This is a genomic window from Rheinheimera nanhaiensis E407-8 (genome assembly GCF_000296695.1).
In the GTDB taxonomy this organism is placed as follows: Bacteria; Pseudomonadota; Gammaproteobacteria; order Enterobacterales; family Alteromonadaceae; genus Alishewanella; species Alishewanella nanhaiensis.
In genome coordinates this window covers 1-57,671 of the sequence record NZ_BAFK01000016.1, presented here as the reverse complement: position 1 = coordinate 57,671, position 57,671 = coordinate 1, and the positions used below count along the sequence as shown (strand labels likewise).

Sequence of the window (57,671 nt, the reverse complement as noted above, 5' to 3'; positions counted from 1 at the left end):
TCATCTGTTACTGTCACCACGATAAACCGGCTGGATAATTGGCTAATGCAGATCTCGCCGCCTGAGAATACCGTTGGTTTTCGCCGTTTTTGCTGGGAATTCTGGTTTTTTGGTCTGAAGCAGGCCCGTGCCTGCTTATTTGTTGCATTATTTTTTGCCGCAGTATTGCTGGTGCCACGCAGTGGTATTATCGGCCTGCCTCGTTATGATGTGTTGTTAATACTGGCGCTGATAATTCAGGTTTGGATGGTATGGAGTAAACTCGAAACGGTTGATGAGCTAAAAGCAATTTGCCTGTTTCACCTGGTCGGGTTTGCGCTTGAGGTGTTTAAAACCTCCGGTGCTATTCAATCATGGAGTTACCCGGATTTTGCTTACAGTAAAGTGTTTGGTGTGCCGCTGTTTGCCGGCTTTATGTATGCAGCCGTCGGCAGCTACATCATTCAAAGCTGGCGTCTCATGCAGCAAAGGGTTGCGCATCACCCGCCATATTGGATGGCAGTGTTGGTGGCAGTGCTAATTTACGCCAACTTCTTTACTCATCATTACATTGGTGATTACCGCTGGTATATCGCTGCTGCAACACTGGGGCTGTATGCCCGCACTGTTGTCTACTTTACACCACTGGATCGAGAACGCAGTATGCCACTACTTTTGGGGTTTATCCTGGTCGGATTCTTTATTTGGTTAGCAGAAAACATTAGTACTTTTATGGGTTTATGGAGCTACCCGAACCAACTTGGTGCCTGGTCAGCAGTACATCTGGGAAAATGGAGTTCATGGTCAATGTTAGTCATCATGACGTTTACCATCGTTGCCCAGCTAAAGTATGTTAAGCAACGGATTGACGTTCCCCGCTAAATAGCAAAAAGGCAGCCGCAGCTGCCTTTTTCACGCTATAACGCCAGCGTTAAGCGTCTTTTTGCAACAGGTATTCTACCAGTTGCTGCAGCTCAGCGCTGAGATTACGCTGGCTCAGCGCCGCGTTATTAATTTTATATTTGCCATTGACGATAAGCAGCGGTACACCGGTTAACACCCGGCGGTTAGACAGCTCGTCCTGCTCTTTCTTCATCTGGTTGGCCGCACCACGGATAGAAAAGCTCTTCATGGCTTTATCAAAGGTTTCGCCGTCAATATCATGCACCAGCACCAGATTGCGGATATCGTTTTCATTGCTAAAAGGCGCGCGGGCGCGGTGGATCTGGTTAAAAATAGCGTTGGCGACCTGATCGCCTTTACCCAGGTTCTTCGCCACCAGATAAGCGCGGGCCAGCGCATTTTGTAGCTCGGGTGAGGCAGCGCGGATAAAGTCGACATGCACCTTTTTAAACTCGACGCCCTCTGGCAGGTTTTTTGCCAAATTCTGCGCTACCGGTTCAAAGGCATTACAACCACCACAATAAAACGAAAAATATTCTTTAACTTCCGGCTTCGCAGTTACCTGTTCGGCCACCACCTCGTAGTGCTTACCTTGTTCAAACTTGGGCGCACTGTCAGCACAGGCCGCCAGTGGTAACATCAGTGCAACTGCAATAACAGATAACAGCTTTTTCATTGTGTTTTACATCCTTCATTAGGCTTGTTGGCCACAGCTTAGCAAAAACTCAGTAGTCTGGCACCAGTGAAAGTGGTGGCTGTTGCAGTAAATACAACTGCTCTTTTAGCGCCAGGCATTGTTGTTCCCAGTATTTGTCTGTGGCAAACCAGGGAAAGTTCAGCACAAAGGCCGGATCCTGCCAGCGCCTGGCCAGCCAGGCCATATAATGGATCATCCGCATGGCGCGCAGCGGCTCAATCAGCTTCAGCTCGGCCGGGTCAAAGTCGCAGTATTGCTCATATTCTTCCAGCATCAGCTCTAAGGTGTAGCGCTGCTGCTGGCGGTCACCCGATAACATCATCCACAAGTCCTGAATAGCCGGGCCCATGCGGCAATCATCCAGATCAACAAAAAACGGCCCTTCATTATGATAAAACAGGTTACCGGCATGGCAGTCGCCATGCAGCCGGATCAGCTGACGCGGCTTGTATTGCCGTACACACTCGTCAATGACCTGCTTCAGCACGGTATCAAAGGCGGGTCTAAGGTAAGGCGGAATAAACTCCAGGCTGTTTAACACCTGCTGGCTTTGCAGCAGGTGGCTGTCGATGCTCAGCGCAGGCCGGTGGCTGAACGGCCTGGTTTTCGCCACCTGATGCATGCGGCCTAAAAACCGCCCCAACATGGCCAGCTGGTCGTCGTTGTCTATCTCCAGCGTGCGGCCACCACGGCTGGGGTACAGGGCCAGCTGATAACCGGCGTACTGCAGCAACGACTGACCATTAATACGCAGCGGCGCCACCAGTGGAATGTCGGCAGCGCTTAGCTCAAAAGCAAAGTCATGCTCTTCCTGTAACTGTGCCGGGCTCCAGCGCTGCGGCCGGTAAAACTTTACCACATACTTTTGTGCCTGCAGTGCCTCGCCCTGCCAGGCACTGAACTGGTACACCCGGTTTTCATAGCTGTTCAGTGCGCTAAGGCCAGAGCTGATGTCCAGACCATACTGCTGCAGCGCGTCGATGATCAGATCCGGCTGCAGCGCCGCGAAATCAAAACTGGCCATTAAGGATTACCGGTAAAGAAACGGCTGTGCTGCTCGAGCACCTGGCCGCTGTCGCTTTGCGCCACGCTGAAATTAATATCCAATGATTTAGCCGTGCTGGCGTAAGGGTCCATCACCAGGCTTATCGGTACATTGCGCGTTTCCCCGCCCTGTAAACTCACCTGTTGCTCACCAATCCAGCCCAGTTCTACTTCAGCTGCCACCGACAGCTTGAAAGTAACCGCCTGCTGTGACTTGTTGGAAATACTTAAGGTAAAGGTATTTTCAATTAAGCCATCATTACTGATGCGGTACAAAGCGCCACGGTCGCGGATAATATTCATCTCAAACGGCACCCGGCTGTATAAGGTCCAGACAAAGGCACTGCACACCACCAGTAACACCAACAGGTAGCCCAGTAGTTTTGGCCGCAATACCTTAGTCGGTTTACCGTTTAAACTGTGCTCGGTGGTGTAACTGATAAGGCCAGTCGGGTAGCCCATTTTCGTCATGGTGTCGTCGCAGGCATCAATACAGGCGCCGCAGTTAATACACTCGTACTGCAGGCCGTTACGAATGTCGATGCCGGTGGGGCACACCTGTACACAGAGGTTGCAGTCGATACAATCACCCAGCCCCTTGTCTTTATAGTCTTTATCTTTGCGGCTGCGCGGGCCACGGTTTTCGCCGCGCTTCTCATCATAAGTCACGGTAAAGGTGTCTTTATCAAACATCGCCGACTGAAAACGGGCATAAGGGCAAATGTGCGTACACATAATTTCCCGCATCCAGCCCGCATTGCCGTAGGTACAGAGGGTAAAAAACAGCACGGACAACACGGCCCAGAAACCGGCTTCCAGGGTAAAAAACCCGACAAATAGCGGTGCCACCGGTGTAAAGTAACCGACAAAAATCAGTGCTGTGAGTAGCGAGAAGGCCAACCAGCAAAAGTGGGTAGCCGCCTTTTTGAAAAACTTGCCAACCGACCAGGGATCGGCATCCAGCTTCATGCGCTGATTGCGTGTGCCCTGAATTTTCTCTTCAAACCAGATGAAAATAAAAGTCCACACCGACTGTGGGCACAAATAGCCGCACCAGACCCGGCCATAAAAAGTGGTGACAAAAAACAGCGCATAAGCGGCGATAATAAAAATCCACGCCAGGATAGTGAAATCCTGCGGCCACAGCGTTAAGGCAAAAATATTGAATTTCTGCTCGCCAATATCCAGCAATATGGCCTGATGGCCATCATAACGCAGCCAGGGCAACAGCATAAACAATCCCATAAAGACAAAGCCCATATAGCGCCGTATTGCCTGGTGTAAGCCCTTTACCGCCCGCACGTAAATGCGGTCGCGCGGATGATAGACAGCAGCTTTGCCGGCGTCGGGTTTATGCACCTCAACGTGCACAGGAATGTTTTTAATATCTATTTTTTGCTGATCCACGACGGTCCCCGTTACTGCATGTGCCGCTGAGTATAACAGTTTAGCGGCAAAAAATTTTGACCTGTAGCAAAGCAACTTCTGTGCCTGCAGCAATACAGCGCTTTTCGGCCTTATTCCCTGAGCCACTGACAACCTGTGTGACAACAGCAGTGCTAAACTGACAACCAGGTTGACAGCGGTTATCAACAGCAGAGCGATGCACTATGCACGGTAATCCGTTACAATGGCCGCCTGTTGTTAGCGGAGTACTCCCAGATGAAGAAGTTTTTTTGGTTAGTGGTCATCATTTTACTGCTGATCACCTTTTCTGATCATGACCTGATCCGCCCCTATAAAGAGCAGCTGTTCGAGCTGGTACTGGACAAGGCCGCTATTGCCGCTGACGATAACGAGGCCGCGCTGCGCAGAACCCGTAAACAATTGTTAGAACTGTCTGCCCAATGGGGAGAGGGTCAGCGGGCGCAACTGGAAAAAGCCAGCAGCAGTCTGGAGAGTTTGCAGCGCTTTCGCCGTGATTATTGTGTTAACAAAGACTTCAACCCGATCCTGTTCGGTGAGCCCTTGCGGCAAAGCTGCAGCATTATTGAAAATAACTACCACAATTTAACCAAACCCTAAGCAGAGGACAGCCCATGCGTACCTGCGGTATCGAAATTAAAGGCAGCGAGGCCATCATCTGCCTGATGACCCTGAAAAATGGCTTGTTTGAGCTGCCAGACTGCCGGCAGACCCGTTTTGTGCTAAGCAATGACAGTGACCAGCAGCAAATGCGCCATTTTCAGTTTACCTTTGCCAAATTTATTGAAGATTATCAGGTTAGCCAGTTGGTGATTAAAGAGCGGCCGCAAAAAGGCAAATTTGCCGGCGGCGCCGTGGGCTTTAAAATTGAAGCCGCCTTGCAACTGATTGCCGGCTGTAACTGTGCGGTGATCAGTGCCAGCGAGATTAAAGAGCAGCTAAAACGCCACCCGCTGCCGGTAGACTTTAAAGCCACCGGGCTGAAGGTGTTTCAGGAAACTGCCTTTGTAGCAGGTTATGCTTACCTGATGAAATAAACTGCCTTACTTTTTTGGCCGGTTCAGGCTGCGCGTGACCGGCTTAGTCGCCTGCAGGATCAGCTTGCGGATTAATTTAGACTTGGCTTCACCGGTGGCACGGCTTAATTCATTCAGTGCGTCAATCGCTTCCTGGCTTAAAGTGAAAGTGGCGTGGCGCATTGGCAGCCGGCTATTGTCGTCTTCTTCATCAGGCAGCATCTGGCGCATGCTGACAATACGCGGCATGCCCAACGCATAATTGGTGGCATCGTCAATAAACTCGTCAGCCGTGAAACCGGGTTTACCGGGCGGCTGCGACTTTTTCTTCAGATCGGTCAGCGCCATCTTCTTGTATCGCCTTCATTGCCAGTAACTCGGTTACTATATCACGGATTTCCTGCGCGGCTTTGCCATCAGGTTCAACGTCCATCACTGACAGGCCTTTTTCTTCACTGTCATCATAGGCATTGCGGTTGTAGGTAATAGCATCCAGCACGCGGATATTGAACGATTTACATACTTCTTTGGCTTCAAGAATACGATTGGCCTGATTCGGTAACGACGGGCATTGGGTAATCACACAGCCGACAATCATCTCAGGGTTTACCACATTACAGGCGCTGACTAAATCTTCCAGATGCTCCAGCGTTTTCAGGTCACGCCGCTTTGGCCGAAGCGGAAACAATACATGCGAAGCCACCACCATGGCCGAGCGTAACGCCACGCTATCCTGACCACCACAGTCGACAATCACCACGTCGTAGTGCATTTCCAGGCTTTTCAGTTCATAGCGGATTTTGCCGTACATTTGTACGCAGTTAATCCAGGGTAAGGATGGGTCCAGATGACGTTCCTGCACCCAGTCTGAAGACGTGCGCTGGGGGTCGCAATCGACCAGCATCACGTTGGCGCTTCGCTCACGGGAAAAGTACACCGCAATATTTTGCGCCAGACAGCTTTTTCCGCTGCCACCTTTTTCACCACCAACTAACAAAATCATCGGGCTACCCTCATCTGTACTTATGGCTGTCAGGCTGCTGACAGGGCCGTGCAGATAAGTGTAGATGACAACGGCAACTACACCAGTAAATTGACGAAAGAATTACGGCTAACTAAATGCTTTGCAAGGCATTAGTGTTAGCCGCATTGTAAAAAATCAGCGGCCGGTTCAGGCCGTTTAAGCGCGGCGGCGTAACAGCAGCAGGCCAAGTGGCAGCAATGTCAGCCAGCTCAGGCTACCGCCGGCGCTGTCGTTGCTAGCCGGTGGCGGCGCACTGTTAGGCACTAAGCTTAAGGCTGCGGCAGTATTGCTGCGGGCATCCACGACCACCACCGATTCGATAGTAATTAAGTTATCTGCCGCCAGCGGCTTGTTATCGTCCCGATCGCTGCTGCTGTAGTTACGCAGCGGTAAATCATCGATACCGGGAAAGTTGTAGCGTGGCAACGCCGCTATAGCATCTATTACCGCCATATCGGCCGAGCTTATCTGGCCAAATACACTGAAACCGCTGTTTTGCACATCCAGATTGGCGCCATTGTTCGCCAGATTAATAAACCACTGGCTGGTGGCGCTGTTAGGGTTATTCGGCAGCTTTGCCATTGCCACGGTTGCACGCACATTTGACCATTTTGGCTCATTAACAATAGCGGCATTGGTGCTGATGGCTTTCAGTGGCAACTGCTGATCAAAGGTAAACCCCCCGCCCTGGATCACAAAGCCGGGTACCGAACGGTGAATGACAGTACCGTCATAACGGCCGGCACTGACATAATTCAGAAAGTTCTGCACCGTGACCGGTGTGGTTTCGTCAAACAGGTTAATTTCAAACTTACCGACATTGGTCGTCACTTCGACGATGGTAGCTTGTGCCAGGCCGGCACTCGCTAGCCAGCCGGCGGCAGCACAGGCTATTGCTTTTACGGTTTTTTTGTTCACAGCTTTTAGGCTCCGCAACGTTAACTGGCAGGCAGCATAAGACAGCCGGCAAGTTAAAATCCACTGCGCTTACAATTAATTACGCTTAGTTACACGACTATCAAGGTCAGCCGCTTTCTTGCGCCGGTTGCCGCGGCCCGCCGGCTTGGTCGCGGCCTTTTTGCCCCGCCAGGGCCGCTTAGGTTGTGGCGGCAAACCGACAGGCACATTGTTTGCCGCCGCCGCAATAAGCTGGGTTAACTCGGCCTGCAGCGGCTGCATAAAGGCCTGATAGCTTTGCTGGCGCTGACAAATCGCATTTAACGCCGCCTCCCAGCGCGCTGTCATATCTGGCAGTACCGCCTGTTCGGGTAATGCCGCGACAAGCGCCTTGCCGGTGGCGGTAGCATGGATCTGTTTACCCTGGCGCGTCAGATAACCACGTTTAAACAACAGCTCAATAATGCCGGCGCGGGTAGCCTCGGTCCCCAGCCCGTCGGTGTCACGCAAAATACTGCGGATCTTGTCATCTTTTACAAAACGGCTGATACCGGTCATTGCAGCTAACAGGCTGGCATCGGTAAAAGCCGCCGGCGGCCGGGTTTGCTTTTCTAACACCGTAGCAGCAGTGCAGGTCAGCGGCTGCCCAACAACCAGAGCCGGCAAACGGCTATTTAGCGCTGCCGCATCATCGCCGGCCTCTGGTGCAGCACCCTTACTATCAGGTGCCATACTGTCCTCTGCCGGGCCGCGAAACAATTGCTTCCAGCCGGCACTTTGCTCTGTGCGCGCTTTGGCAATAAAAGCACCGCCGGCAATATTCAGCTCAACACTGTGATCACGGTAGCGATAAACCGGGTAAAACTGCGCCAGATACTGACGGGCAATCAGCCGGTACAAACGCTGCTCGGTCAGGCTCAGCTTAGTAAGGGGTAACTGTTTTTCGGTCGGGATAATAGCGTGATGTGCCAGCACCTTAGCCTCGTTCCAGGCTTTGCTGACCAGTGTCATATCAGCCCGGGTTACACCATCGGCCAGGCTGTGATCATTTGCGCCAATGGCCGCACAGACCTTCGCTGATAGTTTTCGTTGCTCGGGTGGTAAATAACGGCAATCAGAGCGCGGATAGGTAATCAGCTTGTGCCGCTCATACAACTGCTGGCAACTGTCCAGCACCTGCTGTGCGCTCAGGCCATAGCGTTTAGCCGCATCAATTTGCAGCGCCGATAAATTATACGGCAAGGGTGGTGCCTGTTTACCATCCTGCTGCTGCACGGTGGTAACACTGGCTGGCTGGCCACTGATTTTTTGCTGTACCTTTTCGGCCAGCGCTTTGCTTAGCACCCGCCCTTCCTCATCTTGCCAACGAACACAGGCACTGCTGGGTTGCCAAAGTGCGTGAAATGCCTGCTGCTCTGACGAAGCGGGCTCTGTTGTGTGTAGCTCAGCCCGAACCTGGTAGTAGGTTGCACTGCAAAAATCGGCAATCTGCTGGTCACGTTTCACTACTAAACCTAATACGGGCGTTTGTACCCGGCCAACCGACAACACCCCCTGATAACCAGCTTTTTGCCCCTGCAGGGTGTAAGCCCGCGTCATATTTAAGCCGTACAACCAGTCTGCCCGGCTGCGCGCCAGCGCCGACGTCGACAGGGCGGCAAAGTGCTTATTGGGCTGCAATTGCTTAAGTGCCCGGCTCACCGCCGGTGGGTTCAAATCATTGATTAATAAGCGCTGAGTATCAGCCAGTTTGGCAGCACTGACACCGCAATACGCCAGCACTTCATCCACCAGCAATTGTCCTTCACGATCAGGGTCTCCGGCATGGACTATCTGATCAGCCTGGCGTAGTAACCTTTTCAACACGTTAAGCTGCTGTTCAGCTGACTTGCGTACTTTCAATAACCATTTATCCGGCACTATCGGCAGGGGAGCCATTTGCCAGCGTTTGTAGTCGGGGTTGTAATCTTCCGGCTCGGCCTGCTGTAATAAGTGGCCGATACACCAGCTGACCACGTCACCATTGGCAAGGCGGATACAACCTGCCTCTTTGTGCTGCGGTTTGGCTAATACGGCAGCAATAGCGCGGCCAAGGCTGGGTTTTTCGGCAATATAAAGGATCATGGCACCGCCTTAACTGTTCATTTATACAGTAATTTAGCTGCCACTGCGGTAAGATGCAAAGAAAATGTAATTAAAATTTGGCTTTAGGCCAAAAGTGCTTAAAATGGCGATTCGGTTACACCCGTTAAGCTCTGGTATTTTCACCCACGTCAGTTGGATAAATTACGATGCAATATAGTGAAGTTAAAAAAATCTGTGATGAGTTGCACAAGACCGGCAAGCCCGTTTCATTAGATTATTTAATTTCAAAAGTACCCGGCGCACAGGCCAGTCTGGTTGTACACTATCAAAAGTGGCGTAACGAGCAGGCAAACCGCGCACCGGCGCCAGCCGAAGTAACGGGGGACAGTATGTTCAGTGCCGACTTTATCACTGCGTTTCAGAACGAGGCTGAAAAGCATGCTAAAAAGCTGACCGACCAGCTTAACCAGCAGTTACAACAAGCCATGCAGGCCGAAGTATTAGCCGCCGAGCACAACCGCGAACTGCAACTTGAAGTTGAACAGTTACAACAACGTAAAACCGAGCTGGAAATCAGCCTGGCGCAGCAGCAACAGCAGCTTTCCACCCAGGCAGAAAAGTACGCCGCCTTAACGGAAGAGCGCGACCAGGCCGTTAAATTAAGCCAAAGCCAGCAAAAAACCCTGGCTGATACCGAGCAGCAACTGGCACAGTTGCAAGAAACGCTCGACAGCACAACACAACAACTGCATAGCAAACAAAGCGAGCTGGAGAGTGCACAGCAGCAGCTGGCTGCCGCCCGGCAAGAGGCAGAGCAAGCTAAGCAGCAGGCGGAGCAAATTCAGTTAAAACTGATCAGCGCGCAACAAACCCAGGATGAGCTGGAAGAGCAACTGCAAAACGAGCAGCAGTTACACCAGCAAAAATTACAGCAGCTACAAGACGAGTTGGCGGCAGCAGAGCAAGAGCTGGAACCGTTGAAAGAGCAGTTAGCCAAGGCGCAAGCTGCCGAGCAGCAACTGAGTGCATTACAGCAATCTGAAGCCAGTGTTAAAGCCGAATTGGCCGCCGCACAACAAGCCTCGAAAAAAGCCCTGCAAGACTTACAAACCCGCGAGCATGACGTGACTGAACTGCAGGCCATGCTGGATGAGTTTGAAACCAAGTTACAACAAGCCACTAAAACTGAAACCCAGGCAGTGGCGTTAAATAAGCGACTGCAGGCGCAACTGGAGCAGTTGCAAAATTCGGTGCAGGAGCAAGGTGGCAAGGCCGCCGATCAGGCCGCCCTGGTAGCCGCACAAGCGGCGCTGGCGGAAGAACGTGATAAGGCCCTGCAACAACTCACTGAAGTGCAACAGCAATTAACGCAGGCGCAGCAGCAGGCCGAAAAACTGCAAGCCGAGCGAGAGCAACTGCAGGCTAAGCTGGAGCAAATACCACAGGGCGAAGCCCCGGTTGAAGTGGTAGTTGATGACGCACAGCAACAGGCCGCGCAGGAAACCATCGCCCGCTTAGAGAAAGAAGTTGACACCCTGAGCAAGCAGCTAAGCGAGCTGACCAAACAGTTAGACCACAGCCAGCGCGATGCCGAAGTACAGCGCGACAATGCCCTTAAAGCTGAGCAGCAGTTAGATGCGATGCAAAAAGCGCAAAGCACCGAAATTGACGACTCGCAGGATATCCAGGCCACACTGGAGCAATTGCGCGCCAATAACGCCATGTTAAAGGAGCAAAGCGCTATCACTGCCGGCCATCAGGCTGAGCAACGTGAAGTTATCCGCCAGCTGCGCGAAGAGCTACAGCAACAGCGTGATATGGTCGCCGATATGCAGCTGGAGCAGGACAAACTTAAAAAGCAAAAATCACAACTGGAACAGCAAGTTAGCTTTGTAAAAGATAACGCTGCAGCCACGATAGAACGCTTAACCCGCTACCGCGAACAGGCACAGGAAAAAATTGAAAAGCTGGAGAAAAAGCTCAGTAAATTGTCCGATGCCTGATAGCCGTTGCAGGTTTTCAGCAATCACGGTGCTGTTATGCAGCACCGTGTTTTTATCCTCATGCAGCAGCCCAAACCACATTAAGCAGCAGATCGGTGAGCAGGCCGTTATTAAACGCTTTGCCGACGGCGAACTCGCTGGCCGCTTTCATAACCTTTAGCGCCCACAGCAGGGTTGGCCTGCCTACCCGGCAAGCTGCGAGCATGATTGCTATCCGGCCCATGCTGATGTCAGCTGCCAACAGCATGGCCAGAATTGCCAGTATACCGGCTCGCAGCAGTCACCAGAGCTCGCTACCGGTTTTAACCTGCAGTGGCTGGGGCATGCCAGCTTCTTAGTTAACACGCCGGATGGCCAGCAACTGCTATTTGATCCGGTATTTGGCCAGTTTGACTGGCCGGTAAACTGGGCGCAGCATCTGGTAGGTATTATCAGAAGGCCCTATACACCCAAACTGAGCGCCGAAAAACTGGCGGCCACCGATGCTGTGCTGTATTCGCATCTGCATTATGATCATTTCAGCCATGCCAGCATTGCACAAATAGGCACCGGCGCCACCTATTATCTGCCACTGGGCATGGCTGACTATATGCCCCAAGGCGGCTATCAAATTATTGAAAAAGCCTGGTACAGCCAAAGTGAACGCGGTGAGTTAAGCCTACATCTGGTACCGGCGCATCACTTTAACAACCGCAAGCTGTTTGATGACGACAACAAAGCACTGTGGGGCGGCTGGCTATTGCAGCAGAATGGCAAAACCTTGTTTTTCGCTGGCGATACTGGCTATTCCAACCACTTTAAGGATATTCAGCAGCGTTATGGCGATATTGATATCTGCCTGTTGCCGATAGCGTCTTACCACAGTGACAAGCAGCCAGATTGGTACCGCTATGTGCATACTACGCCGGAAGATGCGTTAGTGGCGGCAGAGGAATTGGGCTGCAAGGTGATGATCCCCTGGGGCTATGGTAATGCCAGCTGGCAGATGGGTGATATCAGCTCGCACTCGCCACTGCTGCGTTTGCTGCATATGCAGCAGCACCTGAATAGCCAGGTGCCGCTACTGATTTTAAATGAGGGCGACAGTGTCGCCCTGTAACAGTATGTGGTTACAGTACCGGCTTTAACCGCGCCTTTGCCGCCAGTTTGTTACTGAGTTTACCGGTTACCGCCCATACCAACAGCGCCAGCCAGGCAACCCAGGACAAACCGGCCGGAATATTCAGCAGCGCAATTTTGCCCAGGTGCTGGCGGTTAAACGCCAGTGCCAGCAAGCTGGGTAAAAACCACACCGCGAAAAACAACACCCCAAAGCCGACTAAAAACACTGCATCGGCCTGTTGCCAGGCACTGCTCATGGCGGCAATAAATTGGTTTAACGTTTCCATCTGTTAGTCCTCCTTAGTGGCTTTTTTTACGGCAGCTTCAATTACCATCGCAATCAGCCACATGGCAGCAAAGAAGATGCCGAAAGAAGCTAATTGGTGGCTATCGGCCTGCTGCCAGGCGGTAGTAAAGGGCGTTATTAACTGTTGTAAGGTTTCCATAGTTCTTTCCTCGCAGGGTTTAAAGTGTTTTGAGTTTAGATTTACAGTTCAGTGTTACTCAGCTTGTCCAGCTCAGCTTTAAGCGCCGCAACAGGATGGGCTTTGCCTTGCTGTACCACGGTATGCACGCTGGATAGGGCACTCAGATCGTTAACCGGGTTAGACGACAGCACGATAAAATCGGCAACAAAGCCTGCGGCCAGCTGGCCGGTATCGGGCAAATCCAGATGGCGGGCACCGCCTACCGTCGCCAGTTGCAACACCTGCCAGTTGGTCAGGCCGGCCGCCTGGCTAAGTTGCAACTCGCGCAGATAAAACGGCCCGCTGGCCACGCTGTCGGTACCAATCGCCAGTGGCACACCAGCGTCATACAACCGCTTAAGCAATTGCTGCACTTTTGGCATTTGCTGTTTGGCGGTGGTTACCTCTTCAGCCGTCCAGTCATAACTGGGTGCTGCCAGGGTAGTGCGCCAACCTTTGCGCATTTGCGGGTGAAACACCCACATATCCGGCTCCGGATATAAGGTTTCCAGCTCGCGGGCGAAGTAAATCATCTCGTTCGCCACCAGTGTTAAATCAAGCCGGGTTTGCTGCTGCGTCAGCGTAACGAGCAACCGCTGCATAGGGGCACTGTCATAATCAACATGCTTAAACCAGCTATAGGTAAAGCGGCCGCTGTGCGGATTTTTACGCTCGGCCAGATAAGCCGCCTTGCCCTCGCCGGTTAACAGCTCGGCGCTGGTGGGCAGCGCATGGGTTAGCGCATCAATACCCAAATCGGCGGCATACTGCCAGCTAACAGCATCCAGATGCGCTATGGCTTTCAGCCCGGCAGCGTGCGCTAAGCGAACCCCCATCGCTACTTCGTCTTTGCTCAAGCCCTGATAAAGTTTTATGTATTGTGCGCCCAACGCTTTTTGCTGGGCTATTTCGGCTTGCCAGTCGGCTTCAGTTTTTGGATACACCGAGCCACCCAGTATCGGCGTGGGCTCAAATACAAAACCGGCATAGGTCAATTTAGGGCCTGGCCAGTTACCAGCCTGCTGCTGGCGGACATATTCAGCATTAGCCTCGGTTTCACCCGCCGGGCTAAAGGCTGTGGTCACACCGGTGGCCAGTGTAGTAATGGCATGGTAACGGGTTAGTTCACTGTGGCCTTTTAAGGTAATTACCGGTTTACCTTGCTGCATTTCAACCCGCATTGGCCCGGCGGTCAGGTGCAGGTGTACATCAATCAGACCCGGCATCAGGTAATGGTCCTGTAAATCAACCGTCTTTGATGCCTCAGGCAATACGGCAGTACCCTGCTGCTGGCCTATTTGTGTAATACGGCCATCTTCCACCAGTAGCCAGCCATCGGTCAGCTGTTGCTCGGTGGCCGGGTTAAGCAAGGTCGCGTTGTGGTACAGCACGGTGTGCTGTGCTGGCTGTTGTGCGCTTGCCGACACACTCAACAGCGCGGCAATAACGGTTAAGGTAAATTCTTTTTTCATCATATGGCTCCGGTTTTGTTCTGTTGTTGCAAGTTAAGTCGTTGAAATTTCTTTAGCTGTTACAGAATATTTTTTTATTTTTTTGTGTAACACTTGGCAGCCAGCAACAGACTTAACGGGTATGCGCAATAAACAGCGGCATAGCCAGACACCGCACTTAACAGCAAGGCAGCAGGGTTTGATCACAGGAAGCAATAACAGCCAAAGCGCTACCGAGTTTGTGTTACAGCTATGGCAGCAGCATCAGGGCGCGATAAGCCGCAGCCTATTGGCCAATGAAGCCGACCCGGCAGCACGGCAGGATTTAAAGCAGGATATTTTCCTCGCCCTGCATCAGGCAGCTGAACGCTTACAGGCAGCAGAGCTACCACGGGCGTATTTATTTCGCATAGTGCATAACGTGACAGTTGATCATATTGCCCGCGCACAGCGGCATAAATGGCAACCACTGGATGACGATATCCAGCAGCAGCTACTGGATAACTGCCCGTCCGAGCAGTTGGGCGAGGCGCAGCAAAGCCAGCAACTAATGCAGGCGGTGCGGCGCTTATCGGCCGCCAACCGCCAGGTGATATTACTGGCGATGGAAGATTTAGATGCACCAGAAATTGCAACCATATTGCAGATCAGCCACGGCGCAGTGCGGGTGCGGCTGAACCGCGCCAAAACCGAATTAATGGAGTTAATGCAGAATGGCCGATAATTTTGATTTTGCTAAGCTGGCCAAAAGCTGGCAGCAGCAAACGGTGGCCGAAGAAACCCCGCCCAGTGCGGCGGATTTAGCCCAGGCCAGCCAGCGCCAGCGCGAGCAAAAACTGTTGATGTACGGTGAATGGCTGGGCGCACTGATTATGGCCGCTGCAGCAGTATGGCTAGTGGTTAACCTGCCCGGCTTACTGGGCGGCATAGCAGCGCTGTTTTTGGCGCTGGGGGCATTAAGCACGGCATATATCAGCTGGCAGGTACACCGGCCGATATTGGCCTATGACAACTGGAGCAGCAGCGGCTTGCTAGGCTTTCGCGTTAAAACCTGCCAGCTAAGCTTGCGCTATTACCGTTATACCCAGCTAAGCTGCGCCGCACTGGTGCTGTTTACGTTGATCTTGTGGCTAGTGCATGTGCTACAGCTGGAAAATACGCCACTAAACATACTGCTGTTTTACAGCCTGATTGTAGCGCCAGCCTGTGTATTTGGTATTTACCGGTTGCAGCAAAAAATACGGTTAAAAGGTGCTGAGTTAGTGCAATTAGAAGCGCTGGCAGAAGATTTTGCGCAAAGTGAGTAATGCTTTGCCTGGATGTATTGGATTAAACATAAGTGAGGTTGGAATCCCGATAGCACAGTCACAGAGTGTCTGAGAGTTTACGCCAGTAAACTCGAGTTGCTGTGGCGAGCATAGCGGGAATTGCAACCGCTTTTGTACAGCATGCAGTTTACAAAACCAGCCAGCCAAGCAATAAACTGCCGGCAAATACCGGCAGCGACCAATAATGAAACTCGCGCCACAGGCCCGGCTGTTTACTTAGCCGAAGCGCAATTAAATTGGCCAGCGAGCCAATGGCCAGGCCAAAGCCGCCCACACTCACGCCCCAGCTCAGCGCGCGCCAGTCAGCGGTAAAGTGCTGCAGAAAAATCGCTGCCGGTACATTGGAAATAAGCTGCGACAACAGCGCCGAGCCGCTATAGCTACCATTGGGCAGCGCCATCAGCTGCACCGCTAGCTGCTGCATCAGCGGCATCTGTGCCAGTAAGCCAAGGTCAATAAACATCAGCATAAATACCAGCAGCAGCAACCAGTCGATACCGCTGATTACCGTGCGCTGACACACCCCATATGCCAGCAGTATGACCAGCGCGGCAAAAGGCGCCAGCTGATACTCCATCGCCAGGATAAACAGCGGATAACCGGCCAGCGACCAGGCAAATAAACGCCGGTTATCGCTACTGTTATTATGCGGCACTCTGATACTCAGCTGCTTACTACTAAATGCCAGGCCACTTAATAGCAGAATTACCAGCAACAAACTCAGCGCCAGTGGCGCCATCATTAAGGTAAATTGCCAGAAGCTATAACCGGAGGCCTGCCACAGCAGCAAATTTTGCGGGTTACCAATCGGCGTTAAGCTGGAGCCGGCATTGACTGCCAGCGCCAGAAAAATAATCAGCCGGCCCACCGGAAGGCCTGTGAGGCGGCCAATACTCAGGCTGATTGGCACCAATATAAACAGTGCCACATCATTAGTAACAATGGCCGACAGCAGGGCAGCAAACACTAACATCAGCAGCGCTAACAGGCGCTCAGAATGGCAACGCGGCAATAGCCAGGCAGCAAAGCGGGCTAAGTAACCGCTGTCTTCCAGCGCCCGGCTAAGCAGCATTAAGCCGGCCAGTGCCGTAACGGTATGCCAGTCCACTAAAGCAACAATACCCGCCGGCGCTGTTGGCTGCAGCCATAACAGCACGGGCAGCAGAAGCAGCAACACAATTAACAGGTAATCTTCCCGCAAGCGGGATAGCAAAGTACGCATCAGGCTTTAGTCAGCAGCGATAATATCGGTGGCCATTATAGCGACTTTAAGCCAGCCTTGGCTGCTGGTTTTGGTTCAGGCTAACCACCATATCAGCAATAGCGGGCAGCTGTTGCCAGCTGGCCAACGTTAAACGCTGAAACGGTAGCATAAAGCGCGCAAGCTCGGTTGCTGTCATGCCTTGGCCACGCTCACGCCAAAGCTGCTGCTCTTGTTTGGCGCGCCAGCGGCACACGCTTTGCCAGTCGGGTGCGTTAAGCCAGATCAGCGGTTTCAGTAGCTGCCAGTATGCTGCGTAAGGCCCGGCCAGTTGTGTATTTACATAGTGGCGCCAGCGGCCATCACTATCTTCGCTGGCTTCCAGCGCGTTCACCGGCTCAGCCAGCTCGGCACTGGTTTGTGGCTTAACACCCAGGCACCAGCCTTCGATAATTAACACATCCAGTTGCTGCGCCGGTAAAGCGGCGGCAGGTTCATCCTGTGCCTTATCAAACTGCGGCAAGCTGACCTCGTATCCGGCTAATACCGCTTTAGCGTTAGCAATGGCGCGGGCAATATCGTGTGTACCCGGCACACCACGTTGCGCCAGTAACGGGTGAATAGCCAATGCCAGCTGCTGGCGCCGGGCTTTACTCAGATAATAATCATCCAGCGACACCGTGGCCGCCTTGATACCCAGCTGTTGCAGCTGCGCCACCAGCTTGGCCGCCAAGGTGCTTTTACCACTGCCCTGAGCGCCGCTAATGCCGATAACAGCAGGCTTGGGCAACGCTTGTAGCCGCTGCAATACCTGAGTAACCAGCGCCTGATAGTGCAACAGGCTGGCCGGGCTTAATTGATGTTGTAAGTTTGATGTCAGCAGCATGTTGATATCCTATTGTTTTTACGCAGACACTGCTTTAAGGTGAGCGCCAGACGCTAACACCGGGTAGCGCAGTTTCAGGGACGGTTGAGCGCTATGGCAGTAAAAATCAGTAACCTTAGTTTATACCGCGGCGACAAAGTGGTGTTGCAGCAGTATCAGCAACAGTTTAGCCAATCTCGCAGCTGTATTACCGGCGCCAATGGCAGTGGCAAATCCAGCCTGCTGTGTGCCATTGCCGGCATTTTACCTTACCAAAGTGGCACTATTCACTGGCGCGACAGCCTGATAAGCCAGGCCCACGCTGATATTGCCATCGCCAGCGACGCCATCCTGCTGCCGGAGTTTGCCAGCGCCAGCGATATTATTTTGTTAACGCAAAAGTTGTGGCAATTAAGCTGGCCGCAAAAATTAATTGATGGCTTTGCTTTTGCCCCTCAGTTGGATACCCGGTGCGCCAGTTTATCCACCGGCAACCTGAAAAAGCTGCAGCTAATTCTGGCTTTTATGCGCCAGCCGGCGCTGTTACTGCTGGATGAAGCCAATATCGCGCTCGATACCGCAGCGCAGCAGACGCTGTGGCAGCTGATAGCCGGTTTTGATGGCGACATTATTGCTGCCAGCAATGAAGCCGGCCTCTACGCGGCTAGGGGTTTTACACTGGTTGCGCTGCATGAGGTTTAGCGCTTACCTAAAGCTACGTTGGCGCTGTTTTTATGCCGCCAGCCAACAATTAATACAGCAACTGCAGCAATTAGTACTATGGATACTGGTATTGCTGGGACCGGCTTTGGCGGCGCTGGGCTTTATGTTGCTACTGGCATTGGGCTTACTGTATCAGCCTGGGCTTGCTGCAACAGAGCGGCTATTGCTGTGCTGGTGTTTACTCAGCGGCCAAACTTTACTGCTGTGGTTGTATCAGCAGGCCATTCTGGCCAGCCGTTACCGGCTGTTTTTACGTAGTTTCGCCATTACACCGCTGTGGCAGCGCAGCGTCGATATTCTGCTGATGTTCGTATGCAGCCCTATTCTGGTGTTGCATCTTTTGATCATCGCCGGTGCCGATCTCAGCCAGTGGCACACTGTGCTGCCTCAGCTGTGCTTTGCCTTATTGCAGCTGCTGTTTGCGCTAAGTGCGCTGTACCGGCCACGGCCCACAGTCACTTTGTTGTTACTGTGTTTACCGGCTTTGTTGTTATTACCGCTGCCTTTCAGCACCGGCCTGGGTGTTCTGGCCTTAATTTGGCTGTGTAGCCTGCTGCCAATACGCTTGTCGCTGCCGAAAATCAGCAGCCACAGCCCGCTGTTGTTTTGGTGCCAGCTGTGGCGTCAGCAAATGGCGCAGTGGTTAAGCCGCCTCATGCTGATACTGCTGTGCCTGCTTATTGCTTACATTAGCCTTAAGCAACGGCCAGATCTGGCGGCGCTAATCAGCTATAGCGCCGGTTTGCTGTTACTGCTGGTCAGCGCCAGTATGCAACTTAACAGTAATAACACTGTGCAGTTGTATCAGCTGTTTTTTCAGTTGTACCCACCCGTGCTGAAACAGTGGCAGTTTTTACCACCGTTGCTGTTAGGTTTGCTAAGTGGCACCTTGTTGACGCTGTTAGGGCCGCCAGCCAGTCTGTTACTGCTGTTACTACCTGCCTTTGTTGTTAGCTGGTATCTGGCCTGGCGCCAGCCACAGCGTTTTGTTGGCGGCTGGCTCGCTGCCAGCTTATTAAGCAGCGGCCTGTATATTCTGCTGGGTATTGGCTAAAGTAGCTGCATAATAACAGCTTAAACGGAAGCCATTATGCTAAACGCCGCGGCCAAACCCTTCGTTAAACTGGTAGAACGCTACCTGCCTGACCCTTATATCTTTGTATTACTGCTAAGTATTGTTGTGTTCGCTGCGGCGGTACTGCTGCAACAGCACAGTCCGCTACAGGTATTGCAATATTGGGGCGACGGCTTTTGGGGCCTGCTGAGTTTTTCGATGCAAATGCTGCTGGTGCTGGTGACCGGCTTTATGCTGGCCAGCACGCCGCTGGTAACCGGCTTGTTAAACCGGTTGGCAGCACTGGCGAAAAGCGCTGGTCAGGCGATTGTGCTGGTTACGGTAATCTCATTAATTGCCAGCTGGCTTAACTGGGGTTTTGGTTTAGTAGTCGGCGCCTTATTTGCCAAAGCCTTAGCAAGGCGCATTAAAGTGGATTACCGCTTACTGGTGGCCAGCGCCTATTCCGGTTTTATTGTCTGGCATGGTGGTTTAGCCGGTTCTATTCCGCTGACTATTGCTACGCCGGGCCATTTTAGTGAGGCGCAAATTGGCATTATCCCAACCAGCGACACTATCTTTGCTGGCTTTAACCTGCTGTTAGTGGCGCTGCTGTTTATTGCCGTACCGCTGCTGAATTACCTGATGCGACCCAGCGCTGCTGATAGCGTTTATGTTGATGCGGCTAAACTACAGCAAGACCGCCTGCCCGCAGCCAGTATTGACCGGCCGGCCGATAAGCTGGAAAACAGTCTGCTACTGGCATTGTTAGTGGGTTTTGCCGGCATTGCTTATCTGGTGCAGTACTTTGGCAAAGGCGGCAGCTTAAACCTGAACATCGTTAATTTCCTGTTTTTATTTCTCGCTATAGTGCTGCACGGAACACCCAGGCGTTTGCTGCATAGCCTGCACCAGGCAATACAGGGCGGCGCCGGCATTGTTATCCAGTTTCCGTTTTATGCCGGCATTATGGCCATTATGGTGCAGTCGGGTTTGGCACAAAGCATGTCGCAGTGGTTTGTCAGTTTCGCCAGCGCAGAAACGCTGGCGCTGTGGAGCTTTATCAGCGCCGGTATTGTGAATATTTTTGTGCCCTCTGGCGGCGGCCAGTGGGCAGTGCAGGCACCGGTAATGCTGCCAGCGGCACTGGAACTGGGCGCCGATGTTAGCCGCATTGCGATGGCGGTAGCCTGGGGAGATGCCTGGACTAACCTGATCCAGCCCTTCTGGGCCTTGCCGGTACTGGCAATAGCCGGGCTCAAAGCGAAAGATATTATGGGCTACTGCCTGCTGCAGCTAATCGTTACCGGGGTGATTATTAGCCTGGTGCTGAGTTTTGCCTGAGCCCCGACAATAAGGGGCCGTAACCGATAAAGCGTCTGACGGCCAGCAACGGCGGTTTATCGCAAGCTAACCTTAACAATATTGATAATGGTTATCATTAATGTATCATCTTCGAAACTTTCCGGAGGTGATGATGCAGTTAACCATGAATAAACTTAAGTTGGCATTGGCGGTACAACTGGCGCTGGTGCCGGCCTTTGTCAAGGCTGACACGAACAGTACGGCGGAAACAGCTGTCGAAACCATTAGTGTGCGTGGCCAATACACCGTTAATGAAACTATCGACACCGCCACCGGCCTGGGCCTAACCCTACTGGAAACGCCACAGTCGGTCAGCGTAATGACAGCGCAGCGGATCAAAGATTTAGACATCAGCTCTATTGCCGATGCCGTAATGCAAACACCGGGATTATCATCCAAAGCCTTTGACAGCACGCGTAATACCTTCAGTGCCCGCGGTTTTGATATCGATAAGTTTCAGCTTGACGGCGTGCCGATGGCCTGGAGTCTGGCCGGTGACTCGGGCGAAACCATTACCGACGTGGCCATTTACGAACGCATTGAAGTGGTGCGTGGCGCTACCGGCCTGTTAACCGGTGTCGGTGAACCGTCGGCCTCTGTTAACCTGGTGCGTAAACATGCTAATGCCCGTGAGTTGAGCGGTTATATCAATGGCGGTATTGGTAGCTGGCATAAACGCTTTGTCACCGGCGATGTCACCACGCCAATTGATGCAGAGGGAAATGTGCGTGTTCGCTTTGTGGCGAAAAAAGAGCTAAGCGACAGCTTCCGTGATTTGGCGCAAGAAGACAAAACCGTACTATACGGCGTGCTGGATGCCGATTTGAGCAACAGCATGACCTTAAGCCTGGGCAGCAGTTATCAGGACAATAACCCTACGGCGTCGACCTGGGGTGCACTGCCACCGCTGTTTACCGACGATACGCCAACCGACTGGGACAGAGGTACCACCACAGCAGCAGATTGGACGCGCTGGGATTCGACCAGCAAAAACCACTTTATCAGTTTAACCCAGCAGTTTAATAACGGCTGGCAGCTCAAAGTTAACCTGAATCACAATAAAAATACGGCCGACACCCGCTTATTGTATATCTATGGTGCAGCGGATAAAGACAGCGGCACCGGCTTATTTGCCTGGCCGTACAACAGTGACGGCTTTAGCAAGCAAACCAGTGTCGATGTTCAGCTGCAGGGCAGCTATGGCCTGCTCGGCCGCGAGCATGAGTTTGTGGTTGGCGCCTTAGACAGCCGGCAGCAATCAGAGGTGCAAACCTATGCCGCCCTGGTGTGGCCCGGTACCGGTAACTTTTACCAGTGGGATGGCAGCGTGGCAGAGCCGGATTGGGCCACAACGCCAGAGCAGGCGGTAAATCTTGCTACCGAGCAGTTTGGCCTCTATGCCGCAACCCGTTTTGCTATCACGGAACAACTTAAACTGATTGCCGGTGGCCGCTACACCGAGTGGCAACGTGCCGGCCTAAACTACGGTGCTGCGCTGGATTTTGGTGACGATAAGTTTGTGCCCTATGTTGGCCTAACCTATCAGATTGCCGAAGACCATATGTTATATGCCAGCCATACCGAGATTTTTACGCCGCAAAATGCCTATGATCGCAATGGCAACTTCCTCGATGCCATTGTTGGTAGCAATCAGGAAATCGGCGTAAAAAGCAGCTTCCTGGATGGCGCTGTGCAAACCGCCTTTGCCGTGTTTCGTATCGAGCAGGATAACCTGGCGCAGGCCGATGCTGCCTATAACGACCCGGCGAACAATTTCTTCCCGTCGTTTGCCGCCCGCGGTTCAGAAAGCAAAGGTTTCGAGCTGGAGCTGATAGGCCGGGTTAATGACAACTGGAACCTTAGCGCGGGCTACTCGCAATTTCATGCTGAAGATCGCAACGGCGCAGATATTAATGTTAACCACCCGCGCAAAAAGCTGAACCTGTTCTCTACCTATACGTTTAGCGATGCGCTGGCCGGGCTGACTGTGGGTGGTGGTTTAAGCTGGGAGAGCGAGTCGTACAGTGATGTCATACCGCTGTTGTTAAGCGAGCAAACCTATCAGGTGAAGCAAGACAGCTTTGTACTGGCCAACCTGATGGCGCGTTATGACGTGAATAAGCAATTATCGCTGCAGCTGAATGTGCATAACCTGTTTGATAAAACCTACTACAACGGTTTAACCCAGCAGTATAACTTCGGTGCGCCGCGTAACTTTAGCTTAGGCGCTACCTGGTCGTTCTAAGCTGATTATCAGCAGTAAAAATGGCCGCAGATGCGGCCATTTTTGTCTGTGTAATCTGACAAACTCTGCATGACATGGTTTGCTCACATCAACACGCAATAAATCATCCCTGAGGCTCGATTCCGGCCATCCATGGCCTCCAACGGTTGATTTAGAGCAAACCAGTCATGCATTTTCGCACCTGCTTAGAAGTTATAGCGCAGATTAGCGCTGATAGCCCGGCGCTGGCCGTAGAAGCAATCACCGCGTGCCAGGCAGGAGGTAATCACGGTTTTATCGGTGATATTCTGTGCCTGCAGGCTTAACTGGTAGTCACCAAAGTTATAACCGACCATCGCATCAAACAGCGTATAGCTGTCGGTGGTCAGCGGCTCATTTAGCACCACACCATTTTGCGCCACATAAGCAGTACCGTCTGAGGTTTCGCCAACATAACGCACCCCGGCGCCAAACTGCCAGTTGTTTAGCAGCACCGGGCGCCACGTCGCCCAAAGCGAGGCTAAATGCTCTGGCTGCGCAGCTAAGGTGGCCCCCAACTCACCCATGCGGTTGCTCTGGCTGACATAGGCATCGATATAGGCATAGCTGGCGTAAATATCCAGCTCGTCCCAGGCCAGCTGGGCTTCCAGCTCGACACCTTTAGAGGTCACTTCACCGTCCTGCACCTGGCCGTTGGGGTTAATTAGCGCCGGATCCGCTGCCTGCGCCGCCGATAAGGTGGTGGTGCGGTTTTGCTCGGTAATATCAAATACCGCTGCCGTTAGCAGATGCTCAGTGCCTTTTGGCTGGTATTTTAAACCGGCTTCTAACTGCCGGCCTTTTTTCGGTTCAAATGGCTTGCCGAAAGCATCGGTACCAAGCAGTGGCTCGAACGACTCACTTAAGCTGATATAGGGCGAGATGCCGCTGTCAAACAGATACATTAAGCCTAAACGGCCGGTAGTGGCATGTTGCGTCGTGCTGGCGCCGTTTTGCGGGTTAGTGGTGGCGCGGTCACGGCGCAGCGCGGCTGACACTAACCATTTATCAGCAATTTTCATATTATCCTGCATGTAAACGCCGGCCTGATAGACGGTGCTGGACGGGTTATCGGCTATATTGGCCTCGGTGGGCAGATTAGCGACCTGGCCATATACCGGGTTATACAAGTCCAGTAAACCACCGGTGGCGGCATAAAAGCTGTCGTTGTCGGTATAAGCGTTTTGATAATCAAAACCAGCCACCAGCCTATGCTGCACCGCGCCGGTTTGCAGTATGCCGTGCAGCTGCACATCACTGGTCAGGGCGCGCGCGTCGGCGTCACTTAAATACACTACCCGGTTAACACTGCGGTTATCGTCCTGCAGCACAGGTGGCCAGCCGTACAGGGTATGGTAATCGGCATGGCTGTCACTGTAGCGGCTGGCTAAACGCAGCTGCCAATCAGCAGATAAATCGTGCTCAATAATCGCTGTTAACGCCGTTTGCTCGGTATCGTATTTATCAAAGCCTGGCTCAGAGACAAAGCGGTTGCTGGGGATCTGGCCAAATTCATTTGGCAATAGCGTGCCCTGATGCGGGAAAAACTGCGTGCTGGAGCCGGATTCATTCTGCTGGAAATTCGCCAATAGGGTAATTTTAGTGGCATCGCTGGCCTGCCAGCTAAACGACGGTGCCAGCACCACACTGTTATCCGGCACATAGTCGGTTTGGGTGTCGCTGTCGCGCCACAAGGCGACCATGCGGCCCTGCAGGGAGGCATCGTCATTTAACGCGCCGGTAATGTCGCCGGCCAGTTGTTTGCGCGAATAATTTCCCAGTTGCGCCCATAGCTGGCCACTGGTCACCGGCTCGGGCTTTTTGCTGACTAAGTTAACAATACCGCCAATCGAGCCCTGGCCGTACAGCACTGAGCTGGGGCCTTTTAAAATTTCAATTTGTTGCAGCGCATAGGGTGCAATACGCACATTGTTGTAATAGCCAAACAGTGATTTTAAACCGTCCAGATACTGCACCGGCGACACACCGCGAATTTGCGCCCAGTCACCGCGGGTATCCAAACCGTAAGGGCCATTATATAACCCCGACACATAACCCAGTGCGTCCTGCACCGTCAGCGCGCCCAAATCGGCAATGCGCTCTTCGGTGAGAACCGACACCGACAGCGGCGTTTCAATAATTGGTGTGTCTGATTTAGCCCCAGACGCACTGACATACGAAATTAACCCGCGTGAGCTTTTTACCGTAATCACTTCAACTGCTTGTTCATCGGTGTTGCTATGTTCTGCATAGGCAGAAAACGTCAGCGCGCTGGCAATACCCGCGGCCAGTATTGAATACTTCATAACCTACTGATCCTGTCACTGATTAAAATGGCGCCTTATTCTAATTGAGAATAAATATCAATTACAAGCATGGTTGATAAGTATTCTTATTAAGATTAAACTGTGTGTCGGAATTGAGGGTACAAAGGCAGTGGTATATGGCAAAACTTAGTAATCGCTTTTGGTTTCAGCTACATGGCTGGTTTTCACTGCCGATCTGGCTGATTTTCTGCTTTGTTTGTATCACCGGCACTATAGCCGTGGTCAGCCATGAACTGACCTGGCTAACTAACCCGGCAGCGCGCGCCACTAACCCGGACAATTTAACGGCCAAACCCATTGCTGAACTGATCGCCGCGGTGGAGCAGGCCTACCCGACAGCGGATGTCGGCAGTGTAATGGTGCTTGAGCCTTATCTGGTGAATGCCGTTATTTTTACCGACCATGACAAGCCGCAGGCGATTGCCTACGTCAACCAATACACAGGTGAAATTCAACAGGTAAATCAAGGCATTACCTTTATTGGCTTTATGCGCAGCCTGCATGGCTGGCTATTATTTCCGTGGCAAAGCAGTTATAGCATTGGCTACTACCTGGTATCAGCCATGGCGCTGGTAATGCTGGGGGCATTAATTACCGGGCTGATCATTTACAAAAGCTTTTGGCGTAGCTTTACCCAACCGAAAATCCGTTTTAACCAGGGCAAAAAAACCGTGCTTACCGATTTACACCGCTTGGCCGGCGTCTGGTCAATCTGGTTTTTAATCGTCATGAGTGCTACCGGTTTGTGGTATCTGGTGCAGGCCGTCATGTGGCATGCCGATATTGATATCGAACCGCATGCGCCGCTGGTGGCGGCAGCGCAATTGCCGGCTACACAGCAAACGCCACCGGTCAGTTTTGCCGATGCGATGCAGATTGCTAAGCAGCGCTTCCCGGATTTTCAGCCCAGCTATTTAATGCTACCCGAGCATAACCGTGGCATGTATAACCTGATGGGTGGCGGCGACCACATATTTTATGATCAGTACGCGTACAACCTGAGCATTAACCCCTGGACCGGCGACATTGCGCAGGAAAAATCGCCGGCAACTATGAGTGCGCTGCAAACCATATCGCATATTGCCGACCCACTACATTACGGCACTTTAGGTGGCATCTGGACCAAAGCCATCTGGTTTTTGTTTGGCCTGCTGTTATCCGGCATGTCGATTACCGGTTTTATGATTTGGGGCAGCCGCACTGTGAAGGCCGTGCGCGCCAGCCGCGCAAGCACAGTATTGCAGGAGGCGCATGATGGCGCAAAATAAAGGTTTTTGGCAGCGGCACAAATATAAGCTCAATGGCTTGGTATTAGTGCTGCCATGCTGGTTTTTATATCAGTCACTGACACCGCAATTCCCACCTGCCTGGCCGGCACAGCAACTGGGCAGTTTCGAGGTTGCGCCTATGCCGCTGAATTTAGAGCCTCCTTATGCGCATCATGATGAATACGTTAAAGACTTTTACCTGACCTTTAGCCAGGGTGATATCAGTAGCATTCGCCAGGCTTATATCAATATTGGCCCGGCGGCGTTACCTCTGGTACAGCTGCAACAAGGTGAAGAGGGTATACTGCACGGCAGCCGCCACGGCCAGCATGTGCATGCGATAGCACCCAAAACCTTAAGCGCCAACGACAAAGTCTGGCTAACGTTGCAAACCTGGCAGGGTGAGCTACTAACGACAAGCTGGAGCCTACCGCCCCAACTGCTGCAGTAAATTGCCAGCGCCGTAATAATGTATTAGCCTGAGCGCCGGTGTACTGCAGTAAAAGGATTACCGCATGGGCGTTGCCGCCATAATATTTGCCCTTGATGTGCTGTTAACCTCGTTTTGCGTTTATCTGGCCAGCCGCTTAGCCTGGGTTAAAGCCGAGCTTAAAGTGCTGTTGTCAGTGGTGTTTGTGGTGTCGTTAGTGGCATTAATCCCTGGCTGGGGTTGGTTGTTGAGCATTATTGCCTATATTTATCTGCTAATGCGGGTGATTAACGCCGATTTTAAAGATGCGGTCTGGATAGTAATTTATACCAAGTTGCTGTCTGCTCTGGTGTTGTTGTTTTTGTCCCAGGCTGGCGTTATTACCTTTAACCGCTTTGCCGGGTAAAGACACCACCGCCGTGCAAAGCGCGGCAAAACGCTATGCCTTATTTTAACGTGCAGAATAGCCAAACCTTTCACTGCACCGTGGTTGAACACGGCGCTACACCAGAGCGTGAGCCGCAGCTGGCAGAGAAAATACCGGATCATCGTCTCTGTTTGGTTGTCTAAAAGATTCGATTTAAAAAAAGGCGACCGTCTTAAAGTCGCTTAACGCAGACTGTCACACCTTCGGCTGTGCTCTGGTGATTAGCGCCATACAATCAATCTCCGCTGGCAAGGTGCCGTAATTGCTGCAGATGTTCGGTATCAGCCGGGCGCGGATAAAGGCTTCGGCTATCATGGCCTCGCCATATTGCAGCAATACACTGGCCTGTAACAGCAGTGCCAGTTGATCAACTATACTGCGGGCGCGGTATTCCAGCGTACTGCTGTCGTGCAGCGCTTGCTGCAACCGGGCAAAGGCGGCGTCGTAGTCATTGTTGCGCCCGGTTACGCTTTGCAGCTCGCTGAGGCAGGCTTCTAAGGCTGCCGGTTCTTTTTGCATGGCGCGCAGTACGTCCAGGCACTGAATATTGCCCGAGCCTTCCCAGATGGCATTGACTGGCGCTTCACGGTACAGCCTCGGCAGAATATTCTCTTCGACATAACCGACGCCGCCAAGGCACTCCATCGCTTCATAGCAAAACTGCGGCGCGCGTTTGCATATCCAGTATTTACCGATAGCCGTCGCGAGGCGGACAAACTGCTGTTCGCTAACCACGTTTTGGTTATCCAGCGCATAGGCCACCCGTAAACTCAGCGCCAGCGCAGCTTCGCTGTCGAGCGTCAGGTCGGCCAGTACATTTTGCATCAGCGCATGCTGCTGCAGGTTTTTGCCAAAGGCGCTGCGCCCGGCACTGTGGTGCAGCGCCTGCGCTAAGGCGGCGCGCATTAGCCCGGCAGAGCCTGTCATGCAGTCAAACCGGGTCAGCGCCACCATATCAATAATAGTGCGCACACCGCGGCCTTCATCACCGATGCGCCAGGCAAAGGCGCCGCGAAACTCCACTTCAGATGACGCATTAGAGCAGTTGCCCAGTTTGTCTTTTAAACGCTGGATATAAAACTGATTTTTACTGCCATCTGGCCGCCAGCGCGGTAATAAAAAGCAGCTTAAGCCGGCATCGGTTTGTGCCAGCGTTAAAAAGCCGTCGCACATCGGCGCCGAGCAAAACCATTTGTGCCCGACCAGCGCGTATTCAGTATCGCTTAGCCGCTGCGCCTGTGTCGTATTGGCGCGCACATCTGAGCCACCCTGTTTTTCGGTCATCGCCATGCCGATAGTCAGGCCGGCTTTGGCAAAGTAGGGTTTATTCGCCGGATCGTACTCTGCGCTTAATACTTTTCCCAGCCAGTCGGCCGCGCCTTTGGGCGCTTGCTTAAGCACCGGTACGGCGGCGTAGGTCATCGTTAACGGGCAGCCGGAGCCGGCATCGGCCTGCATATGCTGATACACCAGGGCGGCGCGGGCCACCTGGGCACCTTTGCCTGGTTTCACCCAGGGCGCTGACGGCAGGCCAAAGGTTACCGCCGCCTGCATCAGTTGATGGTAAGCCGGATGAAAGCGCACTTCGTCAATACGATTACCAAAGCGGTCATGGCTGTGAAACTCTGGTTTATATTTATTGGCCAGAAAGCCAGCTTCAGCGAGCGCGCCACCACATAAACCGCCGTAACTGGCCAGATCGGCACTGTGCGCTGCGCCAAAACGGCTGACCCAGTACTGCAGGGTGTTGTCGCTAAGCCAACTGTTAAACGGCGTGAGTGATGATGGCTGATTAAACACCTGGTGGGTTTCAGCACCGGCAGTGTAAGGCCGTGCTGCTGGAGAGTTATCTGACATCCGCGCCTCCTGCTGTTGTTATAGCAGTGAAGCATGGCGCGGATGAATTCTCAAGTATCGCGTTCAGCTGCGGCAGCAGCAACGCTATCTGACAAACAGCCAACCTCGGCCTGGCTATTTTTTGTACAGAATAAACTATACTTAGCCATGTTCTGGCGCAGTAGCCGACCGTCGGCCTGGCGCCTATCCTGACAGGAGCACGGTTATGGCAGCGGCAAAACGTATTATTATTTGTTGTGATGGTACCTGGAACGAACCGGATCAAAACCCGACTAATGTCACCAAGCTGGTGCGCAGCATTAAACCTACCGCCAGTGATGGTATGCATCAGGTGGTGTTTTACGATCAGGGGGTTGGCACCGGCGGCAGCATAGACAAATTTGTCGGCGGCGCCTTTGGTAGCGGGCTGGAGAAAAACGTGCTGGATTGCTACCGCTTTTTAGTACACAACTACGAGCTGGGCGATGAAATATACGCTTTTGGCTTTAGTCGTGGTGCTTACACAGCACGGGCTTTTGTTGGTTTTATCCATGCGGTGGGCTTGTTGGAAAAGCCACAGCTGGATCAGCTAAAAACCGCTTATAAATACTACCGCACTGAGCCAGACAAGAGGCCCGCCGGCAGTTACGACGACAACTACCGGCCCGATATCCGCATGGTGGGCGTGTTTGACACGGTAGGCGCGCTGGGCGCACCGACGCCGCTGTTAGGTAAGCTGACCCGCGGCTGGGTCGGTTTTTTTAACACCCACTTAAGTCAGCAGGTAAAACATGCCTATCATGCGCTGGCGCTGGACGAGCGGCGCGCACCGTTTCAACCCGATTTATGGACCGGCAACATTAATGACGACCAACATGTCGAGCAGTGCTGGTTTTCCGGTGCCCATTCTGATATCGGGGGTGGCTATGAGAAATGCGGTTTATCCGATATTGCCCTGCAGTGGATGCTGATTAAAGCCAGCGCGTTGGGGCTGGAGTTTAACGACAACTACCTGCTGGAGCTGTGTGAGCCCGATTTAACGATGGCACCACACAATTCCTACTCTGCCGGCTATAAACTGCTGGAAAAGCTCGGCGCTGGCGAATCGGTACGCCGCCTTTATGGCGATCCGGCCAACCCACCGCTGAACATCAGTATTCACGACAGCGTGTATCAGCGTATCGCTGCCGGGTATTATCAGCCGCAAAACCCCGATTTTCCTGCTGCCGATAAACTGTCTGACCGGCGCAGCAAATCACGCTTTGTTATTACTGACACCCCGATTGCCCAGCTAACGTTAAAAGAGTTTGCCGAACAGTGCCAGTTGCTGGACTACAGCCAGGGCGGCGGCGCGCGCATTCAATATAATGGCGCGCTGAAAAAAGGCGACAACCTGAGTATCAGCAGCAGTCATTTTGGCAACAGTAACGCCCTGTGCGTGTGGAAAAAAGGCAACCAGTACGGCCTGCAGTTTGCTGCCTGAACATTCAGGCAGCACTGTTTTGCAGACTCAGGCGTTGACGGTTGTCGTAGGCTATTTTAATGCTGAAGGTGCCGGGCGGATGCCAGAGGCGTCACGGTTTACCTCCAACAGAGTGTTGTTGTAAAAACTGCGCAATCTGCTGGTTTAGCCAGTCGGGGGCGTCGGCCATAATAAAATGCCTGGCATCACCGGCAAAGGCAAAGCTATGGTATTGCGCCGGGGCATTGGCCAGCTGGGTTTCATAGTTTTGTTGTACCTGTGCCGGTGTGCTGTAAGGCGCGCCATGTTGCAGGGCACCCAGCGTTAGCACCGGTACGCGGATATTTGCCAGTTGCGGCCGTAAATCAGCCCGCATTAACTCACCCATCACCCGGCCCGAGGTCGCACCGTCCGAGCGGTACATATCCGCCACGATACGCAGCTGCCACTGCTCATTATTGGTCATGCTTTTCGCCATAGCCATAGGGTCAAAGCCGCCTTGTGGCTGTTTGTTGTCACTGTTATCAGCCTGGTTGGCAGCAAATAGCGCCCCCAGCGCCGGTAAACCATCCACATTTATCGCCGCGCCAATCTGCTCGGGTGCGGTAGCGGCCAGGGCCAGCGCTAAATACCCGCCTAGTGAGTGACCAATCACTACAGGCTTATCCAGCTGCTGTTCGCTGATATAACGCAAAATCGCCTGCTGTTGAGTGGCCAGATAGCCCTCACCCCAGCTTTGCATCGGAATAGGCGCCACACCGGCAAAACCGGCCAGGGTAAAAATATGCAGCTGATAATCTGCCTCTAACGCCGCTACCGTGCTTTGCCATACCTCGCCGGATGATGCCAGGCCCGGAATAAGAATAACCGCCGGGCCCTGGCCCACGACCTTTACCGCAAAGCACGCACAAGCTTGTTGTTGCTCCGTGCTTATGGCTTGCGGCTGTGCTGTCGCCGGCAGGCTGATTAGGCTGCCAGTTAAGCCCAGTGCCAGTACTAAGGTGCGGATGTTGCTGTTGAATGTGTTCATAATGGTTGCCCCGTTGCATGGTTAAGTACCTTGTTGTTGTGGCCAGTGTAAGTGGGGCGGCGCGAGGGCACAGCTGGCAGTTGTCAGCAATTGCGCCTGACAACTGTCATGATGGAATATGACCTTTGTCACTGGCGCACCAGGGCGCAAGCTGATTACACTGAGCGCCGGCCAACAGCGGGAGCGACGGATGACGCCTTACGACAAGCTGGAAACTAAACTCAGCTGGGTTTATCTGATAAACCTGATTTTTTATATTATTCCGCTATTTAACGTGCGTTTTGCACTGTGGCAGTATCTCAGCATGGCAGCAGCGCTGCTGCTGTTTTTATGTTGCTACTTCTGGGCCTATCGTTGTAGCCGCCGGGAAATGCATTGGCCGATAGCCGGTATTGTGCTGGTTGCCACGCTGATCACGCCGGTTAACCCGGGCTCTATCGCCATGTTTGCCTATGCCGGTTTTTTTATTGGTTACGCCTACAGGCTGCGACCTTATCTGATCGTGATGGCGCTGCTAAGTGCACTATTAATACTGCTGTATCTGCTGCTGGATATTAAGTGGAACCTGTTTCTGGTAATGGGCTTGCCGATAGTGCTGGGTGTCAGCCTGCTGGGGCGCGCCGAGCAAGCTAAATTGTTGCACCGGCTGGCCGAGCAACAAAGCGAAGATGAGATTAAACAGCTGGCCACCATAGTCGAGCGCGAGCGCATCGCCCGTGATTTGCACGATATTTTGGGCCACACCTTGTCCAGCATTATTTTAAAAGCCGATTTAGCGGAAAAACTGTTGGCCCGCCAGCATACTGATGCCGCACAGCAGCAGTTAAGTGAACTAAGCCAGATCGCCCGTGATGCGCTTAGCCAGGTGCGCCAGAGTGTGTCGGGTTATAAACATCAGGGCTTGAGTGCAGAAATCACTAAGTTACTTAGCCGTTTGCGTGATGCCGGTTTTCAGGCGGTGCTAACAGGTGATATACCGCAGTTAGACGCCAGACGCGAAACCGCGCTAATTCTAGCCCTGACCGAATTGGTTACTAATGTCATTCGCCACAGCAAGGGCGACAGTTGCCGCCTGAGCTTTTTACAGCAAGGCGCTGAATTCACTATCTGCCTGCACGATAACGGCCAAAACAGTGAGATTAAAGAAGGCAACGGCATCCTTGGCCTGCGCGAGCGGCTAGCCGCCATTGGCGCCACGCTGGCGTTACAACAGCACGACGGGGTAACCGCCCTTATCCAAGGGCCACGGCAGGAGAGCGCATAATGCATATTTTACTGGCGGAAGATCAGGCTATGGTGCGCACCGCGCTGGCCAGTTTGTTGCGCCTTGAAGCCGACTTTCAGGTCACTGAAGCCGCAGACGGCAACGCCGCCCTTAAGCTACTGAAACAACAAGCGTTTGACTTACTGCTAAGCGATATTGAAATGCCGGGTAAAAGCGGTATTGAGCTGGCGCAATATGTACAGCAGCAAAAGCTGGCGACCAAGGTGGTAATTATTACCACCTTTGGCCGCGCCGGCTATGTCAAACGCGCCATTGATGCCGGCATCGGCGGCTTTTTATTAAAAGATGCCCCGGTAGAGCAATTGGTAAGTGCAATTAACCAGGTAATGGCCGGCAAGCGCGTAATAGACAGCGAACTGCTGTTAAATTCATTGGGCGAGCAAGACCCGCTAAGCGATAAAGAGCGCCAGGCGCTCAGACTGGCAGCAGAGGGCCACAGCAGCAGCGAGATTGCCGCGGCGCTGTATATTGCCGAAGGCACAGCACGGAATTATTTATCGGAAGCCATCAGCAAACTCAATGCCGCCAACCGCATAGATGCGGCGCGCATTGCCCGGCAAAAAGGCTGGTTGTAGCAGCAAAGTAAATAATGCCATGTTATGCTGCTGCAAAAGCACAGCAAACGGATAAACAGCGTGGCATTTCAGGCGGTTATTTTTGATATGGACGGCGTACTGATTGACTCAGAGCCGTTATGGACCCAGGCTGAGCAGGTTATTTTAGGCGGCCTGGGGGTAGATTTTAACCAACCGCCGCTGTTGCAAAGCACTGGCCTCACTACCGCCAGCGTGATAGCGCACTGGTATCAGCACCAACCCTGGCCAGCGCTGTCGCCCGAGCAGGTGCACCAGCACATTATCGACTTTGTCGCCAGTGGTATTGCCGCCAGCGGTGAAGCCAAAACCGGCCTGCCGGCCTTACTTGATACCATTGCCTCGCAGTCGCTTAAAATGGCGGTCGCGACCAATTCACCAAAACAATTGCTCGATACCACCTTGCAGCGGCTGGCTATCCGTCATTACTTTAGCGCGCAATGTCATCTGGAGCTGGTAAAACGGGGTAAACCGGCGCCGGATATTTATCTGTTAGCGGCAGAAAAACTGGCTGTTGCACCACAGCACTGCCTGGTATTTGAAGATTCATTCGCCGGCGTGACAGCCGCTAAAGCGGCGGGCATGACGGTAGTAGCGATTCCGGCTGAACACGAGTGGCAGCACAGTAAGTTTGACATTGCCGATCATAAAATCCGCTGTTTCAGTGAGTTTGATTTGCCGCAGTTTATCAACAGCAGGGACTAAGCATGGATTTTCGCCTGAAAATTAAAGCCGACCGGCCGCTGCAAAGCCGCACTACTGAGTTGCAGTTAGCACTGGAAAGTGATCGCGGCCGCATTATTCACTCTGCGGCCGTAAGGCGGCTGCAGCAAAAAACCCAGGTGTTTCCGCTGGAGCGCAACGCCGCAGTGCGCAGCCGCTTAACCCATTCGCTGGAAGTACAGCAAAGCGGCCGCTTTATCGTACAAAGCCTGTTTCGGCTGTTATCGACCGCTGAACAAGCCCACTATGGGCTAAGCGGATTAGAGCGGCCGATAGAATCCTTAGTGGAAATGGCCTGCCTGCTGCACGACATTGGTAACCCGCCCTTTGGCCACAGTGGTGAAACTGCTATTAATCAGTGGTTTGCTGCCACCTTGCCGGCACTGAGTAAGCAACATGGCCTGACAGATGACCGCCGTTGGCAACAACTCAGCGCAGAGCTGGCACAGTTTGAAGGTAATGCCCAGGCGATCCGGCTGGTGCACAGCCTGCAGCGGATGAACCTGACTTACTCACAGCTGGCCTGCATTTTAAAATACACCCGCCAGGCTGGCGACGCTAAACCAGCGCCAGATCAGCCACTTAGCTACCTGCAGAAAAAGCCCGGCTATTATTTTGCCGAGCAGGCGATGGTGCAGCAGCTGTGGCAGCAGCTAAATACCGCACCCGGCTGTCGCCACCCGCTAACTTACATTATGGAAGCGGCCGATGATATTTCGTATTGTCTGGCCGATATTGAAGATGCAGTAGAAAAAGGCCTGCTCAGCCTTGAACAGTTAGCGACAGAGCTGAATACCGCCTTTGCCGGGCTAGAGCCGCACGGCCGGCTGATTGCCACCCACAGCGGCGGCAGTGAGAGTTTCGCGGCGCTGCTGCACAGTGCGATGCAAAGCGCCACTGAGGAGCCGATCAATAAAACGTCGGCGTTTTTTATCAGCCTGCGCGTAAAGCTTATTCACCCGCTGGTGCGTCATGCGGCAGAGCAATTTGTCGCGAATATCGAGCCGGTCTATCACGGCACGTTAAACCGGGCCCTGCTGGAAGATGGCAGCCAGTACCATGCCATTACCAGCAGCTTTAAACAGGTGGCGCGCCAGTTTGTCTTTAACCAGAGCGAGGTTGAAACGCTGGAACTGCAGGGCTTTCGCATTATCAGTGGCCTGCTCGATAGCTATTTGCCGTTACTGCAGTTATCGCGCGCCGACTTTACTGCTGTGCTGAGCAACAACGGCTATCAGCTTGCCGTGGCGCAGCGCCTGGCGCACCGGTTACCGAAAAAACACCTGGCGGCCTATCAGCTGGCGGTCGAACCATTACCGCAACAGGATACCGCTTTGGAGCTGTATTACCGCTGCCGTCTGCTACAGGATTTTATCAGCGGCATGACCGATCACTTTGCCTTTGACGAATACCAAACTCTGGTAAGCTGCCGCTAGCTGGCTGGCAAAAGCCGGCAACTGCAACTAAGGTTATCGTCAGTTTTCACCAACAAGGACGAGACACGATGCGACTTCTGCTACTTAGCGTCAGCCTGCTGGTAAGCCAGGGGCTTAATGCCAACCCAAAACTGGATATGACGCCCGGCAAATGGCAACACAGCTTTACCCTGCAAAGCGCCGATGGCGAAATAGAGCGCGCCATGGCGCAGATGCAACAGCAACTGGCAGCGATGCCCGCCCAGCAACGGCAAATGATGGAAGCGATGATGAAAAGCCAGGGCATGCAGTTGGATTTAAGCGGCGGCAGCATTGAAGTTTGCTTAACCGCCGACGATATTGCCAAAGGCCAGTTGCCACAACAAGACGGCTGCCAGCAGCAACTAACCGAACACAACGGCAGTTACAAGGTCAGCTTTCAGTGCAGCGGCAACCCGCCCAGCCAGGGAGAAGGTGAGTTTCGCCTGCTAAGCCCTAAAGCCTATGAAGGCACCATGCGGGTGCACACTCAGGTAAAAGGCCAGCCACAACAGCTGACCATGCAGCAACAGGGCAAATGGCTGGGCAATTGTGGTTAGCCGATTGCTAACCACAGGAGCACAACCAGCCCGGGCGAACAGCGTTAGTCAAGCTGTAACTGACTGAATAGCCAATCCAACGCCTGCTTAATTTGCAATGGTTGCTCAAGCGGCACCAGATGGTCGCTGTTGGTCAGCGCTATATACTGGCCGTTAGATACTGAAGCCTGCTCGGCGCTCCAGGCACTGCCTTCCTGCTGCCATTGCTCTAATGCTGCCAGTAGCTCTGCATCATCGTCCACCTGCGCAATTTGCTGCTGCTCAAAGTCACTATCGATCACGCTTACCGGTATTGAGGTAATCATCGGCAGTGTGGCGTAACTGTCTAAATCAGCACTGTAAGCGGCAATTTCTCTGGCTCTGGCTTGTTGTTGTGGGATCAGTAAACGCAATTGCATAATTTGCTCAAAATAGCTCCAATCTATCGCTATGTCGTTGCTACTGACCAACTGCTGTACTTCCTGATATTCCAGTGTCAGTTTATCCCGCGTTCTTTGTGTCCAGTTGCCAGCAGCCAGATGCGGCAGTAAAGCGTCTAGATTGACTTTGTACCAATCAGCCGGATAGCCCTGATACAAACTTACAGAATGTGGCAGTGGGATATCCGGATCGATATACAACATGGCGTTAATATCAAACTGTTGCTGGTGTAGCTGATAAAACCAGCGTGCACTGATACTGGCACTGGCAAACGCCACCACGGTAATGTGTGTTTCTTCCAGTTGCTGCAGTACCAGTGCCAGATCATCGGCAAAACGGCGGTAAGATAACTCATCGCTGCTACTACTGTAGGCATTACCCAGCCGGTCTATGCTATAAACCCGATACTGCTCAGACAGCAATGGCTGCAGTGCAGCAAACCAGGCGCTGTCACTATGATAGTTGTAATTGGGGCCAGCCAATAACACCACAGCTGGGCCCGGGTTGTTCTGTCCCATTGCTCTGACATGAAACTGGCCTTGCTCTGTATTGATTAGGCGCGAATGCTCGGGCAATTCTGGCTGCTCAGCGCTGGCAAAGAAGCGCAGAATTTCTTTACTGGTGTCGAAATCAGTGTACTTCCAGTTGTGGCCGCCGTTTTTCATACTGTACAGTTGAAATTTTTGCCGGCCATTATGGTAACTACGCAGGCTGACATTACTGCTCAGGCTTTTATCTAACGCATAGGGTAGCCCGTCATTCTTACCGGCCAGCAGGGCGATGGTATCCGGCGAACCAATCAAGCCAAAGTTGCTGTGTACCAGCCCCTGATATGGCAATGCCGTATCAGCCGTGCCGTGCACCATCATCACCGAGACCGGCTGCTGGGGTGCACAGCTTTCAGCCAGTTGCACCGACATAGGCGCAGCCACCACGGCAACAGCTTTAAAACTGGCGCTGAGGTTGCAAGCCAGATTCTGTACAAAAAGTCCACCTTGTGAGTAACCCGCAGCATAAACCTCACCTTCGGTTACCTGATGCCGTGCTTTGACATCATTGATAACCTGTAAGGTGAAACCCAGGTCATCAGCGCCCAGACGATGTGCTACGTTGCAGTCACAGCCCTCATTCCACTCGATTTGTTCTGACTTAGGGTAGGCAACAATATAGTCCGCACTGAGGTTTTCAAACTGGCTGATACTTCGCATGAACTCGCTCGAGCCGCCTGAAGGGTGAAAAGCTAAAAGCAGTTTATAGCTGTTACCCGGCTGATACTGCTGTGGCAACGCTAATAAGTAGCTGCGGCCGTTAAGCTCAATTTTCGTTGCCGTGGAGTTAGATAATGTATCCGCATTATCCTCTGATGATTGGCAGGCTGTCAGCGTCATTAGGGATATGACGAGTAAAGCATTGATGTAGCGTTTCATATTAATTTCCTGTTAACCTGTAACAGCGCTAGCATAAGCACTATGCCGCCATCTGCCGTGATGTAAAGTGTGATGATATTGTGATGAAAAGCTTACCGACACCGTTATGACAATTGAGCAACCCCAGAATGATTGCTGGCAAATTGGGCCTGTACACTATGATGCTAAGGAACGTCGGCTGGGTATGGGCTCGCAGCAATTGTATCTTGAGCCTCGCCAGCACCAACTTTTGTTATGCCTGTTGCAGTTACCGGGGCAAGTTGTCAGTCGTGAACAATTGATCAGCCAGGCATGGCAAGGTCGTATCGTCAGTGACAGTGCAATAAACCGCGCGGTATCAGTACTACGTAAAGCGTTTAATGCTGTGCATCCAGAGCAGGATTACATAGAAACAGTACCCAAATTGGGTTATCGCTTGCAACCACCACTCTCGGATGCTGCCATGGTGCACGTGCCGCGGCCGAAGGGCTGGCGCAGCTTTTGTTACCATCGGCCTGTGCTGGTCTGGCTAACTACTCTGCTTGTTATTATTCTGGCAGTTTGGTTTTTCAACACACAGCCAGTGAGCCTTCACCTCTCTAAGCCCATACCGCACACCAGTTTCAATGGTGTTGAAAGACAGCTTAGCCTTAATCTAGCCGGCGACCGTTTATTATATCAGCGGCAGTCAGACCAAGGTGTAACGCAGATTTGGCTGAATACCCTGACAGATATGCAGCACAAGGCAGTTACAGAATCGCACTTGGAAAGCAGTAATGCGGCTATTAGCCCGGATGGTAGCCAATTTGCTTTTGTCCGACAGGACAGCCACCGTTGTCAGGTGTTGCTACAGCCACTGGATTTGAATGACAACGGAACCACCACATCCAGCGTATTACACACTTGTCCGGTCGATAATGTACCGCTGCTTAGTTGGCAACCAGATGGTAAGGTACTTTACTTTCGCCAACGCGCAGACAAAACCCAGCCATACCAGATTTATCAGCTAACGCTGGCCAGTGGCGCGGTACACCAGTTAACGCTGTTGCATACTGACTATAACGGCTCGGGTGATATTGCGCTGGCAGCCTCAGCATCGCAATTGGCAGTACTGCGTTATTTGTCACCCGCCAGCACAGCATTGTTGTTGCTGGCACCCGACAGCGGACGTATTAGCAGCTACCACGAGTTACCTGAGCGGTTTACCAGTTTAATCTGGTATGACGATAACACCCTGCTATTAGTCGCCGGGCAGCAGCTGTACCGATATCAGCTGGACAGCCGCAAATTGAACATGGTGTATCATAACGCTACACCATTGAATACGCTGGTATCACACGGCACGCAACTTTATTTCAGTAGCACAGAGCTCAATAGTGATATTTGGCAACAAAGCAAGGGCCAGACAACACTGCGGGTAGATAGCTCCCGGCACGATACCATGCCACGCCTATCACATCAGGCGACGCAGCTTGCCTTTCTAAGTAACCGACAGGGACATTACCAGCTGTGGTTGCAGGATGAAACCGGCACCGAGCGCCTGTTGACCGAGCTACCCGGTAAGCCCGGCTTTGTAAGACTGGAATGGTCGGCCGATGATACACAACTGCTATTTAGCAAAGACGATGCCGCTTACCTGGTGGATGTAGCAACGGGCACATTGAGTACAGCACTGCCTGCTGAGCAACAGGTCGGTGTGATTAACTTTGGCGCAACGCCGCAACAGCTGCTGTTTAGCAGCCGCCGTAGTGGTGACTGGCAACTGTGGTTATATGACCGCCAGACTCAGGTATTCCAGCAACTAACCGAGCAGGGTGGTTACAGTGGCCGCATTTGGCAAAATGCACTGTATTTTAGTAAGTTCCATCAGGATGGTTTGTGGCGCAAAGCTCTGACCGGAAATGAGGAGCAGTTGCTGCTGGCACAGTTTGACAAAATTAACTGGTTAAACTGGCAGATAGAACAAGGTAACTTGTATTACTATCAGCCAGACCAGGGTATTTATCAGTTAGATCTGGCTGGTTTAAATACTACACTTTGGTTTGCCGAGCCGTCGCATTTTGTCCGGCACTTCAATGTTCGTGACGGAATCACCGTTTATGCCCGCCATAGCGGTTTACAGGGTGATATCTACCGGCTGCAGTTGCAACCACAATAGGCCTACCCTTGGGTAGCCGCACCGCGCCAGAGCGCTGTGAGCGCCTGCGTTAACTCGGTGACAAAATCACGCTGCAACTGGCTTAGCCCGGCCTGTTGCACCACTGCCAACACCGATGCAGGCATGTGCGTGCTTTGGTACAAGCCCAGCGTTAAGGCATAGCTGTGCAGTAACAGTTGGCTGGCACTGGCCGGCGTCAGCTCGGTAAAACGTGCAGCCAGCTGGGTGCCTAAGCCATCCAGCGCTTGCGCCAGCTGCTGCTTAAATGCCAGTAACTGCGGCTGTGGCAGGTTTTGCTCCAACACAGCATTAAGTAGCGCCAGCAGTGGCAGTAAGCTGTCCGATTGTTGCAGCAGCTGCAGATACTGTTTGGCAAAAGGCCCGGCTGCGGCGCTCAGTGGCGTTGGCAGTTTGGCAATCACGCTTTTTAGCTGGCGAAACAAAGCGGTAAAGTCTTCGCTTAACAGCGCTAGGAAGATTTGCTCTTTGCTTTGAAAGTAGCGGTACACCGTGCCTTTGGCTAAACCAGTGTCAAAAGCAATATCAGCCACCGCCGGCAATTGTTGCTGCTGTAAAAACAGCGCTCTGGCTGAGCGCAGAAAATCGGCGCGGCGCTGCGCTTTGGCCTCTGGGCTAATGGCATTTTGTTTCATGCTTACCCTTTTAGCTTAATCAGCCAGTCGGTCATTTTCTCCGCCAGCTTGCCATAGGGCGGCAACAGCATACTGACACTGTTGTAAGCGCCCTGCTTAAACACCGGCCGCAGTTTACTGAAGGTTAAAAAGCCTTCATAGCCGTGATAATGCCCCATACCGCTGTCGCCGATACCGCCAAAGGGCAAGTCATGCTGCCCCACATGCAAGATAGCATGGTTAAGGGTAACGCCACCGGACATCACTTCGGCTAAATAGCGCTGTTGCAGGGCTTTATCGTGGGTAAAGGGGTAAAACGCCAGCGGCCTGGGTTTGCTGTTTATGTAAGCGATCACTTCGCTGGCATCGTTATAGGTTTTCACCGGCAACAGTGGGCCGAAAATCTCCCGCTGCATTACCTGCATCTCATCGGTGACATTAAACAGCAGGGTAAGCGGAAATTTGCGTAAGCCCGGCACAGCCGTTTGGCCGGGCATCAGGTTTACTGCCGTGGCACCTTTACTCATTGCATCATCCAGCATCGTCTGCAAACGCTGATAAGCGCGCTCGTCGATAATGGCGGTGTAATCGTTACTGTTTATATCAGGGTAACGCTGTGCTATCAGGTTAAGCGCCAGCCCGGTAAAAGCTGGCTCGCTGCCGGCTGGCAGAAACAGATAATCGACATTGGTGCAAATTTGGCCGGCGTTAAAGGCTTTGGCCCAGAGAATGCGATCAGCCGCTTTATCCAGCGCAAAGTCTGGCGCCACCACCGCCGGGGATTTACCGCCCAGCTCCAGTGTGACCGGGGTGAGGTTTTTGGCTGCATTGGCCATTACCGCGCGACCGGTTTGCGCCGAGCCGGTAAAAAATAAATGATCAAACGGCTGGGCCGAAAACGCCGGACCGCAGCCATTATCGTCAGCGAAAAATTGCAGTTTATCGGCGGCAAAATAGTTAGGCGTCAGTTCAATCAGCAGCCTGGCTAACTGCGCTGAGTTTTCGGACATTTTCACCATCGCCCGGTTGCCGGCAGCAAAAATGGCCACCAGCGGCGCCAGTGCCAGCATAATCGGGAAGTTCCACGGCACGATAACGCCCACCACGCCCAGCGGCTGTGGCATCACAGTGCAGCTGGAGGTAGGAAACAGCAGCCGGTCGATATGGCGCTGTTGCGGCTTTAACCATTTTTTCAGCTGCTTTTTCGTGCGGCTGATATCCTCCAGCACCATTAAAATTTCTGCAAAACGCGTTTCAAAGCGGCAACGGCTGCCGTAATCAGCATTTACCGCCTCAACCAGCGCCGCTTCGTTATCACGGACTAGCGCTTTAAGCGCATCTAAATCGGCCAACCTTTGTGCCAGCGTTGGCACCGGGTTGGCATGATACGCCGCGCGCTGCTGCGCCAGACAAGCGGCAAAGCGGGCAAAAGCCGGATGGTTATTACTATCGGTAACAGGCTGGCTCATACACCCCTCAAAACTGACTGTTGGTCATTTATATTTTGCAGGTTAGTGACCGCCGGTCACTTTGTCAATTAGCCCAGAGCTTACGACGATTAGCCAATAACATTGTTGGCGCGAAACTGCTAAGCTGGCGACCTGTTAGCGCAACAAGCGTTTATTTTCGCGGAGCCTGGCCATGTCAGCAAAAGCGCAATCGGCGTTTTACATTATGTTAGGTGGCTCTGTGGTGCTGACCATAGCGCTGGGCATCCGTCATGGCTTTGGCCTGTTTTTAACGCCGATGAGTGATGAATTTGGCTGGGGCCGCGAAACCTTTGCCCTGGCCATAGCACTGCAAAACCTGATTTGGGGCCTGACCCAGCCATTAACCGGTGCTTTGGCCGACCGTATCGGCGCAAAAAAAGTGGTACTGGCTGGCGGTTTATTTTATGCCGTGGGGCTGGCCACCATGGCGCTGGCCAGCAGCGGCGTCACACTGGCACTTAGCGCCGGTGTATTAATTGGCCTGGCGCTGTCGGGTACCTCTTTTACCATTATTCTTGGCGCCATCGGCCGGGCAGTGCCGGCGGAAAAACGCAGTATGGCGATGGGCATTGCCAGCGCAGCCGGCTCCTTTGGCCAGTTTATTATGCTGCCGGCCAGTTTGCTGCTGATCACCCAACTGGGCTGGGCCGCCGCCTTAACTGCACTGGCGCTGCTGGCGCTATTAATAGCGCCGCTGGCTTTTATGCTGCGCACACCGGTTAGCGAGGTACCGAGCGGGCCACAGCAAAGTATCGAGCAGGCGCTGCGCCAGGCGGCGGCGCATAAAGGCTTTTGGCTGCTGTCGCTGGGCTTTTTTGTCTGTGGTTTTCAGGTAGTGTTTATCGGTATTCATTTACCATCTTACTTACTGGACCACCAGCTGGCCCCTGCCGTGGGCACCACAGTGCTGGCGCTGATTGGCCTGTTTAATATCTTTGGTACCTATAGCGCCGGCTGGCTGGGTGGACGCTGGTCTAAGCCGCTACTGTTAAGTGCATTGTATGGCTTGCGTGCCGTGGTCATTGTTGCCTTTTTACTGGCACCGTTAACCAACTGGAGCGCCTACCTGTTTGGCATGGCGATGGGGTTGCTGTGGTTATCGACGGTGCCGCTGACCAACGGCACTGTCGCCAGTATTTTTGGTGTGCGCTATTTGTCGATGCTGGGCGGTATCGTGTTTTTGTTTCATCAGCTGGGCGCCTTTCTCGGTGGCTGGTTTGGCGGCTATATTTATGACCGGACCGGCAACTATGATCTGGTGTGGTATATCGCTATCGCACTAAGTGTGATGGCGGCAGTACTGAATTTACCGGTAAAAGAGCACGCCGCTACAACCAAACTGGTAAACGCATGAAAAAGCACTGGTTAAAAGCCCTGTGGTTGTTACTGGCTCTGCTGCTGGCTGCCGCCTGGTGGGGCTGGCAAGCCGGCGGTATACAGCTGCTGCAGCCGGGTATGGCCTGGTGTTAAAATTTAGACATTGAGTGCACAAGCCGACTCGCGGCACACCAGCACTGGCTCAAACAGATGCTTAAGCGCCAGCGCCTGGTGCTGATAAATATGCTTTAGCACCCAACGCGCTGCCATGCGGCCCATTTCGCCGATCGGGTAATCGATGGTGGTCAGTTTAGGGTGGATATAGCGGGCTAAAATCAGGTTATCAAACCCCACTATCGAGAGTTGCTCCGGCACTTGCAAGCCATGTTCACGCGCCACTTCTATCGCACCGGCGGCCATTTCATCGTTCGCGCACACTAAGGCGGTAAATGGCAGCTTTTTTGCCAGCAATTGCTGCATACAGGCACTGCCGCTGCTGTCCTGAAAATCGCCCTCGGCAAACAGCGCCGGATTAAATGTTACCCCGTATTCCGCCATAGCCCTTAAATGGCCGGCATAGCGATCTTTAGCATCGCTTTTCCACATTGGGCCAGCAATATACGCCAGTTGCCGGTGGCCTTGTTGCAACAGTTGTTTGGTGGCCAGATAACCACCTAATTCATTGTTCAGACAAATACAGTTGTCAGCCAGTTGCGGGATATAACGGTTAATCAGCACGATAGGAATATTACCCGCCGCCAGCTTGATCAAATAGTCATCTGACACCGCTTCAACGTGCAGAATGAGCGCATCACAGCTGCGGCTGATCAGAAACTCGATACCGTCTATTTCACTGGCTTCCTCACTGTGGCCGGCAGCAATAATAACGTGCTTGCCGGCAGCACGGCACTCGTTTTCAATGCCGGCCAGCATATCGCCATAAAAGGGGCCATGTAATTCAGATACCAGTATACCCACGCTGTTAGAGCGGTTAGACGCCAGCGACTGGGCAATAGAGTTGGGCCGGTAACCCAGCTGCGCCATCGCTGCTAACACCTTGCTGCGGGTTTTTTCGCTGACCCGTGCATTGTTGTTCATTACCCGCGATACGGTGGCCAGCGACACACCCGCTAATTCTGATACCTGATAAATGGTTGCCATGCTCTGCCTGCAGCCGTTGGTTTAGGCTGGTACTTTAGCATGCGCCGGCGCGCTCTGCCCAGACTGCAGCTGCTGATGAATAGCCTGTACCCGCGCCACCGTTAAGCGGTAGCGGCTCATCACCAGCGCCACCACCACGGAGCCCAGCGCCGGAAACAGCGTAAAGCTAAGCAGTATGCCCTGCGCAGCGGCCGGCGTTTGCACGCTGTCGGCCTGATAACCATAAAACGCCAACAGCCAACCGGCCAAAGCCCCGCCCAGTGCCAGCCCCAGTTTGATAAAAAACACAATTGACGAATACACCAGACCGGTAATTCTGATGCCGGTTTTATAATGGCCATAGTCAACGGTATCGGCCATTTTCGCCCACAGCAGGGGTGTGGCCATTTGCAGGAAAAAACACCAGCCGACATAGAGCGTAATGGCTAACCACAGTTGCTGTGGCGAGATGAAAAAACTGCCGATACAAATAGCCGCCGAGATCAGTTGCAGGCCAATATAAGCTTTTACTTTATCGACATAACGGCTAAGCCACTGCGCTACCGCACAGCCGGCAATATTACCCAGCATACCCAGCGTCATAAAGGTGGTGATTAAATCGTCCCGCAGCAGGTAGTACTTCACATAGTAAATCGCCAGGGTGTTTTTCAGCACCATACCGGTGAGCAGGAAAAATGCCGCCACACACAAAATACGCCACTGATCATTTTGCCACAGCGAGGCAAAGCTACCGCGCAGTGTTAACTGTTGATTGGCCGGCGGCTTAACCCGCTCTTTGGTGCCGGCAAAGCAGAGCAAAAACAGCAGCAGCCCAAGCACGCTCATGGCCGCAATGGTCAGCTGATAGCCTTTGGCGTTATCGCCATTACCGAAAAAATTTACCAGCGGCAGGGTACAGGCGGTGACCAGCAGGCCACCGAGCATGCCAAACACAAAGCGGTACGACTGCACGGATACGCGCTCATTTGGCTCGGCCGTTAGCACGCCACCCAGTGCCGAATAAGGAATATTAATGGCGGTATAGGCCAGCATTAACAGGGTGTAGGTAGCAAAGGCATAGATCACCTTGCCGTTGGCAGATAAGTCGGGCGTGGTAAAGGCCAGTACACTGCACAGCGCAAAGGGCAGCGCCAGCCAGAGTAAATAGGGCCGGTATTTACCATGCCGGCTGGTGGTTTTATCGGCCAGCGCGCCCATCAGCGGATCTGTTACGGCATCGATAATCCGCACCAGCAGAAACATAGTGCCGACCACAGCCGGTGAAATACCAAAAATATCGGTGTAAAAGAAGGTTAAAAACAACATTACCGTCTGAAACACGATATTGCTGGCGGTATCGCCCAGGCCATAGGCCACTTTTTCGCGTTTGGTCAGCATCAGCTCCGCCTGTTATTTTTTGCGGCCGGCGAACAGGTCGCGCAGCGCCATGGCACTGTGTTTTAGCGTACGCTGTTGGCTTTGATAGTCAACATAGACAATACCAAAGCGTTTGGCGTAGCCCTCGGCCCATTCAAAGTTATCCATCAGGCTCCAGGCAAAATAGCCGTCGATCCGCATGCCAGCGTTAATCGCATCTTCAGTGGCCTGCAAATGCTGCTGAAAGTACGCCACGCGGTCATCATCGGCCACCTGGCCGTCGTGCAGGCTATCCGCCATCGCCGCGCCATTTTCGGTAATGTATACCGGCGGCAGTGGGTAACGCTGGTGCATCGCCAACAGAATTTCGGTTAAGCCCTGCGGGTAAATTTCCCAGCCCATTTCGGTCAGTGGCGGCGTAGTTGGCGGTACATCACTAAACCAGCCTTTGCTGTTAGCGCGGTACACAGTGCGGGTGTAGTAATTAATACCGAGAAAATCCAGCGGCTGGGCAATAATGGCCATATCGCCGTCTTGTATCACCGGCTTATCCCCAGGCGCCAGCTCGTCCAGCAGCGGCGGGTAACCGCCCTCTAATAACGGCTGAATATACCAGTGGTTGTGGTACTGATCGGCCATCTTCGCAGCACGGCGATCGGCTGCGCTGTCTGTCGCCGGGTGGCAGGGGCTAAAGTTCAGCACTATGCCATTCACCGCATGCGGCGCGTACTGCTGCAACACCTGCATGGCCAGGCCATGTGCCAGTAACAAATGATGCGCTACCTGCCGGCCTTGCTGGCGGTTTTGCACACCCGGCGCGTGAATGCCGGCCTCGTAACTTAAATAGGCGCTGCAAAACGGCTCATTTAACGTCGCGTAAGAGTACACCCTGTCGCCAAACGCCTGCGCCACCACCTTGGCGTAATCGGCAAACTTATAGGCGGTGTCACGGTTTAACCAGCCACCGTTATCCTGCAGGTACTGCGGTAAATCCCAGTGGTACAGCGTAACAAAGGCTTTGATATTACGTGCTTTTAACGCATCCAACAGCTGCAGGTAAAAATTCAGCCCCTCGGTATTGATGCTGCCATCGCGGCGGATAATACGGCCCCAGGACAGAGACAGGCGATAGGCGTCTACCCCCAGCGCGGCAATCAGCTCGACATCGTCGCGCCAGCGGTTAACATGGTCGCAGGCCACCAGACCATCAGAGCCATCTTTAATCCGGCCTGGGGTGGCACAAAAGGTATCCCAGATACAGGGCTCACGGCGTTCGGCCGCCCCTTCAATCTGAAAGGCTGCAGTGGCCACACCAAACACAAAGTTGGGTTGTAGCAGAGGTGAGTTAGCATTTAAGGTTATGTTCATCTGTTTTGCTAGGTTCCATCTGGGCTGCGGTGCCAGGCACAGACAATAAAAATATTGCCAACAGCGTGATATATGCTATAAATGAAAGCGCTTACATTATACTAGACGGCAGTTTTTACGCCGTCAATTAAAAACACACATCGCCGGGGGGCAGGATGGCAGCATCACCAATAACCAATGACGCCGTAACAGCGTCAACAGGCCAGAGCAATTACCGCTTTGCGCTTACTTCACTTACCTCATTGTTTTTTATCTGGGGCTTTATCACCTGTTTAAACGACATCCTGGTGCCCTATTTAAAAGGCTTGTTTGACCTCAGTTACACCCAGGCGCTGCTGATTCAGTTTTGCTTTTTCAGCGCCTATTTTGTCGTGTCGGTACCGGCCGGCATCTTAGTCAGCCGTATTGGTTATCAGTCGGGCATTGTCACCGGCCTGCTGATCGCCGGTGCCGGCTGTTTGCTGTTTTACCCGGCGGCCGCTGCGCATTATTACCCGCTGTTTTTACTGGCGCTGTTTGTGCTGGCCAGCGGCATTACCATTTTGCAGGTAGCCGCTAACCCTTATGTCAGCGTGCTGGGCAAACCCGAAACCGCCTCCAGCCGGCTTACCATGACACAGGCCTTTAACTCGCTGGGTACTACGGTGGCGCCGTTTTTTGGGGCCTGGTTAATTTTTGGCGGTATGGATGCACCCAAGCCGGGTGAAGTCACCGAATCAACAGTGCAGCTGCCGTATTTAATTCTGGCAGCGGCGCTGATTGTGATGGCGCTGGTGTTTGCCTTTTTACGCCTGCCGAAACTGGGTAAGAAAGACGCGGGTGTGAATATTAGCGGCGCTGCCTGGCAATACCGCCATCTGGTGCTGGGTGCGCTGGGCATTTTTGTCTATGTTGGCGCCGAAGTGGGCATTGGCAGCTTTTTAGTCAGCTTTATTACCCAGCCGGATATTGGCGCCTTAGAGGCCAAAACCGCCTCACATTACATCGCCTGGTACTTTGGTGGCGCCATGTTAGGCCGCTTTATCGGCGCTGTGGTGATGCAATATCTGGCTCCGGGCAAGGTGCTGGCGTTTAACGCTCTGTGCGCGGTGTTATTGCTGGCAGTGACTATCACCACCGGAGGCAAACTGGCGATGTTTGCCGTGCTGTTAGTGGGCCTGTGTAACTCTATTATGTTTCCGACCATTTTCAGCCTGGCGATTGCCGGCTTAAAACAGCACACCAGCCAGGGCTCGGGCATTTTATGTCTGGCGATAGTTGGTGGCGCTGTGCTGCCACTGGCGCAGGCCGCACTGGCAGACAGTTTTAGCGTGCAACTGGCCTTTATTATTCCACTGCTGTGTTATGTCTATATTGCCTGGTACGGCGCTGTGGGCAGCAAACCCAAAATCCCTGCCTGAAGGAGAGGAGAATGACCACTCAGTTTAAACCCGCCTTACTCGCCCTTAGCTGTGCCTTAGCCCTGGCTGCCTGCAGCCAGCCGCAAGCACCTGATAGCACGGCAGGCAGCGACACTAAACGTGCCGACAAGATGTGGCCCAGGCTCTCCTTACCGGTGGCACAGGACGCGGCGATGGAGCAGCGTATCAGTGAGATGCTGGCCAGCATGACACTGGCGCAAAAAGTGGCGCAGATGATCCAGCCGGAAATCCGCGATATTAGCGTTGAAGATATGCGTAAATACGGTTTTGGCTCCTTTTTAAACGGCGGCGGCGCCTTCCCGAACGATAACAAACACGCCACGCCGGCCGACTGGATAGCGCTGGCCGAAGCCATGTACCAGGCGTCTGTTGACGACAGCCTGGACGGCAGCACTATTCCGACTATGTGGGGTACCGATGCGGTACATGGCCACAATAATGTGATTGGCGCCACCTTGTTCCCGCACAATATCGGCCTGGGTGCAGCCAATAACCCGGAGTTAATTGAACAAATTGCCCGCGTTACCGCGCGCGAAGTGATGGTGACCGGCATTGACTGGGTGTTCGCCCCTACCGTTGCCGTGGTGCGCGATGACCGCTGGGGCCGCACTTACGAGGGTTATTCAGAAGATCCGGCCATAGTACACGACTACGCTGCCGCTATCGTAACCGGTTTACAGGGCGCGGCTGACGCTGATTTTTTAGGCAGCGAACGGGTGATCAGTACAGTAAAACACTTTGTCGGCGATGGTGGCACCGTTGGCGGTGACGATCAGGGCGATAATATCGCCAGCGAAGCAGACTTATTCCGCATTCATGCCCAGGGCTATGTCGGCGGCCTGCAGGCGGGTGCGCAAACGGTAATGGCATCGTTTAACAGCTGGCATGGCAGCAAAATTCATGGTGACAACTACCTGCTAACCGAGGTGCTAAAAGATCGCATGGGCTTTGACGGCTTTGTGGTGGGCGACTGGAACGGCCATGGCCAGATCCCGGGCTGTACTAATGACAACTGCGCCCAGGCGGCTTTGGCCGGGCTGGATGTGTATATGGTGCCAACGCCGGCCTGGAAGCCGCTGTATTACAACTTAATTCAGCAAGTGGAGAGCGGTATCATTCCGCTAAGCCGCATCGACGATGCGGTGCGGCGTATTTTACGCGTTAAACTGCGTGCGGGTTTATTTGATAAACCCAGCCCGGCGCTGCGGCCACTGTCGGGTAAAACGGAGCTGATTGGCTCGGCGGAGCACCGCGCGGTGGCGCGCCAGGCCGTGCAGCAGTCACTGGTACTGCTGAAAAACAACGACAATTTGCTGCCACTTAACCCAACCCAGCGCATTCTGGTCACCGGTGAGGGTGCCGATAATATCGGTATGCAATCGGGCGGCTGGACCATTAGCTGGCAGGGCACCGGCAACAGTAACAGTGACTTCCCCGGTGGCAGCTCAATCTATGATGGCATTAAACAGGCGGTTGACGCTGCCGGCGGCAAGGTAGAACTTAGCCGCGATGGCCGCTACCAGCAAAAACCTGACGTGGCGGTGGTGGTATTTGGCGAGCAGCCTTACGCCGAAGGTAACGGTGATTTAGACAACCTCGAGTACCAGCGCGGTAACAAAGCCGATTTAGCCCTGCTGCGTAAACTTAAAGCCGATGGCATTAGAGTGGTGTCACTGTTTATCAGCGGCCGGCCGCTGTGGGTAAACCCGGAGCTGAATGCGTCAGATGCCTTTGTCGCGGTGTGGCTGCCAGGCAGTGAAGGTGTCGGCGTGGCCGATGTGGTGATGGCCAAAGCCGATGGCAGTGTGAATATGGATTTTCACGGTAAGTTATCTTTCAGCTGGCCCGCCACACCACAGCAGCATGCGAATGTCGGTGATGCGGAGTATCAGCCATTGCTGCCCTATGGCTTTGGCCTGCGCTATGGCAAACCTGGCAGCTTAAGCAACAGCCTGAACGAGCAGGTAGCAGCCGATAACAGCCTGGACGATTTAGTGCTGTTTGAGCGGGCGGTAAAACCGCCGTATCAGCTGGTGTTACACAGTAATGATGACAGTAAAACCATGGACAGCAGTGTGGCGCAGTTGGCTAATATCGCCGTGCGCACCTTTGATAACAAGGTGCAGGAAGATGCCCGCCGCTTAAGCTTTAGCGGTGCGGCTAAAGTGAGCTTAACCAGCGCCTTTCCGGCCGATTTGCGCGCTTATCAGGAAAGCGGCAGCGCTTTGGTGATAGAACTGCAGCATACCGGCACGGTGCCAGAGCAAGTACTGCTGGGGATGGACTGCGCGCAAAGCTGCAATAGCAGCATTAATATTGCGCCGCAGCTCAAAGCGCTGGCCGCTAACAGCTGGCATAGCCTGAGCGTCGATTTAGCCTGCTTTGCCAAACAGGGCGCCGACTTTAGCCAAATTTTCACCCCGCTGTCGCTGCAAGCCAGTGGCACGGCAGAGTTAAGCTTCACCGATATCCGCTTGCAGCCCGGCAAAGCCGCCAGCGCCGATCTGCGCTGCGCTGCCGACTAACAACCCCAGCAATTTCTCTCGTGTGTGTTCTGCCGGCGAAAGCCGGCAGTTTTTTATCTGCAGAAAATAAAACACTAACCAATCAGCTGATATCTTCCGACAGCGCTTTGCCAACATGTTGAGCCCGAAGAATACGGACGATTAACACATTATCTCCCTCTTGCCGGTAATAAATTGTGTTAACCCCGTACACGCAGCGACGATACCCTACTCTGATGCTATCAACAGCAGGATATGACAAAGGCGCTGCGGCAATATGTTCAAAGCGCTCTTGCATACCGGTGATATAGGCATCGGCCTGTTTAAACCCAAAGCTTTGTACCCCATATATATAGATATCGAATAAGTCTTGATCTGCGCGCCGGCTAAGCTGGTATCGTGCCATCGCGTTTCAACCTGGCTCTTGCTGCTTGTAAAATGTCTTCAACCGAGCGCGTGCTGACACCGCTTTGCTCTCCTTCAACCAAGGCAGCGCGGATTACCTCAAGTTCTGCATTACGGGCCTGATCGCGACGAATTAAATCGCGGAAATACTCACTGTCGTTGGTAAAGTCTCCCGTGGCAATGCGCGTTTTAACCCATTCACCTTGCTGCTCAGTTAAGGTAATCGTTTTTCTGACTACAGTCATAAACCAGCCCTCATCAATAATCACACTATTGGTGCAGTATAGCGTATCAGATGCTACGCGGTTGTCGCCACCTAATTATCCGCACCTTTTTAGCCATAAAAAAAGCCTCACTGCTAAAAGTGAGGCTTTGATGCCTGCCTTACCAGCCTGGAGAATCAGGCTAGGTTGGGATTAATTGCCCAGGGTGTATCTGACACCTATGGCATACCTTGGGCCGTATTGCGCAGCGCTTAGGAACTGCCGTTCGAACCGGCCAAAGCTGCGCTCGGTTTCGTTGGTCAGGTTAATGCCTTCGAAAAATACCGTCAGGTTGTCGTTTACCGCGTAGTTAACGCTTAAATCCCACTGTAAGTATTCTTCAACATAGTTAGGCGGCGCGTCGGTGGTGTCTGGCTGGCCCTGGCCGGCCAGATACTCGTCACGCCAGGCGGCGGTTAACTTGACTGACCAGCCGTGTTTTTCATAAAACACCTGCCAGTTGGCCGAGTTACTTAAGCCCGGCAGAATCGCCTGTGCCGCCAGCACGACGTTATCGTACTCCACATCACCATCCACCAGGGTGGCGTTGATGCCGGTACCGAAACCGCTGTCACCAAACACATGCTGTACCGCAAACTCCAGGCCGTTCACTTTCCGGGCGCCGACGTTTTCAGGCGAGTTAATGGTCCACTGAATCAAGGGGTCGGTATTAGGGTCTGGCAACACCCGGTTGTTTTCACCTATACCCACGCCATTGGCAACGATTTCATTGTAAATAGCGCCGTCGGTAGCCTGCTCGCCACGTGCCTCGATGGCCGCAACCGCCGCATTCCAGCGCTGGCCCAGATACACGTCATGCAAGCCCTCGAAGGTGGTAGTAACTTGTGAGTTATCAATCCAATCGTCAACGTCTTTCCAGAACAACCCTATGGCGGCGTAGCTCGCTTCGCCATAGTAATATTCCAGTGACAGATCCAGGTTGGTTGACTCAAATGGCTTCAGATTAGGGTTGCCACGGCTACCACTTCGGGCGCCAATCTTAGGTGAAGGCGTCAGACTGAGATTGCCCAGCATTTGCCCCAAGCCGGGCCGGGTGATGGTTTTGCCGGCCGAGAAGCGCCCCACCCAGTCATCGGTGATATCGACTTTCACGTCAAACATCGGCAGCAACAAGTCATAGTTACCGGTGAACTCAACCTCTACCAGTTCGCCACCGCTGGCAAACTGTGTCAGCCACTCTGAACCACCGGCCCAATACACATATTCTGGCACGCGGCTTTTCGCCGGGCTGACAATGTCGGTTTCTTCATAGCGCAAACCAAGGTTCACATCGACATAGTAGCCCTTAACTTCAAATTCCCACTCGGTTGACAGATACAAGCTAACGGTTTCTTCCTCGATGCGATTCACCGGGAACATATCTGGCCCGAAAGTGCCTATCTCGTAGGCATCAGCGCCCAGCACATCCTCTGTCAGGGCTGCCAGTTGCCGGGTAATGGCTTCATCGATATTAAAGGTATAGGCATAACCAGGCGATACGCCGCCGGCGCCAAAGGAGAACTCATCCAAAAAGTCACTCAGGTCAACCCGGGTAAACATACTATCCGGGAAAATTTCTGCAAAGGTGCCGTTGTTAAAGCCCGGCGCGTTGGCGTTATTAGAGCCACCAGAGCCGCTCAGCGATTGCTTGGTGTACGCCGCACCGAAGGACACAGCTGCCAGGCCATAACCCAGTTCAGGCAGCCACTCGCCGCCAAACTGAACTTGATCAACTTCTGATTCACCCGGCGTACGGGTGAAGATGCTGAAGTTTGAGCCTATTTCATTCGGGCTAAGTTCATTGCTGCCGTTTAGCCAGCGGATGTTGTAGCCGGGAATATCACCGTCGCGGAAAAAATATTCCTTGGATGACAAAGCAGCCGAGCCCAGAATAACCCGCGCCTGTGCTCCTATGCCCTTATCCTTGCCATTGTCTGTGGTGGTTTTAGACGTATGTGCATCAAAGTTAAAGCTTAATGTATCAGAAAACGCCCAGGCCAGATTAAAGCCGGTAGCTTTGGAGTCGACTTCGGCAGTTTCCCTAAAGCCGGTAAAAGAGCCGTCATCCCCGGATGAGTTGTAATAAATGGCCGTGCCATTTTCATCTAACTCATAGGCATTGGCGTTGCCGCCGAAAGAACCGTTCCACACCCCCCAGGACAGCGAGTTATTACCGGTCACTGCATTGGAAATAGTGTGATCCAGCGTCAAGATCACATTATCGGTAGCGGCAAACTGAAAGGTTACCTGGCCATTGGTGCGCTCGCGCTGAATATCCTCACGGGCGAAACTGATTTCCTGCGGAAAAAATGCCGCCGTAACAGGCTGTAAATCGCCGTTTTCGTCGGGTCTCCAAAAGCGGGGAATAACGTCGCCGTTGGCATCTACCGGCCGGCCATCAACAATATCTGCCGCATCCACCGACAAAGACGGGTTTAACTGCCAAGAGCGGACATTCGCCGACTGGCGCTGGAAATCCCGGCGGTGGAAGGAGAAGTTAGCACTAACGCCAAAACGGTCATCCATAAAGGTATTGCTGTAAATACCGGCTAACTCAGGTGTCACATCATCACCGGCTTTATTCGAGCTGTCATGCAGCCCTTTTGCCATTATCGAGTAGCGCTCGCCGGGGTTTTGCAAGGGTTTGGCGGTAACAATATTCACCGTTGCACCCAGGCCGCCTGTCGGTACATCGGCGCGGGCGGTTTTGTAGATCTCTAATGCACTGACGCCCTCGGAAGATAAGTTTTCAAAGTTAAACGAGCGGGAAAAACCCGTACCGGCCATCTGACGGCCATTGAGTGTCACCAGGTTAAATTCAGGACCAAAGCCCCGCACGGTAATCTGGCTGCCTTCACCGTTGGCCCGGCTTACCGACACGCCGGTAATACGCTGCAACGATTCGGCCAGGTTGGTGTCGGGGAATTTACCCATTTCTTCCGCTGAAATGGCATCCATCACGCCCGAGCCATCGCGCTTCATGTCCATTGAGCGCGCCAGCGAGCCGCGAATACCCTTTACCTGTATAATTTCGACATTAACGTCTTTGGCTTCGTTGTCATTTTCCGTTTGCTGCGCCTGCACAGGCAACAGCAAGCCGGCACCTAACACCACAGACACGGCAAGCGCGACGCGATTTTTAGTAAATAAAGTTGATTTACGCATTTTTATTATCTCACCGTGCTGAATTAGTTATTAGAAATTTCAACGTTATCAATCTGATACACCGCACCCTGGCCGGTACCCCAGGTCGGGAACACCATCAGCACGTTGATATCGCTGATATCCAAACCAGCATCAAATAAACTCTGTAAGCTAAACGTATAGGTAGCCCACTCGCCGGTTACCGGCGCCTGGCCGCCATTACCATTGGCTAGCGGAAGCTCGACGGCAGTGGCCGCACCAGAAGACTCAATTTTAAATAGCCAGGTTGAGTCGGGATTAGTCGGCGCCTCTACCACGCGCATGTCAAAACTGACACTGCCATTGGCCAGTATGGCTGAGGCATCGTGCGACACGTTGGTGTTAGCCAGGAAACCCAGCACGGTTTCTGGCGCCCCCAGAATTTCGAACTGGGCTACCGCACCGTAGGGCTCGTCGGTAAACACGCGCTGTGGCGTAGAGCCCGCGCAGCAATCCCACAAAGTCCAGTTGGCCGCCACGTTATGACGGAACAGGGTAATTTCACTATCAACGGCATTAGGGTCAAAGATGCGTACGTTATCCAGACGGAATACCGCGCCTTCGCCGGTGTCCCAGGCGGGGAACACCATTAACACGTCAATGGCGCTGATATCTAAGCCGGCATCAAACAGGCTTTGCAGGCTAAAAGTGTAAGTGGCCCATTCACCGGTGACCGGCTCCACACCACCACTACCGTTACTTAACGGTATTTCTACTGCTGACACAGTTTCCCCGGTGGTCGCTTCAATTTTAAACATCCAGGTCGAATCCGGGTTAGTCGGCGCATTCACTACCTTCATTTCAAACTGCACCAGGCCGTTCGCCAGTATGGCTGAGGCATCGAAAGGCTCGCCAGCACCGATATTTTCACGGCTGTTAAAACCCACGACTGTTGGCTCGGCGCCAATACTGAACTCGGCCACTAAACCATGGGCATCATCATCAAACTGCTCGGTAGGCGCATTGTTGCCACAGCAGTTCCACATTGCCCAGGCGGCATTTTCACCGTCGGTAAAAATATCTACCGCAATATTCTCTACTGGCTGAGCAATAGTTAAATTGGCAATGCGATACACAGCGCCTTCACCTTGCCCCCAAGACGGAAACACCATCACCACATCAATACCGGATAAATCCAAACCGGCATCTTGCAGCATTTGTAACGGAAAAGTGTAACGTTGCCACTGTCCAGTTACCGGTGCTACACCTTCATTGCTGGTGCTAAGCGCTACTTCGGCAAAGCCGGTGTTGCTATTGTTATTGCTTTCTACTTTAAGTAACCATACCGCATCCGGGCTAGGCGGCGCTGACACCACCTGCATATCAAAACTAAGGCTGCCACGCTCTAATAATGGTGATGCATCAAACGGGCTGGCCTGGCCATTTTCATCGGTAATAAATTCGGTACGGCTGATAAAACCGTTTACCGTAGGCTGGGCGCCGACGACAAACTCATACACGCTGCCAAACTCGGCATCGTCCACTAAAGCAGGGGTTGAACCACCACAGCAATCCCAGGCGGGCCAGTTCGGGTTAGGTGTGCCGCTGAAAATGGTCAGGTTTTGTGGAATGCCACTTGGCGGTGGCGGCGGGTTTGGCGCCTTACCTTCTACTAACGTCTCGGCGTCATCGTAACCTGCGCGTATGGTTTCACAGCCTTTGCCGCTGTCTAAATCCTGGCCACACTGGTACACACGGACATAATCAATTTCATAAGTTTGGCCATTGGCAAAGGCTTCAGCATCAATACCCAGGTTATTCACATTCTCTGGCCAGTTACCGCCGACAGCCAGGTTTAACAACAGGTGAAAGCGCTGATCAAAAGGCGCCGCATTCCACTGCGTCTCGAGCTCGCCGGTAGCAATATTAAAGTACTCGGCAAACCAGCCACGATGGCTTAAAGACACTGGTACACCGTCTGCATTACGCCGTAGCTGAGAGGCGCGCTGGGTTTGATACAGATAACCGTCAACATACCAGCGAATTTCGCCTTCCTGCCACTCTATGGCGTAGGTATGAAAATCGTCGGCCGGGTTAATGTCATCCGGCAGCAAATAGGCTTTACCAGAGCTTTCATTGTTAGGCCAGTCGCGGCCATAGTGCAGGGTACCGTGCACATTGGCTTCGGCCACGCCTTCGGCATTCACCGTTTTCAGGTTTACCGCTTCAACAATGTCGATTTCGCCGGATTTTGGCCAGCCACCATAGACTTCATCGGTTGGCAGCATCCAAAATGCTGGCCAGGAGCCCTGCCCAGATGGCAGCTTGGCGCGCATTTCAAAACGGCCGTATTTAAAGTCC

Annotated in this window: 51 protein-coding genes (1 of these 51 running past the window's edge); 25 read left to right on the top strand and 26 right to left on the bottom strand. The window is 53.0% G+C overall.

The annotated features are described in order from the left end of the window. Window positions 1-861, top strand: partial view of a DUF817 domain-containing protein gene (locus RNAN_RS13120; RefSeq protein WP_008222535.1) — the 3' portion only. 3 nt of this gene lie to the left of the window's left edge; the window shows 861 of its 864 coding nt (coding positions 4-864); the start codon falls outside the window, past its left edge; its stop codon occupies window positions 859-861. A gap of 49 nt (window positions 862-910) precedes the next feature. Here RNAN_RS13120 and RNAN_RS13115 read toward each other — a convergent pair whose 3' ends face one another. From RNAN_RS13115 to ccoG, 3 genes are read right to left on the bottom strand one after another with little or no spacing between them, the layout of a single operon-like run. After that, window positions 911-1,558 carry a thiol:disulfide interchange protein DsbA/DsbL gene (locus RNAN_RS13115; protein ID WP_008222532.1) on the bottom strand — a complete coding sequence of 216 codons (648 nt, stop codon included), beginning with the start codon at window positions 1,556-1,558 and terminating at the stop codon, window positions 911-913. 49 nt (window positions 1,559-1,607) lie between these two features. Further along, window positions 1,608-2,603, bottom strand: coding sequence for a serine/threonine protein kinase (locus RNAN_RS13110; RefSeq protein WP_008222531.1), 996 nt, complete (start codon window positions 2,601-2,603; stop codon window positions 1,608-1,610). Then, on the bottom strand, window positions 2,603-4,030 hold the full coding sequence (gene ccoG, locus RNAN_RS13105) for a cytochrome c oxidase accessory protein CcoG (RefSeq protein ID WP_040552171.1): 1,428 nt from the start codon (window positions 4,028-4,030) through the stop codon (window positions 2,603-2,605). The genes RNAN_RS13110 and ccoG overlap by 1 nt, the downstream gene beginning before the upstream one ends. 255 nt (window positions 4,031-4,285) lie before the next feature. On the opposite strand from ccoG, the gene RNAN_RS13100 reads away from it, so the two are divergent. Both RNAN_RS13100 and RNAN_RS13095 read left to right on the top strand, forming a co-directional pair. Next, the gene (locus RNAN_RS13100; RefSeq protein ID WP_008222528.1) at window positions 4,286-4,648 is read left to right on the top strand and encodes a hypothetical protein; all 363 of its coding nucleotides are present in this window, start codon (window positions 4,286-4,288) and stop codon (window positions 4,646-4,648) included. A 14-nt stretch (window positions 4,649-4,662) separates the two neighbouring features. Next, window positions 4,663-5,085: a DUF3010 family protein gene (locus RNAN_RS13095; protein ID WP_008222527.1), complete on the top strand. Its 423-nt coding sequence runs from the start codon at window positions 4,663-4,665 to the stop codon at window positions 5,083-5,085. Window positions 5,086-5,091: 6 nt separating this feature from the next. Here the strand turns inward: RNAN_RS13095 and RNAN_RS13090 are convergent, their stop codons facing one another. The 4 genes from RNAN_RS13090 to RNAN_RS13075 form a co-directional block, all read right to left on the bottom strand. Beyond that, window positions 5,092-5,412 carry a ribbon-helix-helix protein, CopG family gene (locus RNAN_RS13090; protein WP_008222526.1) on the bottom strand — a complete coding sequence of 107 codons (321 nt, stop codon included), beginning with the start codon at window positions 5,410-5,412 and terminating at the stop codon, window positions 5,092-5,094. Next, entirely contained in the window at window positions 5,369-6,067 is a 699-nt protein-coding gene (locus tag RNAN_RS13085; protein WP_008222525.1) for a nucleotide-binding protein, read from the bottom strand. Before RNAN_RS13085 ends, RNAN_RS13090 begins: the two co-directional genes overlap by 44 nt. A 177-nt stretch (window positions 6,068-6,244) precedes the next feature. Next, window positions 6,245-7,006 (bottom strand): peptidylprolyl isomerase, encoded by a 762-nt coding sequence (locus RNAN_RS13080; RefSeq protein WP_008222524.1) that lies wholly within the window; start codon window positions 7,004-7,006, stop codon window positions 6,245-6,247. 75 nt (window positions 7,007-7,081) lie between these two features. Beyond that, window positions 7,082-9,109: a DNA topoisomerase III gene (locus RNAN_RS13075; protein WP_008222523.1), complete on the bottom strand. Its 2,028-nt coding sequence runs from the start codon at window positions 9,107-9,109 to the stop codon at window positions 7,082-7,084. A 167-nt stretch (window positions 9,110-9,276) separates the two neighbouring features. On the opposite strand from RNAN_RS13075, the gene RNAN_RS13070 reads away from it, so the two are divergent. Beyond that, entirely contained in the window at window positions 9,277-11,073 is a 1,797-nt protein-coding gene (locus RNAN_RS13070) for a coiled-coil domain-containing protein (RefSeq protein ID WP_008222522.1), read from the top strand. Window positions 11,074-11,131: 58 nt separating this feature from the next. Here RNAN_RS13070 and RNAN_RS19355 read toward each other — a convergent pair whose 3' ends face one another. Next, window positions 11,132-11,314, bottom strand: a complete 183-nt coding sequence (locus tag RNAN_RS19355; protein WP_202802302.1) for a hypothetical protein — start codon at window positions 11,312-11,314, stop codon at window positions 11,132-11,134. Window positions 11,315-11,380: 66 nt separating this feature from the next. On the opposite strand from RNAN_RS19355, the gene RNAN_RS13065 reads away from it, so the two are divergent. Beyond that, window positions 11,381-12,172 carry an MBL fold metallo-hydrolase gene (locus RNAN_RS13065; RefSeq protein WP_202802304.1) on the top strand — a complete coding sequence of 264 codons (792 nt, stop codon included), beginning with the start codon at window positions 11,381-11,383 and terminating at the stop codon, window positions 12,170-12,172. A 10-nt stretch (window positions 12,173-12,182) separates the two neighbouring features. On the opposite strand, the gene RNAN_RS13060 is transcribed toward RNAN_RS13065, so the two are convergent. From RNAN_RS13060 to RNAN_RS13055, 3 genes are read right to left on the bottom strand one after another with little or no spacing between them, the layout of a single operon-like run. Then, entirely contained in the window at window positions 12,183-12,461 is a 279-nt protein-coding gene (locus RNAN_RS13060; protein ID WP_008222519.1) for a superinfection immunity protein, read from the bottom strand. 3 nt (window positions 12,462-12,464) lie between these two features. After that, entirely contained in the window at window positions 12,465-12,620 is a 156-nt protein-coding gene (locus RNAN_RS19325) for a hypothetical protein (RefSeq protein WP_008222518.1), read from the bottom strand. A gap of 41 nt (window positions 12,621-12,661) precedes the next feature. Continuing rightward, window positions 12,662-14,116 carry an amidohydrolase family protein gene (locus RNAN_RS13055; protein ID WP_008222515.1) on the bottom strand — a complete coding sequence of 485 codons (1,455 nt, stop codon included), beginning with the start codon at window positions 14,114-14,116 and terminating at the stop codon, window positions 12,662-12,664. 118 nt (window positions 14,117-14,234) lie between these two features. Between RNAN_RS13055 and RNAN_RS13050 the strand changes: the two genes are divergently transcribed. Together RNAN_RS13050 and RNAN_RS13045 are read left to right on the top strand one after the other, a co-directional pair. Further along, window positions 14,235-14,816, top strand: a complete 582-nt coding sequence (locus tag RNAN_RS13050) for an RNA polymerase sigma factor (RefSeq protein ID WP_008222513.1) — start codon at window positions 14,235-14,237, stop codon at window positions 14,814-14,816. Next, complete coding sequence (locus RNAN_RS13045; protein WP_008222511.1) at window positions 14,806-15,399, top strand: hypothetical protein; 594 nt, start codon at window positions 14,806-14,808, stop codon at window positions 15,397-15,399. The genes RNAN_RS13050 and RNAN_RS13045 overlap by 11 nt, the downstream gene beginning before the upstream one ends. Before the next feature lie 148 nt (window positions 15,400-15,547). On the opposite strand, the gene RNAN_RS13040 is transcribed toward RNAN_RS13045, so the two are convergent. Together RNAN_RS13040 and RNAN_RS13035 are read right to left on the bottom strand one after the other, a co-directional pair. Beyond that, complete coding sequence (locus RNAN_RS13040) at window positions 15,548-16,642, bottom strand: SLC13 family permease (protein WP_008222509.1); 1,095 nt, start codon at window positions 16,640-16,642, stop codon at window positions 15,548-15,550. Window positions 16,643-16,688: 46 nt separating this feature from the next. Continuing rightward, window positions 16,689-17,507, bottom strand: a complete 819-nt coding sequence (locus RNAN_RS13035) for a kinase (protein WP_008222507.1) — start codon at window positions 17,505-17,507, stop codon at window positions 16,689-16,691. A 93-nt stretch (window positions 17,508-17,600) separates the two neighbouring features. Between RNAN_RS13035 and RNAN_RS13030 the strand changes: the two genes are divergently transcribed. The 4 genes from RNAN_RS13030 (at window position 17,601) to RNAN_RS13015 (ending at window position 22,873) form a co-directional block, all read left to right on the top strand. Continuing rightward, complete coding sequence (locus RNAN_RS13030) at window positions 17,601-18,188, top strand: ABC transporter ATP-binding protein (protein WP_008222506.1); 588 nt, start codon at window positions 17,601-17,603, stop codon at window positions 18,186-18,188. Then, a complete protein-coding gene (locus RNAN_RS13025; RefSeq protein ID WP_008222505.1) occupies window positions 18,178-19,263 on the top strand; it encodes a DUF6136 family protein in 1,086 nt (361 codons plus the stop codon). The genes RNAN_RS13030 and RNAN_RS13025 overlap by 11 nt, the downstream gene beginning before the upstream one ends. Before the next feature lie 36 nt (window positions 19,264-19,299). Then, window positions 19,300-20,607, top strand: a complete 1,308-nt coding sequence (locus RNAN_RS13020) for a short-chain fatty acid transporter (protein WP_008222504.1) — start codon at window positions 19,300-19,302, stop codon at window positions 20,605-20,607. Between the two features lie 100 nt (window positions 20,608-20,707). Then, complete coding sequence (locus tag RNAN_RS13015) at window positions 20,708-22,873, top strand: TonB-dependent siderophore receptor (RefSeq protein WP_237739923.1); 2,166 nt, start codon at window positions 20,708-20,710, stop codon at window positions 22,871-22,873. Between the two features lie 185 nt (window positions 22,874-23,058). Here RNAN_RS13015 and RNAN_RS13010 read toward each other — a convergent pair whose 3' ends face one another. Further along, a complete protein-coding gene (locus RNAN_RS13010) occupies window positions 23,059-25,197 on the bottom strand; it encodes a TonB-dependent siderophore receptor (RefSeq protein ID WP_008222502.1) in 2,139 nt (712 codons plus the stop codon). Between the two features lie 137 nt (window positions 25,198-25,334). Between RNAN_RS13010 and RNAN_RS13005 the strand changes: the two genes are divergently transcribed. From RNAN_RS13005 to RNAN_RS19530, 4 genes are all read left to right on the top strand, one after another. Then, window positions 25,335-26,486, top strand: coding sequence for a PepSY-associated TM helix domain-containing protein (locus tag RNAN_RS13005; protein ID WP_008222499.1), 1,152 nt, complete (start codon window positions 25,335-25,337; stop codon window positions 26,484-26,486). Further along, entirely contained in the window at window positions 26,470-26,937 is a 468-nt protein-coding gene (locus tag RNAN_RS13000; RefSeq protein ID WP_040552155.1) for a PA2404 family protein, read from the top strand. Before RNAN_RS13005 ends, RNAN_RS13000 begins: the two co-directional genes overlap by 17 nt. A gap of 64 nt (window positions 26,938-27,001) precedes the next feature. Further along, entirely contained in the window at window positions 27,002-27,322 is a 321-nt protein-coding gene (locus RNAN_RS12995; RefSeq protein ID WP_008222495.1) for a hypothetical protein, read from the top strand. 35 nt (window positions 27,323-27,357) lie between these two features. Next, entirely contained in the window at window positions 27,358-27,486 is a 129-nt protein-coding gene (locus RNAN_RS19530; RefSeq protein ID WP_008222493.1) for a hypothetical protein, read from the top strand. 52 nt (window positions 27,487-27,538) lie between these two features. Here RNAN_RS19530 and RNAN_RS12990 read toward each other — a convergent pair whose 3' ends face one another. Next, window positions 27,539-29,200: an isovaleryl-CoA dehydrogenase gene (locus RNAN_RS12990; RefSeq protein WP_008222491.1), complete on the bottom strand. Its 1,662-nt coding sequence runs from the start codon at window positions 29,198-29,200 to the stop codon at window positions 27,539-27,541. Window positions 29,201-29,405: 205 nt separating this feature from the next. Between RNAN_RS12990 and RNAN_RS12985 the strand changes: the two genes are divergently transcribed. Continuing rightward, window positions 29,406-30,662 carry a T6SS phospholipase effector Tle1-like catalytic domain-containing protein gene (locus tag RNAN_RS12985; RefSeq protein ID WP_008222487.1) on the top strand — a complete coding sequence of 419 codons (1,257 nt, stop codon included), beginning with the start codon at window positions 29,406-29,408 and terminating at the stop codon, window positions 30,660-30,662. 91 nt (window positions 30,663-30,753) lie between these two features. Here the strand turns inward: RNAN_RS12985 and RNAN_RS12980 are convergent, their stop codons facing one another. Then, complete coding sequence (locus RNAN_RS12980) at window positions 30,754-31,671, bottom strand: alpha/beta fold hydrolase (RefSeq protein WP_008222485.1); 918 nt, start codon at window positions 31,669-31,671, stop codon at window positions 30,754-30,756. 118 nt (window positions 31,672-31,789) lie between these two features. On the opposite strand from RNAN_RS12980, the gene RNAN_RS12975 reads away from it, so the two are divergent. From RNAN_RS12975 to RNAN_RS12955, 5 genes are all read left to right on the top strand, one after another. Further along, a complete protein-coding gene (locus RNAN_RS12975; RefSeq protein ID WP_008222483.1) occupies window positions 31,790-32,935 on the top strand; it encodes a sensor histidine kinase in 1,146 nt (381 codons plus the stop codon). Further along, window positions 32,935-33,531 carry a response regulator transcription factor gene (locus RNAN_RS12970; RefSeq protein WP_008222481.1) on the top strand — a complete coding sequence of 199 codons (597 nt, stop codon included), beginning with the start codon at window positions 32,935-32,937 and terminating at the stop codon, window positions 33,529-33,531. Before RNAN_RS12975 ends, RNAN_RS12970 begins: the two co-directional genes overlap by 1 nt. Window positions 33,532-33,591: 60 nt before the next feature. Continuing rightward, window positions 33,592-34,254 (top strand): hexitol phosphatase HxpB, encoded by a 663-nt coding sequence (gene hxpB / locus RNAN_RS12965; protein WP_237739922.1) that lies wholly within the window; start codon window positions 33,592-33,594, stop codon window positions 34,252-34,254. A 2-nt stretch (window positions 34,255-34,256) separates the two neighbouring features. Continuing rightward, window positions 34,257-35,708: a dGTPase gene (gene dgt / locus RNAN_RS12960; RefSeq protein WP_008222478.1), complete on the top strand. Its 1,452-nt coding sequence runs from the start codon at window positions 34,257-34,259 to the stop codon at window positions 35,706-35,708. 68 nt (window positions 35,709-35,776) lie between these two features. Next, window positions 35,777-36,286: a DUF3617 domain-containing protein gene (locus RNAN_RS12955; protein ID WP_008222475.1), complete on the top strand. Its 510-nt coding sequence runs from the start codon at window positions 35,777-35,779 to the stop codon at window positions 36,284-36,286. 44 nt (window positions 36,287-36,330) lie between these two features. Here RNAN_RS12955 and RNAN_RS12950 read toward each other — a convergent pair whose 3' ends face one another. Further along, window positions 36,331-38,133 (bottom strand): alpha/beta hydrolase, encoded by a 1,803-nt coding sequence (locus tag RNAN_RS12950; protein ID WP_008222474.1) that lies wholly within the window; start codon window positions 38,131-38,133, stop codon window positions 36,331-36,333. A gap of 106 nt (window positions 38,134-38,239) precedes the next feature. On the opposite strand from RNAN_RS12950, the gene RNAN_RS12945 reads away from it, so the two are divergent. Beyond that, a complete protein-coding gene (locus RNAN_RS12945; RefSeq protein WP_081502300.1) occupies window positions 38,240-40,270 on the top strand; it encodes a winged helix-turn-helix domain-containing protein in 2,031 nt (676 codons plus the stop codon). 2 nt (window positions 40,271-40,272) lie between these two features. On the opposite strand, the gene RNAN_RS12940 is transcribed toward RNAN_RS12945, so the two are convergent. Continuing rightward, window positions 40,273-40,923 carry a TetR/AcrR family transcriptional regulator gene (locus RNAN_RS12940; protein ID WP_008222470.1) on the bottom strand — a complete coding sequence of 217 codons (651 nt, stop codon included), beginning with the start codon at window positions 40,921-40,923 and terminating at the stop codon, window positions 40,273-40,275. A gap of 2 nt (window positions 40,924-40,925) precedes the next feature. Next, a complete protein-coding gene (locus RNAN_RS12935; RefSeq protein ID WP_008222467.1) occupies window positions 40,926-42,371 on the bottom strand; it encodes a coniferyl aldehyde dehydrogenase in 1,446 nt (481 codons plus the stop codon). Window positions 42,372-42,543: 172 nt separating this feature from the next. On the opposite strand from RNAN_RS12935, the gene RNAN_RS12930 reads away from it, so the two are divergent. Beyond that, window positions 42,544-43,746: an MFS transporter gene (locus RNAN_RS12930; RefSeq protein ID WP_008222465.1), complete on the top strand. Its 1,203-nt coding sequence runs from the start codon at window positions 42,544-42,546 to the stop codon at window positions 43,744-43,746. Window positions 43,747-43,865: 119 nt separating this feature from the next. Here RNAN_RS12930 and RNAN_RS12925 read toward each other — a convergent pair whose 3' ends face one another. Genes RNAN_RS12925 through RNAN_RS12915 form a run of 3 tightly spaced genes read right to left on the bottom strand, consistent with a single transcriptional unit; the run spans window position 43,866 to window position 47,594 of the window. Next, window positions 43,866-44,870 (bottom strand): LacI family DNA-binding transcriptional regulator, encoded by a 1,005-nt coding sequence (locus RNAN_RS12925; protein ID WP_008222461.1) that lies wholly within the window; start codon window positions 44,868-44,870, stop codon window positions 43,866-43,868. Window positions 44,871-44,891: 21 nt separating this feature from the next. After that, entirely contained in the window at window positions 44,892-46,247 is a 1,356-nt protein-coding gene (locus RNAN_RS12920; RefSeq protein ID WP_008222459.1) for a glycoside-pentoside-hexuronide (GPH):cation symporter, read from the bottom strand. A gap of 12 nt (window positions 46,248-46,259) precedes the next feature. Then, window positions 46,260-47,594, bottom strand: coding sequence for a GH1 family beta-glucosidase (locus RNAN_RS12915; protein WP_008222456.1), 1,335 nt, complete (start codon window positions 47,592-47,594; stop codon window positions 46,260-46,262). A 155-nt stretch (window positions 47,595-47,749) separates the two neighbouring features. Between RNAN_RS12915 and RNAN_RS12910 the strand changes: the two genes are divergently transcribed. Then, window positions 47,750-48,994, top strand: coding sequence for a sugar MFS transporter (locus RNAN_RS12910; RefSeq protein WP_008222455.1), 1,245 nt, complete (start codon window positions 47,750-47,752; stop codon window positions 48,992-48,994). Window positions 48,995-49,005: 11 nt separating this feature from the next. Further along, window positions 49,006-51,540 carry a glycoside hydrolase family 3 N-terminal domain-containing protein gene (locus RNAN_RS12905; RefSeq protein ID WP_008222453.1) on the top strand — a complete coding sequence of 845 codons (2,535 nt, stop codon included), beginning with the start codon at window positions 49,006-49,008 and terminating at the stop codon, window positions 51,538-51,540. An 82-nt stretch (window positions 51,541-51,622) separates the two neighbouring features. Here the strand turns inward: RNAN_RS12905 and RNAN_RS12900 are convergent, their stop codons facing one another. The 4 genes from RNAN_RS12900 to RNAN_RS12885 form a co-directional block, all read right to left on the bottom strand. Then, window positions 51,623-51,925, bottom strand: a complete 303-nt coding sequence (locus RNAN_RS12900; protein WP_008222451.1) for a type II toxin-antitoxin system RelE/ParE family toxin — start codon at window positions 51,923-51,925, stop codon at window positions 51,623-51,625. Continuing rightward, on the bottom strand, window positions 51,906-52,169 hold the full coding sequence (locus RNAN_RS12895) for a type II toxin-antitoxin system ParD family antitoxin (protein WP_040552163.1): 264 nt from the start codon (window positions 52,167-52,169) through the stop codon (window positions 51,906-51,908). Before RNAN_RS12895 ends, RNAN_RS12900 begins: the two co-directional genes overlap by 20 nt. Window positions 52,170-52,340: 171 nt before the next feature. Continuing rightward, window positions 52,341-55,352, bottom strand: coding sequence for a TonB-dependent receptor (locus tag RNAN_RS12890; RefSeq protein WP_008222447.1), 3,012 nt, complete (start codon window positions 55,350-55,352; stop codon window positions 52,341-52,343). 23 nt (window positions 55,353-55,375) lie between these two features. Further along, window positions 55,376-57,671: glycoside hydrolase family 16 protein (locus RNAN_RS12885; protein WP_040552153.1), on the bottom strand; the 2,296-nt coding region annotated here is incomplete at its 5' end.

Bases quoted from the DNA above. Each gene is read 5' to 3' on its own strand.
- RNAN_RS13115 (WP_008222532.1), bottom strand. From the start codon at position 1,558: ATGAAAAAGCTGTTATCTGTTATTGCAGTTGCACTGATGTTACCACTG.
- RNAN_RS13110 (WP_008222531.1), bottom strand. From the start codon at position 2,603: ATGGCCAGTTTTGATTTCGCGGCGCTGCAGCCGGATCTGATCATCGAC.
- RNAN_RS13100 (WP_008222528.1), top strand. From the start codon at position 4,286: ATGAAGAAGTTTTTTTGGTTAGTGGTCATCATTTTACTGCTGATCACC.
- RNAN_RS13095 (WP_008222527.1), top strand. From the start codon at position 4,663: ATGCGTACCTGCGGTATCGAAATTAAAGGCAGCGAGGCCATCATCTGC.
- RNAN_RS13090 (WP_008222526.1), bottom strand. From the start codon at position 5,412: ATGGCGCTGACCGATCTGAAGAAAAAGTCGCAGCCGCCCGGTAAACCC.
- RNAN_RS13085 (WP_008222525.1), bottom strand. From the start codon at position 6,067: ATGATTTTGTTAGTTGGTGGTGAAAAAGGTGGCAGCGGAAAAAGCTGT.
- RNAN_RS13075 (WP_008222523.1), bottom strand. From the start codon at position 9,109: ATGATCCTTTATATTGCCGAAAAACCCAGCCTTGGCCGCGCTATTGCT.
- RNAN_RS13070 (WP_008222522.1), top strand. From the start codon at position 9,277: ATGCAATATAGTGAAGTTAAAAAAATCTGTGATGAGTTGCACAAGACC.
- RNAN_RS13060 (WP_008222519.1), bottom strand. From the start codon at position 12,461: ATGGAAACGTTAAACCAATTTATTGCCGCCATGAGCAGTGCCTGGCAA.
- RNAN_RS19325 (WP_008222518.1), bottom strand. From the start codon at position 12,620: ATGGAAACCTTACAACAGTTAATAACGCCCTTTACTACCGCCTGGCAG.
- RNAN_RS13055 (WP_008222515.1), bottom strand. From the start codon at position 14,116: ATGATGAAAAAAGAATTTACCTTAACCGTTATTGCCGCGCTGTTGAGT.
- RNAN_RS13050 (WP_008222513.1), top strand. From the start codon at position 14,235: ATGCGCAATAAACAGCGGCATAGCCAGACACCGCACTTAACAGCAAGG.
- RNAN_RS13045 (WP_008222511.1), top strand. From the start codon at position 14,806: ATGGCCGATAATTTTGATTTTGCTAAGCTGGCCAAAAGCTGGCAGCAG.
- RNAN_RS13040 (WP_008222509.1), bottom strand. From the start codon at position 16,642: ATGCGTACTTTGCTATCCCGCTTGCGGGAAGATTACCTGTTAATTGTG.
- RNAN_RS13035 (WP_008222507.1), bottom strand. From the start codon at position 17,507: ATGCTGCTGACATCAAACTTACAACATCAATTAAGCCCGGCCAGCCTG.
- RNAN_RS13030 (WP_008222506.1), top strand. From the start codon at position 17,601: ATGGCAGTAAAAATCAGTAACCTTAGTTTATACCGCGGCGACAAAGTG.
- RNAN_RS13025 (WP_008222505.1), top strand. From the start codon at position 18,178: ATGAGGTTTAGCGCTTACCTAAAGCTACGTTGGCGCTGTTTTTATGCC.
- RNAN_RS13020 (WP_008222504.1), top strand. From the start codon at position 19,300: ATGCTAAACGCCGCGGCCAAACCCTTCGTTAAACTGGTAGAACGCTAC.
- RNAN_RS13015 (WP_237739923.1), top strand. From the start codon at position 20,708: ATGTATCATCTTCGAAACTTTCCGGAGGTGATGATGCAGTTAACCATG.
- RNAN_RS13010 (WP_008222502.1), bottom strand. From the start codon at position 25,197: ATGAAGTATTCAATACTGGCCGCGGGTATTGCCAGCGCGCTGACGTTT.
- RNAN_RS13005 (WP_008222499.1), top strand. From the start codon at position 25,335: ATGGCAAAACTTAGTAATCGCTTTTGGTTTCAGCTACATGGCTGGTTT.
- RNAN_RS13000 (WP_040552155.1), top strand. From the start codon at position 26,470: ATGATGGCGCAAAATAAAGGTTTTTGGCAGCGGCACAAATATAAGCTC.
- RNAN_RS12995 (WP_008222495.1), top strand. From the start codon at position 27,002: ATGGGCGTTGCCGCCATAATATTTGCCCTTGATGTGCTGTTAACCTCG.
- RNAN_RS19530 (WP_008222493.1), top strand. From the start codon at position 27,358: ATGCCTTATTTTAACGTGCAGAATAGCCAAACCTTTCACTGCACCGTG.
- RNAN_RS12990 (WP_008222491.1), bottom strand. From the start codon at position 29,200: ATGTCAGATAACTCTCCAGCAGCACGGCCTTACACTGCCGGTGCTGAA.
- RNAN_RS12985 (WP_008222487.1), top strand. From the start codon at position 29,406: ATGGCAGCGGCAAAACGTATTATTATTTGTTGTGATGGTACCTGGAAC.
- RNAN_RS12980 (WP_008222485.1), bottom strand. From the start codon at position 31,671: ATGAACACATTCAACAGCAACATCCGCACCTTAGTACTGGCACTGGGC.
- RNAN_RS12975 (WP_008222483.1), top strand. From the start codon at position 31,790: ATGACCTTTGTCACTGGCGCACCAGGGCGCAAGCTGATTACACTGAGC.
- RNAN_RS12970 (WP_008222481.1), top strand. From the start codon at position 32,935: ATGCATATTTTACTGGCGGAAGATCAGGCTATGGTGCGCACCGCGCTG.
- dgt (WP_008222478.1), top strand. From the start codon at position 34,257: ATGGATTTTCGCCTGAAAATTAAAGCCGACCGGCCGCTGCAAAGCCGC.
- RNAN_RS12955 (WP_008222475.1), top strand. From the start codon at position 35,777: ATGCGACTTCTGCTACTTAGCGTCAGCCTGCTGGTAAGCCAGGGGCTT.
- RNAN_RS12950 (WP_008222474.1), bottom strand. From the start codon at position 38,133: ATGAAACGCTACATCAATGCTTTACTCGTCATATCCCTAATGACGCTG.
- RNAN_RS12945 (WP_081502300.1), top strand. From the start codon at position 38,240: ATGACAATTGAGCAACCCCAGAATGATTGCTGGCAAATTGGGCCTGTA.
- RNAN_RS12940 (WP_008222470.1), bottom strand. From the start codon at position 40,923: ATGAAACAAAATGCCATTAGCCCAGAGGCCAAAGCGCAGCGCCGCGCC.
- RNAN_RS12935 (WP_008222467.1), bottom strand. From the start codon at position 42,371: ATGAGCCAGCCTGTTACCGATAGTAATAACCATCCGGCTTTTGCCCGC.
- RNAN_RS12930 (WP_008222465.1), top strand. From the start codon at position 42,544: ATGTCAGCAAAAGCGCAATCGGCGTTTTACATTATGTTAGGTGGCTCT.
- RNAN_RS12925 (WP_008222461.1), bottom strand. From the start codon at position 44,870: ATGGCAACCATTTATCAGGTATCAGAATTAGCGGGTGTGTCGCTGGCC.
- RNAN_RS12920 (WP_008222459.1), bottom strand. From the start codon at position 46,247: ATGCTGACCAAACGCGAAAAAGTGGCCTATGGCCTGGGCGATACCGCC.
- RNAN_RS12915 (WP_008222456.1), bottom strand. From the start codon at position 47,594: ATGAACATAACCTTAAATGCTAACTCACCTCTGCTACAACCCAACTTT.
- RNAN_RS12910 (WP_008222455.1), top strand. From the start codon at position 47,750: ATGGCAGCATCACCAATAACCAATGACGCCGTAACAGCGTCAACAGGC.
- RNAN_RS12905 (WP_008222453.1), top strand. From the start codon at position 49,006: ATGACCACTCAGTTTAAACCCGCCTTACTCGCCCTTAGCTGTGCCTTA.
- RNAN_RS12900 (WP_008222451.1), bottom strand. From the start codon at position 51,925: ATGGCACGATACCAGCTTAGCCGGCGCGCAGATCAAGACTTATTCGAT.
- RNAN_RS12895 (WP_040552163.1), bottom strand. From the start codon at position 52,169: ATGACTGTAGTCAGAAAAACGATTACCTTAACTGAGCAGCAAGGTGAA.
- RNAN_RS12890 (WP_008222447.1), bottom strand. From the start codon at position 55,352: ATGCGTAAATCAACTTTATTTACTAAAAATCGCGTCGCGCTTGCCGTG.